Source organism: Mesorhizobium sp. M0761, assembly GCF_040320205.1.
GTDB lineage: Bacteria > Pseudomonadota > Alphaproteobacteria > Rhizobiales > Rhizobiaceae > Mesorhizobium.
This window is the reverse complement of the sequence record NZ_JAMYPF010000023.1, coordinates 1-57,671: the sequence shown is the minus strand read 5'-3', so window position 1 is coordinate 57,671 and position 57,671 is coordinate 1. Positions and strand designations below refer to the sequence as shown.

Sequence of the window (57,671 nt, the reverse complement as noted above, 5' to 3'; positions counted from 1 at the left end):
AATGATGCCGAGCACCATCAGCACCTGAGACCCCGGTTCGAGATATTTCTGGTTGATGGCTCGAAAGCTCATTTGCGGATCGCTCCGAAGGACATGCCGCGCAGCAAATGGTTGCGGAGCAGGAAGGTGAAGATTGCGACCGGCAGCAGGAACAGGAAAGTTCCGGCGGCGATCACCGTCCAGTCCGGCAGGCCGGCGCCGACCTGGCTGGGAATGAAGGGGGGCGCCGTCTGGGCGCGGCGGTTGGTCATGATCAGCGCGAAGGCATACTCGTTCCACGCCGTGATGAAGCAGAAAACCGCGGTGGCGGCGATGCCGGTAGCGGCCTCCGGCAGCACGATCTTGAAGAAGGCTTCCATGCGGGTATAGCCGTCGACCAGCGCTGCCTCTTCATACTCCTTCGGAATCTCGTCCATGAACCCCTTCATCAGCCACACCGAGAAGGACAGGTTGAAGGCGGTGTAGAGGATGATCAGCCCGATATGGGAATCGTTGAGGCCGGCCGCCCGGTACATCAGGAACATCGGGATGGCGACCACCACCGGCGGCAGCATGCGCGTCGACAGGATGAAGAAGAGCAGATCCGCCTCCCCCTTCACCTTGAAGCGCGAGAAGCCGTAGGCGGTGAAGGTACCCATGCCGACAGCCAGCACCGTCGAGGTGATGGCAATGATCAGCGAGTTCATGAAGCGGCTCGGATAGCCGGACCATTGCACCTGGCCCTTGCCGTCGCGCACGATCTTTTCACCGCCGTCGAACACGACACGTTCCCACCAGGGTGCCGCCGCATACTCTTCCGGCGACGGCGGGTTGCGCATCTGCGAGCGCTTGGTGAACAGCTTGACGAACGGCGATATCTCGGGCTGGAACACCACCGTCGGCGGGATGGTCGTGGCAAGATTGCGCGGCTTGAACGCCGTCGAGGCGATCCAGTAGATCGGCGCCAGGAAGATGATCGTCACCAAAAGGACGGCGACGATGGCGACGCGATTGAAGCCTATTTCGGAAGAAGTGCGGACGGCGGCCATCTCAGCGCTCCTTCACCTTGTTGAGGTACTTGACGTAGATGTTGGTGATGGCCAGCACCATGACCAGCACGATGTAGGCGAGCGCGCAGGAGCGTCCGGTCTGCCATTCCTGGAACGCCATCTTGTACAGCCGGATAGAGATCAGCTCGGCCGTCGGCTGGCTGGTCAGGATATAGGCGAGGTCGAAGGTCTTGAACGCTTCCATGGTGCGGAAGATGACCGCGATCATCAGGATCGGCGCGACCAGCGGCAGCGTGATGCGGAAGAAGGTGTAGAACGGTCCGGCGCGGTCGATCGCCGCTGCTTCGTAGAGATGCTTCGGCACCGCTGAAAGACCGGCCAGCGACAACAGCATGACGAAGGGCGACCACATCCAGATGTCGGTCAGCGCAACCGCATAGAGCGCCATCTTGGGGTCGGCCAGCCACTCGAAATTGCCGAGGCCAAGCGCATAGTTGATGACCCCCCATGACGGATCATAGAGCAGTTTCCAGAACAGACCGACGACGGCCATCGACAGCATCATCGGCAGCAGCAGCAGCGTTGTGATGAGACCCTTGAGGGGAATATCCCGGTTGAGCAGCATGGCCACGCCGAAGCCGACGAGCAGCTGACCCGCGACCGAGATGATGACGTACTTCGCGGTGATGGCGAAGTTGGACCAGACATAGGGGTCGTTGAGCAGGTCGCGATAATTCTGCAGCCCGACGAAATTTGCCGGCGCGTTGGTCGACGCGCGGAAATCGGTGAAGGAATAGCCCAGCGAATAGATCAGCGGGAAAATATTGAAGACGATCAGGAACAGGATCGTCGGGATTATGAAGAGGTTGCGGATCGACATGTCGCTCAGACCGCGTGCAGCGGCCCGCGAAGAAGTGTCCAGCGTTGTGATCATCGTGGTCGCCAAGACCCTGCTCCCGTTTCGGAAAAAAGAACGGAGGAGGCACGGATGCCTCCTCCGCGACAAATGCTGCTTATTGGCCGCGGCCGTATTTCTTGAACGTCGCGTTCCAGTCGCCTGCGAGCGCGTCCAGCGTTTCCTTGGCGGTGCCTTCGCCGCCGATCATGTAGGGATAGACGCGCTGGTTGAGCTGCTGCAGCAGCTCGGCATATTCCGGCACCGCCCAGAAGTCCTTCACCTTGAACATGGTCTCGTAGAAGGCCTTGTTGTACGGCGTGGCGTTCTGGAACTCCTCCGACTTGAGCACGGCGGCGCTGCAGGTGTAGCCGCCGAGTGCCGCCCACTTCTTCTGGGTCTCGTCCTTGATGAACCATTCAAGGAACTTCGTCGCCTCTTCCTGCTTCTTGGAGTAGGAAACGATCGAGATGCCCTGACCGCCGAGTGCGGCGAACTGATCGCCGTTCGGGCCTGGAGGATTGGCGAAGAAGCCGGTGTTCTTGGCGTTCGGGTTCGACGCCTCGTTGATCAGCGAGGGGAAGAACGCGAAGTAGTTCATGCTCATCGCGGCCAGGTTTTCGGTGATCGCCTGATTGTCCTCCACGAAGAACGACTTGGCCCAGCCCGGAGGCGTGAACGTGTAGAGTTCCTTGTAGGCGTCGAGTGCGGCGATTGCCTTGTCGGAGTTGATGAAGCCGTCGACCTTGTAGGTCTTGTAGTCACCCAGTTCGCCGCCGAAGGAGAACAGCGCGTTTTCGAAGCCCATCGCCATCGCGTCATAGGAATTGTCGGTGTAGATGGCGATGCCGTATCGCTTCTGATCCGGCCGGTAGAAGAACTCCGCGATGTCGCGCAGCGCCTTGAAATCCTTCGGCACGTCGAGATCGTAGCCGTACTTGGCCTTGAAGGCTTCCTTTTCCTTCGGGTCCTCGAACCAGTCCTTGCGATAGGACCAGCCGACAGCGTCGCCTTCGAGCGGGATCGCCCAGTACTTGCTGCTGCCGCCCGGATACTCGGCGTAATATTTCACCGTTGCCGGCGCCATCACTTCGCCAAGCTTGTGCTTGTTGAAGAAGTCGGTCAGGTCGACATAGTGGCCGCCGGTCGAGCCGGCGCCGAGCCATTGCGAGTCGCCGACGACCATATCATAGGCGTCGCCATGGGCGTTGAACTCGGTGAAAGCCTTGGTCTGGAAGTCGGACCAGGGCGTGGTTTCCACCGTGATCTTGACGCCGGTTTCCTTCTCGTACTCGTTGCCGAGTTCCTGCAGATAATTGGCCGGATCCCATTCCGCCCAAAAGATGGTGAGCTCCTTGTCCTGCGCGTAGACGGACGTTCCGCAGGCAAGTACTAAGCCGATACCAGCAAGCAGGCTGGTCATTGTCTTGCGCATAATGATTTCCTCCCTTGTGCGCATTCTACCTTGTCATGCTAGCCGGCGGTGAAGCCGGCCTGGTAGTTCCTCCCGAGATCGCACCTTTCCGGTTCCAAGCCTCCTCGCTTTGCCGGAAACTGGATCGCAGCTCTCACTTTCGATCCGCTTTTTCTGTCCTGATCTGGTATTACCAATTTTGGATAGCCGTCAAGCTCTTTCTTGGACCACCACCGGACCTTGTATAACCGGATTCTTCTTGTATCCGACTGTTTTCCCTGAATTTTCCTACTCGTTGATATAGGAGAGCCTTGTTTCGGCACCGCCATCCCGGTTAACATCAATAGTGCGCATCCAAATCTGGTCGAACCAGATTGGCGCTATTTCGCCAACGCCTCTGGCCGGACCGCATCGGTTTCAGCCGTTGATTCCGCCACCGCGGCGCGCACAAGGGCGCCCGCCGCCCATTGCGCGACCGACCGCATGCCGCGGCTATCGAGCTCCCATATATCCTTCAGCACGATCAGCACTTCGACGCCGAACATCATCGACAGCGCCTGTGCCAGTCGCTTGAACTCGCGCGGCGGCAGCCGGCCCTTGAGCGGTGCGATGGCGTCCTTCAGCAGCTGGACGCGATGTCCGCGCGTGAATTGCGGCTCGCCGTCCAACGTGCCCGCCTGCCGCTGCGCCCATTGGTCGAGCGACAGTTTCAGCGCTGCCTTGAAAGTTGCCTCGAAAGCCTCGATGCGCGGCATGGCGGTGTCGAACAGTTCGGCGACGCGGCGCCCGGCATCGGTGGACGTCGATTGCCAGGTCAGGATCGGCCCAAGCCCCTCGTCGACCACCGCCTGCACCAGGGCTGCCTGGCTTGGGAAATAGCGATAGGCGGTGGCGCGCGACACTTGCGCCGCCTCCGCGACTTCGCTGACAGACGGGGTGACGCCCGCCTGCATCAGCCGCGTCGCCGTCTCCAGCATCAGCCGTTTTGTGCGGGCCCGCGGGCCGCGTTCGGCAGCCTCGTTGGCGTCGTCGTTCCCAGCGGCTTGTTGACGTGAGACTTCCATGTCAATACGATACGCGCGTCTCAAAAAATTGCAATGACCTTTGCCTACCGAAAGGCCGGCAAAGGGCGACAGGCGGCCCGGCGCCGGTCGGCCGGTGACGGGAGAAACGCGATGAAGCGCATCTACGTGGTGGGCACAGCCGACACCAAGGGCGAGGAACTTGCCTTCCTGGCCGATGCTATTGCCGCCACCGGCAGTTCGGTTGCCCGTGTCGACATCGGAACGCGCGGCGCCACCGTGCCGGTCGATATCCCGGCCAGCGAGGTCGCGGCGCATCATCCGGATGGAGCCAGTGGCGTGCTCGGCATCGTCGATCGCGGCACGGCGGTGGCCGGCATGAGCGCCGCCTTCACAAATTTCATTCCGTCGCGCGACGACATATCAGGCGTGATCGGCATTGGCGGCGGCGGCGGCACGTCGATCATCACTGCCGGCATGCGCGCGCTGCCGCTTGGGCTGCCCAAGATCATGGTCTCGACGCTCGCCTCCGGCGACACCGCGGCCTATGTCGACGTCTCCGACATCATCATGATGCCATCGGTCACCGATATGGCGGGACTGAACCGGCTGTCACGCGTCGTGCTGCACAATGCGGCGCAGGCAATCGCCGGCATGGCCGCCAGGCCGGCGCCAGTCGCCACTGGCAAGCCGGCACTCGGGCTCACCATGTTCGGCGTCACCACGCCTTGCGTGACCGCCATCGCGGATCAGTTGCGCGCCAACTACGACTGCATGGTCTTCCACGCCACCGGCACCGGCGGCCGCTCGATGGAGAAGCTCGCGGACTCGGGCCTGCTCGCCGGCGTCATCGACATCACCACGACGGAAGTCTGCGACCTGTTGTTCGGCGGCGTGCTGCCGGCGACGGAAGACCGCTTCGGCGCTATCGCCCGCACCAAGCTGCCCTATGTAGGCTCGGTCGGCGCGCTGGACATGGTCAATTTCTGGGCGCCGCCGACCATTCCCGAGAAGTTTAGGGGCCGGCTGTTCTACGAGCACAATCCCAACGTCACACTGATGCGCACCACGGTGGACGAATGCCGCGGTATAGGCGAGTGGATCGGCACCAGGCTCGCTCGCTGCGAGGGCCCTGTGCATTTCCTGATCCCCGAAAAAGGCGTCTCGGCACTCGACATCGAGGGCGGCGCCTTCTTCGACCCCGAAGCCGACGCCGTGCTGTTCGATGCCGTCGAGCGCACCATCAAGCCGAACGCCGCGCGCCGCGTCACACGCCTGCCGTTGCACATCAACGATCCGGAATTTGCCAAAGCCGCAACCGCGGCCTTCCTCGACATCGCCAGATAGTGAGAGCCAACAAATGCCCGCAATACCGCGCAAAGACATATTGAAGAAGTTCAAGGCGATGATCGCCGACGGCGTGCCCATCGTCGGGGGCGGCGCCGGCACCGGCCTGTCGGCCAAGGCCGAGGAAGCCGGCGGCATCGACCTCATCATCATCTACAATTCCGGCCGCTACCGCATGGCCGGGCGCGGCTCGGCTGCCGGCCTGCTCGCCTATGGCAACGCCAACGAGATCGTCAAGGAAATGGCCTACGAGGTGCTGCCGGTGGTCAAAAAGACGCCGGTGCTGGCCGGTGTCAACGGCACCGATCCCTTCGTCATCATGCCGCTGCTGCTTGCCGAGCTGAAGACGATGGGCTTTTCCGGCGTGCAGAATTTCCCGACCATCGGCCTGTTCGATGGCAGCATGCGCCAGAGTTTTGAGGAAACCGGCATGGGCTTCGGGCTGGAGGTCGACATGATCGCCGAGGCGCACAAGCTCGATCTTCTGACCACGCCCTATGTCTTCAACCCCGACGAGGCGCGCGCCATGACAAAAGCCGGCGCCGACATCGTCGTTGCCCATATGGGGGTGACGACCGGCGGCTCGATCGGAGCCACGTCGGCCAAGTCGCTCGACGACTGCGTGGTCGAGATCGACGCCATCGCCAACGCGGCGCGCTCGGTGCGCAAGGATGTCATCCTGCTTTGCCATGGCGGGCCAATCTCGATGCCGGATGATGCCCGCTACATCCTCGACCGCTGCAAGGGCCTGCATGGCTTTTATGGCGCGAGTTCGATGGAACGGCTGCCGGCTGAAGCCGCGATCGCCAGGCAGACGGCGGATTTCAAGGCCGTCACGCTGCACGACCAGAAGAAAAAGAAGGGATGAGATCATGACCGACAAGAGCAAGGTGTTCGTATACCCGAAGGACGTGAGCGCCTTCGGCTTTGACTGGGGCAAGCTGTCGCTGACAGTCGCGCCGGAAGTAAATGGCGCGACGCGCTTTTCCGGCGGCGTCGTCGACCTGCCGTCAGGCAAGGGCCACACGCGCCACAACCATCCCGGCGCGGAAGAGATCATCTTCATCATCTCAGGCAATGGCGAGCAGATGGTGGAGGACGAGGAGGGCAATCCGGTCGTCGCCAAGGTCGGCCCCGGCTGCACCATCTATGTGCCGGAAAGCCGTTTCCATTCGACACTGAACACGGGCGATGGGCCGATGCAGCTCTTCGTCGTCTATTCGCCGGCCGGACCCGAACTGGTGCTGCGGGAGTTGCCGGATTTCAGGTTGATCCCGGCGGGGAAGTAATCGCGAAAGGCCCCCTTCATCCGGCCGCTTCGCGGCCACTTTCTCCCCGAGGGGGAGAAGAGGCAGAAGCCAGCGCCGGCGCAAACTCCTCTCCCCTCGGGGAGAGGTCGGATAGCCCCGAATTGCCCTTCGCAATTCGGATGGCAATCCGGGTGAGGGGGTAGCGCCGAGCTAGGCTATCCCACCTCTATTCCACCCCCGTGCCCGATCCCCAAACATCACATACCCCGCATCCGTCACCGCCAGCGTATCCTCCAGCTTGATGAACCCCCGCGTCGGGTGAAGCATGGTCGTCTCCACCGACAGCACCATGTTCGTCTCCAGCGGCTTGGCCGAATAAGTGCCTTCATAGGTGACCGGGTGGTTGGTCATCAGGAACGGCGCTTCATGGGTGATCAGGCCCATGCCATGGGCGAAGAAATCCGTATAGGGCGCGACCTTCGACGCCTTCAGCACGCCCTCCGCGTGCGAAATCATATCGCCGCCGATGGTGCCTGCCCTCACCTTCGAGAACGCCGCCTGCTGCACCGTCTCGACCTCGGCCAACAGATCTTCCAGCTCGGCATCCGGTTCGCCCAGAATGCCCATGCGGCAGAGATCGCCGATATAGCCGTGATAATTGCCGCCGGAATCGATCGACAGCACCTCGCCCTTTTTCCAAGCCTGCGGTGACGCCGCACGGTTGTGGCTGGAGCCCAGCGTCAGCAGGCAATATTCGAAATGCGCGCCGCGATTGGTCTCCTCGCGCCTGAGCTGCTCGATCATCTCGGCCTTGGTCGTGCCTTCGCGCGCCCACTGGATAGTCGCCAACATGGAATCGGTGATCAGCTCGGAGGCGATGCGCAGCTTCTCCAGCTCGGCGTCTGTCTTGATGGCGCGCATGCGCTCCAGCATGTCGGTCGCGTCGATCAGCTTCGCGTCCGGCAACGCCTTGCGGATCAGCGCATAGGCATCGGACGGCAGGAAGGCCGGCTCGATGCCGATGCGGGCGCCTGCCTTGCCGATCTTGCTGACATGCTCGACCGCAAGATTGGCGGCGTCGAGCGTACCCCAGCAGGCGGCATGCAGCGTCGGCGTCCAGAACGGGTTGTTCTGGTGCTCGGCGCCTTCCATGCGGTTGCCGATATAGGCGGCATGATCCGGCCCGCCCTTCTCATAGACGACGACAGGCAGATAGCGGCTGTGGCCAATCGCATCCATGGCGGCGAAGAAGATGAATTTGTAGCCACCGAGCAGATATTGCGTGTTGTGCTTGGACGTCGCCAGCAGCACATCGATGCCGGCTTCCTCCATCAGCCGGTCGACCCTTGCCTGGTCGAACGGGATATTGCTGACGGCATTCTTGCCCGGGGCAATGTTCATTGTTCTCTCCCTGATTTCCGTGGGATCGCCGGCCGCGCTGCGCCCGATTCCCTTGGCTGTCGGTCAAATCTGCATCATTGTCCACTCTGGTCCAGCCAGAAATAGGGTCAAATTGCTTCAGCGGGCGGTCGCCAAGTCGTCTTTGCTGCATATCAAGGCAATCTGGTCCTACCAGAATATCAGAATAAAAGGGCCACCTCTAAACTGGTCCAGCGGACGAAAATTTCAAAGCCAAGCAAGGATGCGCCAATTCCGTCTCTGGCGAAACCCTTGGCAAGGGCCATAATCGCCGCGAGGATGCTGGCGGGTGCCGCCAGCTTCGAGGGGTGCGCCCATCTGGTCGCGGAGAGGACGGAGTTCGGTCATGTCAGATATTTCCAGACGCACGCTGCTTGGCGGCTCAGCTTTGCTGCTGGCCTCCACCGCCCTGCCCACATTCAGCTGGGCGCAGACGCCGAAGAAAGGTGGCCGGCTGGTGCTCGCCGCCGATTCCGAGCCGCGCAATCTCAACCCGGCAATCGTCGCCTCCAACGGCGTTTTCTTCATCTCCAGCAAGATTGTCGAGACGCTGGCCGAAGCCTCGTTCGACGGCAAGGACGGGCTCGAGCCCCGCTTGGCGCTCTCCTGGGAAGGTGCTGCCGATGGGCTGTCGGTGACCTTCAAACTGCGCGACGGCGTCAAGTGGCATGACGGCGAGCCGTTCACCTCGGCCGACGTCGCCTTCTCCGCGCTGCAGATCTGGAAGCCGCTGCAAAATCTCGGCCGCACCGTGTTCAAGGATCTGGCCAGCGTCGACACCCCTGACGATCTGACCGCCGTCTTCAAATTCGCCAAGCCAACGCCGTTCCAGCTGATCCGCAACGCGCTGCCGGCGCTGTCAAGCGTGGTGCCGAAGCACATCTACGAGGTCGGCAAGATCGAGGACAACCCGGCCAACAATGCACCCATCGGCACCGGGCCGTTCAAGTTCGGCGAATACAAGGCCGGCCAGTATTACAAGCTGACCAGGAATGCGGATTACTGGGCCAAAGACGAGCCGTATCTCGACGAGATCATCTACCAGGTGCTACCCGACCGCACGTCGGCTGCAGCGGCGCTCGAGGCCGAAGAGATCCAGCTCGCCGCCTTCTCCGCCGTGCCCCTGGCCGACCTCGACCGCATCTCCAAGGTGCCGGGCCTGAAGGTGATCTCCAAGGGCTATGAGGGGCTGACCTATCAGCTCGTCGTCGAGATCAACCATCGCCGCAAGGAACTGGCCGACGTGAAGGTCCGCCAGGCGATCGCGCATGCCATCGACAAGGACTTCGTCGTCAAGACGGTGTTCCTCGGCTATGCCGCTGCCGCCACCGGCCCGGTGCCGAAGAACGATCCGCAATTCTACACTGCCGACGTGCCGATCTATCCATTCGACGTCGCCAAGGCCAACGCCTTGCTCGACGACGCGGGGTACAAGCGCGCCGATGACGGCAAGCGTTTTGCGCTGAAACTCCTGCCGGCACCCTATTTCAACGAGACCAAGCAGTTCGGCGACTATCTGCGCCAGGCGCTGGCGGCAATCGGCATCGACGCCGTGATCGTCAACAACGACTCGGCCGCGCACATCAAGGCCGTCTACACCGACCACGCCTTCGACCTCGCCGTCGGCCCGCCGGTGTTCCGCGGCGACCCGGCGATCTCGACCACCATCCTGGTGCAGAGCGGCATTCCCGACGGCGTGCCGTTCTCCAACCAGGGCGGCTACAAGAACGCCGCGCTCGACGCGCTGATCGCCAAGGCTTCGGAGACGCTGGATACGTCAGCGCGCACCGACCTCTACAAGGAATTCCAGAAACAGGTCGCGGCGGACCTGCCGCTGATCAACGTCGCCGAATGGAGCTTCATCAGCGTTGCAAGGGATACGGTGGGGAATATCGCCAACAACCCGCGCTGGGCGGTTTCGAACTGGGCGGACACGTATCTGGAATCGTGACACATTTGCGCGGATGAACGTTCGCAAAGAAATTGGTGTGAAGGCACGGCGTAGGGCCGCGTTTCGTCACACCCCCCTCTGTCCTGCCGGACATCTCCCCCGCAAGGGGGGAGATCAGCAGCTTCGCTGTCGAGTACATTCGGCATCGAAGATTGGCGAAGGCAGATGCGACATCCAATCTCCCCCCTTGCGGGGGAGATGTCCGGCAGGACAGAGGGGGGTGCCTAGACACCGCACCTCTCCCGACTGGCGCAGCGCTATGCCTTTCCCATGACCCGCGCCCTCACCCTCATCCGCCGTCGCCTCGTCGGCAGCATCTTCGTGCTGCTGATCGTCATCATCGGCACATTCCTCCTCCTGGAAGCTGCCCCCGGTGACGCGGTCGACGCCTACATCGTCTCGACCGGCGGCGACGCCGGCATGATCGAATTGCTGCGTCATCGCTGGGGCCTCGACCAGTCCGAGCTGACACGGCTCGCGAACTATCTCTGGGCGCTGCTGCATTTCGACCTCGGCCAGTCCGTTACCTTCTCGCGGCCAATTCGCGATGTCATTCTGGAACGCCTGCCGACGACACTGCTCCTGATGGTGACCGCCACCGCGCTCTCCTTCGGTTTGGGCTCGGCGCTCGGCATCTACGCCGGCGCCAGACCCGGCAGCTTTCGCGACCGCTTCCTGTCGATCGGCTCGCTGGCGCTTTATGCCGTGCCGGGTTTCTGGCTTGGCCTGGTGCAGATCGTCGTCTTTGCCGTCGACCTGCGCTGGCTGCCGATCGGCGGCATCGAGAGCCTGGCCTCGGACAAGACCGGTTTTGACCGCGCCACCGACATCGCCGTCCACCTCGTCCTGCCGGTTTCCGCGCTCGGCTTCATCTATCTCGCGCTCTATCTGCGCATGATGCGCGCCGGCATGGCCGAGGCGTGGCGGCAGGATTTTGTGCTCGCCGCCCGCGCCAGGGGGCTGTCACGCCGCCGCATCGTGCTCGCCCATGTCGCCCGCAACGCGCTCTTGCCGCTGGTCACCATGCTCGGCCTGCAATCGGCGCAGATGCTGGGCGGCAGCGTCGTCATCGAAAGCGTCTTTGCCGTGCCCGGGCTTGGCCGGCTGGCGCAGGAAGCGGTCGCTTCGCGCGACACGCCGCTGCTGCTCGGCATCATCCTCACCAGCGCCGTCCTCGTCATTGCCGTCAACCTTGCCGTCGACATCGCCTACGCCTTCCTCGACCCGCGCGTCGGCGCCGGCGAGGCCAGCGCGTGAGCGCGCTGCCGCGGTTCCTGCGCCGGCCGGAAGCGGTCGCCGGCGCGATCATCCTGGCGCTTCTGTTCGCCATGGCGCTGTTTGCGTCGCTGCTCTTCCCCGGCGACCCGCAGGCCATTGCCGGACCAGCACTGCTGCCGCCCTTCCAGGACTGGTCGCTGCCGCTCGGCACCGACCGGCTCGGCCGTGACGTGCTGGCCGAACTGTTCCACGGCGCCCGCACCTCGCTGGCGGTCGGCCTGGCGGCGGCAGCGGCGGCACTCTTCATCGGCGCGGTCGTCGGCACGCTGGCCGGCTTTGCCGGCGGCCTTGTGGACGAGGGGCTGATGCGAATCACCGATGCCTTCCAGACCGTGCCGAGTTTTCTCTTGGCGCTGGCCTTCGTCAGCGTCGTCGGGCCGTCGCTCGGCGTCGTCGTCACGGCAATAGCGCTTGGCGCCTGGACCGGACCGGCGCGTGTAGCGCGCGCCGAAGTGCTGTCGATCCGCGAGCGCGATTACGTCGCCGGCGCCCGCGTCATCGGCATGCATCCGCTTGAGATCGCTTTTCGCGAAGTGCTTCCCAACGCTCTGCCGCCGGTGCTGGCCTTGTCCTCGGTGATCGTGGCGGCCGCGATCCTCACCGAGGCAGCGCTTTCCTTCCTCGGTCTCGGTGACCCCAATCGCGTCACCTGGGGCGGCATGATTGCCGAGGGCCGCACTGTGCTGCGAACCGCGCCCTTTCTGTCGATCGTTCCGGGCATTGCCCTAGTACTGACCGTGCTCGGTATCTATCTCGCCGGCGAAGGCGTGGTGGAGACGACGGCGGTGCGGAGGAGCCTGTCGTGACCGCACTGGCTGAGATACGCGATCTGTCAGTGCGCTATCGGCGAGATGGCAGCGAGGTGACGGCGCTGAAGGGGGTCAGCCTGGATGTTATTGCCGGCGAGCGGCTGGCGATCATTGGCGAAAGCGGTTCGGGCAAGAGCACGCTGGCGCTGGCGGTGGCTGGACTGCTGCCGGCGAGCGCCAAGATTGAAGGGCATGTCAAGTGGCAATTTCAGGCGCCGCGATCCTTCCCACCCCCCTCTGTCCTGCCGGACATCTCCCCCGCAAGGGCGGAGATCAGCAGCTTTGCCGACGGCTTCCCTTCTGCAACGTTCGTGGTTGGCGAAGGCGGAGATGAGAGAGCAATCTCCCCCCTTGCGGGGGAGATGTCCGGCAGGACAGAGGGGGGTGTGACGGAACGCCCACCTCTCAAATTAACCGAGCCCAGCACGCTCCCCCTTCCCGGCCGCGACATTGGTTTCGTCTTCCAGGACCCCTCCGCCAGCCTCGACCCCGTCATGGCCGTCGGCAAACAGATCGCCGAAGTCGCCCGCACCCACCTCGGCCTCGACTGGCCACAAGCTTACGCCAAAGCCAAAACCCTGCTCCAACGTGTCCGGCTGCCCGACCCACAAACCGCCATGCGTGCTTTCCCGCACCAGCTCTCCGGCGGCCAGAAGCAGCGCGTTGCTGTTGCCGCGGCCATTGCAGCCGGTCCGAAACTGCTGATCGCCGATGAGGCGACCAGCGCGCTGGACACCATTGTGCAAGCGGAAATCGTCAGCCTCATTCGGCAACTGGTGGCGGAGGATGGCATGACGCTCCTGTTCATCAGCCACGACATCGCGCTTGCCACTGAGCTTGCCGAGCATATCGCCGTGTTCCGGCATGGCGAACTGGTCGAGATCGGAGCGACGGCGCAAATCGTCAACGCTCCGCGCCACGCCTATACGCGCGCCCTCCTCGACGCCCATCTCGGTCTCGACGCCACGCCGCTGCTGCGACGGGCATCGACATGAGCTTGCTCGCCGTCTCCGGCCTGACCAAACAATACCGCCGCGGCGGCAAGACCATTGCCGCGGTCGACGGCGTCTCCTTCGCTATCGAACCCGGCGAGACGCTGGCGCTGGCCGGACCCTCCGGCAGCGGCAAGTCGACAATCGCGCGCCTAGTGCTCAGGCTGATCGAGCCTGATGCTGGACACATCCAGTTCGAAGGTGGCGATTTCCTGGCTTTGAACGGCGCGGCCTTGCGCAGCAAGCGCGCGCGCCTGCAAATGGTGTTCCAGGATCCGCTCGCCGCCTTCAACCCACGCGCCACCGTGGCGCGCGTGCTTGACGACCCCTTGCGCATCCATGCCATCGCGTCCCGCGCCGAGCGGCCGGCCCGCATCGCTGCCTTGCTGGAGCGCGTTGGGCTGGCAGCGGATCTCGCTCCCCGCGCCATCCACGAAATCTCCGGCGGCCAGCGCCAGCGCGTTGCGATTGCCCGCGCCATTGCGACAAACCCGTCGCTGATCGTGCTCGACGAGGCAGTGTCGGCGCTCGATGTTTCGGTGCGCGGACAGATCCTCGAACTGCTGCTCGATCTGCAAGCCAGGGAACGGATCGCCTATCTCTTCATTTCGCACGATCTCGGCGTGGTCCGTGCGATCGCTCACCGCGTCGTCCTTCTCGACGCCGGGCGGATCGCCGAGAGCGGCGACGCCCGCACCATCATCGACGGGCCGCAATCGGCGGTCGGCAAGGCGCTGGTGGCGGCCGCGCCAAGATTGAACAGGATCCGGCCATGATCCCGCAAAGTGCAAACCCGTTTGCGGACAAGATCATGGTCAAAGGCAAGGACACATCATGACCGATCCCGAATCAGCCAGAGCCGAAAAACTCTCGCGCGAACTCGATTTCGCCTTCCGCAACCGCGCCGATCTCTACCGCCTGTTTCTCGACGAGCTGACCGGCGAACTCGGCGCGGAAAAAGCCGAGGCGATCATGACCCGCACCATCGAACAGCGCGGCAAGGAAGTGGCGGCGGCCGCCTTCGCCTGTTTCGGACCTAACGACGCGCCGGCCATCGGCGAAGCGTTCCTGGCCGCCAGCCCGGATGGCGGCCTGATGTATCCGACCGATGTCGAGCGTGGACCGGACCACATCGCTTTTAAGGTGAAACGCTGTCCGCTGAAGGACGCCTGGGTCGAGGCCGGTGTCGGTGACGAAAAACTTGCCACGCTCTGCCGCATCGCCGGCGCCTTTGACCGCGGCCTGTTCGAGGCGACAGGCGTGCGCTTCGACAATGTCACCTGGACGGCGGGTCACGGCTCGGGATGCTGCCACATCGCGCTGACCAACCGGGATGCTGCCGGGTAGGCCGCGGCAACGGCCGATCAGTCGGCGGCAAACACATGCAGTTCCGTACCCGCCTGTTCGGCAGCGGTGCGCAGGTCGGCCTTCGGTTCGCTGTCGGTGACGATATCGGCAATGTCATCGAGCCCGCAGATGCGTTCCAGGCTGGAGCGGCCGAACTTGTCGTGGGTCACCACCAGCACCGCTGACAGTGAACGCGATATCATTGCGCGCTTGACCGCCGCGGAGCCCGAGATCATGTCGCTCGGGCCGTCGGCACTTAGTCCCGACGCCCCGATGATGGCGACGTCGGCATTGTAGCGGCGCACGAACTCGACCGTGTCTTCGCCAAGCACGCTGCCTTCGCGGCTGTCATAGGTCCCGGGGCAAAGCAGCACGCGGAAGGTCGGATTGGCGCCGGCCACCGAGGCCACGCCGGTGGAATTGGTGATGATGGTCAGGTCGCGCTTCAGCTGCGAAAGGTTGCGCGCCACCTCATAAGTGGTCGAACCGCCATCGATCATCACGATCTGGCCCTTCTGGACCAGGCCCGCTGCGCCGCGGCCGATGCGGGCACGCTCCTCGACCAGGGTCAGGCCGCGCTCCGAAATCACCGGCTCTGATGTCACCAGCGAGATCGTCGCACCGCCATAGGTGCGGTTGATCAGCCCGGCATCGCCGAGTTCGATGAGATCGCGGCGGATGGTCTCGCCGGCGACGCCGATGCGCCGTGCGAGCTTGGAGATGCGTATCGACGCCGACCGGCGCACTTCCGAAAGGATAAGCGCGTGCCGCTCCTTCTTCGTCAGTCGGCCTTGGTCCATGACTATTCCATTCCCTTTGCAGCAATCAGCGCGTCGCCAAGCTCGGCAAATCCCTTCGCGCCGCGCCCGCTTGTGACGAAGGCGGGAGACGCCGGAAGCTCGCCGGCGAAGTCCAGCACATTAGCGACGCCGACGCTGTTGGGGAAGAAGCCGAACATTGGTGCATCGTTTGGACTATCGCCGACGAAGACAATGCTGTCCTTGTCGTGGTCGATATCTATACCGAAACAGTCCCGCAAGAATAGCCGGCTTGTCGACAGTTTGTCGTATTTGCCGAACCAGCCATTGACGTGGATGGACGAGATTTTCGCCGTCGCGCCATAGCGCTGGAAGATGCCGACGATCTTCAGAACCTCGGTTTTGGGCAGCGGCGCCACGTCCTCGCAAAAATCGATCGCCAGATCGGCCTCGCGATAGGCCTGGTCGGCCGCGACCGCCGCACCCGGAACTTCGCGCAGAACGGTTTGCTCGATCTCCTTGAGGCGCGCGGCATCGGCCTGCCGTTCGGCAGCGCTCTTGGCGTAGTGGCGAACAATCCGCTTTTTGGCGTCGTCGTAGCGGAAATAGAAGGCGCCGTTCTCGCCGATCACGCCGTCCACCGGCCATTGCCGGGCGATCAGGTCGCACCAGCCGGCAGGGCGGCCGGTAACCGGCGCGACAATGAAGCCGGCCTGCTTCAGCCGCTCGAGCGCCGCATAGGCTTTTGCCGGCAGCCGTCCCTTGTCGGTCAAGGTGTCGTCGATATCGGTCAGAACGACGGCGATGCGCCGGTCCAGCGCGGTGAAGTCGGCAAGCGGACGCAGCACCCGCTCAGGCTCCCGCCGCAACCGTTTCGAGCGAGGCAGCCGCGACGTCGAGCATGGTGAACCTGTCGCGGATCAGCCGGGCATTGGCGACCGCCTCGTCGTAGAAGCCAGCCGGTATGGCAACCTCCTGCGGCGTGGTCGGCGCGCCGGCGGCGCGCAGTGCTGCCGCGATCTCGCGCGCCGGGCGTGCCACCCGCACCAGCCTTTCACGATGCGAGCGCCATTGCTTGGCCAGCATGGTGTTGATGGCGTCCGCCCGTTCGCGGTCCAGCAGCTTGGGCTTGAATGCCGCCCAGCAGGAACGTCCGAGCGTTTCGCCGAAGATTTCGATGAAGCGGTCTGGCGTATCGGCGGACGGCGCGAGCTGCAGCTCCCGCAGCGCCAGCACGCGTTCCTGCAGCCGCGCCATCGTCAACGTCGTCACCGCTATGTGCTCGCCGTGATGCGCCTCGGGCAATCCCTGGCCCCGCATGTCGATATAGTGGGCGATGAGATGTTCGCCCTGACTGGCCGGATAGGAGCCGCCGCACAAAGTCATGCCAAGGCCTGACATGACCAGCGTGCGCACCAGCACTTCCATCGCCTCAAGGTCGCCGGTCCCGAGTTCGCCGGCTTTGGCGATGAGCGCCTCCTCGTCCTCGGCCAGAAGCATGAACGGCGCCTCCCGGTAGGGCGTGCCGAGCAACAGATGCGCCATCAGCCAATCGGTCTGCGCGGTCGACCGCGCCATCGAATCGCCGAAGCCGGCAGCGATCAGCCGGTGCGGCGCTCGCGCCATGACATCGAGATCGAGGAAAACGCCGACCGGCAGGCTCGCCGTCAGCGATTTCTTCAGGCCGTCCTCGGTGATTGCCGCCGACACCGAGGTGTAGCCGTTCATCGACGGCGCGGTGCCGAACACCGCATAGGGCTTTTCGGTCAGATGGGCGGCATATTTGGTGATGTCGTTGATCGAGCCCGATCCGACCGCGACCAGGCCGCTGGCGTCTTTCGTGCGGGCGATCACCGATCGCACGGCGTCCATGTCGGGATGCGGATGGCGCGGCAGGATGATCTTGTCGACATCGCTGGAGCCGCGCAGCGCAATCGACACCCTCTCGCCGAGCGCCAGCCTTGTGTCTGGGTCCATGACCACGGAAAGCTTGCGGCCGAGCGGCAGCGGCTTGACCAGCGCATCGGCTTCGTCGCCGAGGCCGCGCCCTATGACGATGGTCTTCAGCGGCACCGACAGCATTCCCTGGCTATCCGGGTCAGGCAGCGTGCCGGCAATAAGGCGATCGAGCATTTGTCTGGACATAGGATGCAGTCCGGTCAGTCAGCATGAAGCGGGGTCAGGGCATCGAACAAGGTGCGATACCGGCGGTAACTTCTGTCGTAGGCGGCCTTGGCGGAAGGATCAGGGTCGATCGTCTCGATGTGGCCGGCCAGCCTTTCAGCCGCCTGCTGCACTGAGGAGGTAAGGCCGATGGCTGCGGCGGCAAGGATTGCCGCACCGATCGGCGAGGCATCGGCCGCACCCGCGATCTCGACCGGCCTGCCGCTGACATCGGCACGGATTTGCGCCCATACCCGGCTGCGCGCGCCACCGCCTGAGAGCCGGATGCGATCCGTCGCGATATCGAGATCGTCCAGCCGGTCGACCACGTCGCGCATGGCAAAGGCACAGCCCTCCAGCACGGCACGGGCACAAGCGGCTTTGCCGTGGAAGGATGTCAGGCCGTAGAAAGCGGCACGCGCTTCGGCGATCCAGCGCGGCGCCATGGCACCGGACAACGCGGGCAAGAACAGCAAATCGTCGCTGCCGGCAACCACCGTCGCCGCCAGTTCCGACATCGCCGCCGGCGAATCGACGCCGAAGGTTGTTAGAAACCACGTCACCGCGCCGCCCGAGAGCCATCCGGGATTGGAGATGAAATAGCCGTCGCCGAGAAAGCCATGGGTCTCGACCAGGCCGCCGGGGTCGAGGCGAAGCGTGTCCGATACCGCACCGACCACTTCTGCCGTGCCAAGATTGCAGGCGACGATATCAGGCATAACGACGCCGGCACCAATGGCGGCGGAAAAATCGTCACCGGTGCCGACCGCAAGCGGCGTCCCCAAGGGCAGGCCGGTCAGCTCGGCGCCGGCGCCGGTCAAAGCGCCGGCGACTGCGGTGGCATCATCGATGGCGGGCAATCTGTCTGCATCGATGTCGAAAGCCGCGAGCAGATCGCCGGCGTAATCGCGCTCCCTCAGCCCATAAAGCATGGTCGTCGAGGCCAGCGCATGGTCGATGACGGCGCGGCCGCACAGCGCCGCAACCACGAACGATACAGGCTGATGCCAGAGCGCCACCCGGCGCGTCTCGGGCAGGTTGCGCGCTGCCCAACGGATCTTGGCCGCCATATGCGTGGCGTCGAGGACGAGACCGGTGCGCTCGCGGATGAAGCCGGGATCTATGCCGGCGATTTCTCCGGACGCCCGCCGGTCCATCCAGATGATGCACGGCGCCAGCGCCTGGCCGCTGCTGTCGACCGCAACGCAACCGTCGAGCTGGCCGGCAATGGCAATGCCTTTGATATCGGACGATGCCAGCCCAGCCTTGTCGAGCGCGCCGGCAATGGCCGGCTTGAGCGCCGCCAGCCACAGCGCCGGGTTCTGTTCGGCCCAGCCGGGCGCCGGGAAGGCCGGCTGGTACAACACAGCGGCCTCGCCACGCAGCCGCAATTCGTCATCGACAACGATCGCCTTTAGGCTTTGTGTGCCGAGATCGATGCCGATGACTGGCATTAGACACGCTCGCAATCCGCGAGGACATCCCGCAGTTGCGAGAGGATAGAACCTTTCGTCGGCGAATAGGAGCCATCGAAAACCGCTGTGCCAATGGTAAAAGCGTTGGCGCCGGCCAGCTTGATTGCCTTGATCCGATCGGCTGATGCCACAGCGCCGGCGACGATCAGATGCCGCGACGGACCAAGCCCGCGCCGGGCTGCGCGCACCAGTTCGGCCGGGTCGGCCTCGGTGGCGCGATAGGCGAGGATGTCGCATCCCGCACAACCCTTCTCGGCGAAGGCCCGGCAGTCGGCCTCGACATCCTCGGCCGAACCGCCGAGCTTGGTCGGATGGCCGACCGGCCGCCCGGGAAAAGGGTAGTATTCGGTGCCGCTCCCCTCCAGCAACGCCATGATCTCGTCGACCTGGGTACCACCGAGCAGGCGCTGGATGCCGAGATCCCTGGCGATGCGCGCGGAATTAAGGCAGGCCTCAGCCGTCGTCGAGACAACTTCCATGTAAGTGGTGGCGCCTGTCCGGCCAATGGCGACAGCGAGCTTGCGCAGCACATCCGGCGCGACGCCAATATCCTTGAAGCCGACATGCTTCAGGCCGACCGGCTCAATCAAATCGACCAGGTCGAGACAGTCCTCGACCGTGCGATCGTTGCGCGTCAGCATGAAGATGAAGTCCATCCGAAAGGTCCCTCGCCTGGTCGGGAAAGCCGGTTTGCTGCCGGTCTGTTAACACCTCCCAACCATTTGTTGCAAGGTGCCACATTTTGATTTGCAGTACCACACATTTTATGACAAAACGGGCGCCGGCCCGCCAGGCACGACTTCTAGGGAGAGGGAAGAATGCTCAAGCCGCTGAGACGTACCGCGTCCAGACTGCTCGTCGCAGTCGTATTTGTGTGGCCCCTGACGTGGCAAGTGACACAAGCGGACGCGTGGGATCTGAAAGAGGCGTCGAAACCCTATAGCGGCCAGACCATCCGCATGGTCGGCGAGGCGCTGCCGCCGCTCGAAGCGCTGAAGAAGATGGCGCCGGAGTTTGAAAAACAGACCGGCATCCATGTCGAAGTCGAGATGTACGAGCACTCGGAAGCCGTCAACAAGGTGCAGCTCGATCTCAACTCGCACCGCGGCCGCTACGACGTCATCATCCAGCCGCATCGCGAACTCGGCAAGTTCGCCACCAACAACCATCTGGTCGAAATCGCCAAGATGATGGCCGACCCGGCTTTGCGCGATCCGAGCTTCGAGCCGGAGAAGCAGCTCTACCAGACCGCCTGGCACGAAATCTCCTGGTATGACGGCAAGGAGTACGGCTTCCCCTTCACAGTGCTCAACATGTTCATGTGGTATCGCTCGGACCTGCTCGCCGATCCCAAGGAGCAGGCAGGCTTCAAGGCCAAGTATGGCTACGGCCTCGCTCCCGCCAAGGACTGGAAGCAATACCGCGATATCGCCGAATGGTTCTATCGCCCCGACCAGGGTTTTTACGGCACCGCCCTGCAGGGCAAGCGCCATGAGGCACTGTGGTATGAGTGGCTCAATTTCCTTTATTCCTTCGGCGGCGACGTGCTCGACGTGAAGAGCGGCTCGGCCTGCGGCCCGGTCATCGTCAACAGCCCCAAGGCCGTCGCCTCGCTCGAATATTACAAGAGCCTGCTGCAATTCTCGCCGCCGGACAGCCTCAACTATTTCTGGGATGATGTCATGGCGCTGATGCAGCAAGCCAAGGTCGCCGAGCTGATCATGTGGAACGACGCAACCTATGCCGTGTCGGTCGACACCACGGCCTCCACCGTGGTCGGCAAGGTTGGCTTCGATCTCGTGCCGCAAGGCGACGGCGGGAAGATCGGCCAGGTCGAGGGCTGGACCTATCTCATCCCGGTCTATTCGAAGAACCAGCAGGCCGCCTTCCTCTTCGTCCAGTGGATGATGGGCTATGACCGCCAGCTCGAACAGCATCTCAATGGCGGCGCTTCAGGTCGGCCGGATGTCTATGCCTCCGCCGAGGTGCAGAAGCTGCCCTATGCCAAGGCTTCGATGGAGGCCAACGAGCATGCGGTGCCGAAGGCGACGCTGCCGCAATCGGCCGAGATGACCGACATACTAGTGCGCGAACTGTCATCCTACCTCGCCGGCGAAAAGGAGGCGCAGGCCGCCCTCGACACCGCCGCCACCGACATCTCGACACTGCTCGGTTCTTGCGCACCCATGACCTATCCGGCACGATAGGCCTTGAGATGTCGCGCAGAGGCTACCCGCACAAGCGGGTAGCCGTTCTTGTCCGCAGGAAACGCCCGTGACGAACCGCACTCCATCGCCGCGCGGAATGCCGCTTCTCGACCGTGGGGTGGGGCCGCTCTTGATGCTGCCGGCGACGCTGCTCGTCGTCGTCTTCCTGGTCGGCCCGTTCTACTACATGGTCTACACCGCGCTGACCGACCTCAGCTTCGCCGACGCCAGCCATGCCGGCGCCTTCGTCGGTTTCGACAATTTCCGCAAGCTGATGCGCAACGACCCATTCTTCTGGGCATCGTTCCTGCTGACGCTGAAATTCGTCATCATCGCCGTCGGCCTGGAATTCCTGCTCGGCTTTGCGCTGGCCTTCCTGATCTTCCGCTTCGTCGCCAGCCAGCGGCTTCTCACCACACTGCTGCTCATCCCGATGATGATCGCGCCGGTCGCCGTCGGGCTGATCTGGCGGCTGCTGTTGCAGGGCGATTTCGGCATGCTCACCTTCTACATGCGCAAGGTCGGCCTGCTGGCGCAGAATTCGGCGGTGCTTTCGGCACCCGACCTGGTGTTTCCGACCATCGTCGCCATCGATGTCTGGCAGTGGACGCCTTTCGTCACCCTGATCATGCTCGCCGGGATGATGAGCCTGCCGCGCGCGCCGTTCGAGGCGGCGATGATGGATGGCGCCAAACCGTTCCAGATTTTCCGAAACGTCATGCTGCCGCTGCTGCGGCCGGTCATCGCGCTCGTGCTGCTGCTGCGCGGCATCGACGCCTTCAAGGAGTTCGACAAGGTTTTCCTGATGACCGGCGGCGGACCGGGAACGCTGACCGAGCTGGTCTCGATCTACGCCTACCGCGTCAATTTCCGTAACTGGGACCTCGGCTACGGCGCCGCGGTCGCCTTCATGATCTATCTCGTCGTGCTGATCCTGTGCTCGGTCTTCTACAAGGCCGTCTACTGGTCGAGCCGCAAGCAGGTGGGGGCGTTTTGAGGGCGCTGCGATGATCGATCAGTCCACCAACCGCGCCTGGAAAAGCTTTGCCTGGGCGGTGTTGCTCGTCGCCGTCGTGGTGGCGCTGACGCCTTATGTCTGGATGGTGCTGGCGTCGTTCAAGAACCGCGTCGATCTTCTGTCTTCTGTGCCGAAATGGATTTTTTCGCCGACGCTTGCCAACTATCCCGCCGTCTTCATCGACAAGGGATACTGGCCGCTGGCGATCAATTCGGTGCTGATCTCGGTGTCGTCGACCATACTCTGCATCGTCATCGGCGCGCCAGCGGCCTATGGCTTTGCCCGCTCGGATTTTCCCGGCAAGGAAGACCTGTTCTTCTTCTTCCTGACCACGCGCATGGCGCCGCCGATCTCAATCGCCGTGCCGCTGTTCCTGTTCTTCACCTCGCTGGGCCTGATCGACACCATCTACGCCGTTGTGATCGCCCACACCTCCTTCAACCTGTCGCTCGTCGTCTGGATGATGCGCGGCTTCTTCGCCGAAATCCCCAGGGAGATCGACGAGGCCGCGATGATGGACGGCCGCTCGCGGCTCGGCGCATTCTTCTTCGTCGTCGCGCCGCTGGCCGCACCCGGCATCGGCGCCACAGCGGTGCTCTGCTTCATCCTGTCGTGGAACGAGTTCCTCTATGCCTTCATCCTCGTCGCTTTCGACGGGCGGCCGCTGACCGTCGGCATACCGGGGCTGGTGACGCCGCATGGCACGCTCTGGGGACAGGTCGCGGCAGTCGCGATCGTGGCAACGCTGCCGATCGTGCTTTTCACGTTCCTTGTCCAGAAACAGCTCGTCCGCGGCCTCACCTTCGGCGCGGTCAAGGGTTGAAGGGATCTTGTATGGCAATTGTTTTCGACGGCGTCACCAAGGCCTTCCCGGACGGGACGGTGGCGCTGCAGGCGCTCGATCTTGCTTTCGAGCCCGGCGAATTCCTGGTTCTGCTCGGCCCGTCCGGTTCCGGCAAGACGACAGCCTGCCGGCTGCTCGCCGGGCTGGAGCGGCCGACCGCCGGGCGCATCATGGTCGAGGGCCTCGATGTCACCGACCTGCCGCCGCGCCTGCGCGGCATGGGCATGGTGTTCCAGAACTATGCGCTCTACAGCCATAAGAGCGTCTACGAGAACATCGCCTATCCCTTGCGCATCCGAAAGATGCCGGCCGCCGAGCTTGACCGCTGCGTCCGCGCCATGGCCGAGCTGCTCGAAATCACCCGTTACCTCGACCGCCGCCCTTCGCAATTGTCGGGCGGCCAGGCGCAGCGCGTGGCTGTGGCCCGCGCACTCGTCTGGCAGCCGAGCCTCTGTCTGATGGACGAGCCGCTGTCCAATCTCGACGCCTTGTTGCGGCTCCACATGCGCACCGAGCTGAAGCGTCTGCATCGCGAGCTGAAAAAGACCTTCGTCTTCGTCACCCACGACCAGGAAGAGGCGATGACGCTGGCGACCAGGGTCGCGGTGTTGCGCGAAGGCGCACTGATCCAGTACGACGACCCGCGCGAGATCTATCGGCGGCCTGCCAATCGCTTCATCGCCGAATTCATCGGCCGTCCAGCGATGAACACGTTCGATGGCGATGTCCGCGCCGGCGTCTTCCACGCCAGCGGTTTCACTTGCCCGCTTCCGGGAAAGCCTGATGGTCCCATCGTGCTCGGCATTCGCCCGGAGCAGATCCAGCTTGTCGACGCGACTGCCGGCGACGCCATCCTGTTTGCCGTCGACGTCGTCGAACCGGTCGAGCCGGACGTGCTGATCTTCGCCAATAGCGAGGCCAACGCGCTGATCGTCAGGACTGTGAATGACGATCGCGCTTTCGATCCCGGCCAGCCGCTTTATCTACGCTTTCCGCCGGCAGCGCTGCACACATTCGATGCTGTGTCGGGAGCGCGGCTGCCGTGAGCACGCTGCTCGCTTTGGTGCCGCTGGCCGCCGCAGCCTTGGTCTGGTGGCTGTTCTACAGCTTCAACCGGTCGCGGCGCTGGTTCTCGACAGGCGAACTCATCTTCTGGGACGCCATTGCACTGGTAACCCTGCAGCTTGTCTGGCTGATCTGGTTCTGAATGCGCATTCCGGCAACGCAGATCAGTAGCCCAGCGCACAACCGTCCTTGCGCGGATCGGAGGCACCGGTGAGCGTGCCCTTTTCCCAATCGATCAGCACCAGTTGGCCGCCGCCATGCGGCTCCTCGGCGATCGAAATCTGATGGCCGCGCTGACGCAGGCCGGCGATCGCCTCAGCCGGAATGCCGCGCTCGGCCAGCACGGCATTGTCCTTGTAGAACACCCGTGGCGCATCCAGTGCCTGCTGCGGGTCCATGCCGAAATCGATCATGTTGGTCAGCAGATGGACATGGCCGAACGGCTGGTAGCCGCCGCCCATCACCCCGAACGGCATCACCACCTTACCCCCTCGCGTCGCCATGCCAGGCATGATGGTGTGCATCGGTCGCTTGCGCGGCGCGATACGATTTGGATGGCCTTCCGTAAGGCGAAAACTGCTGCCGCGATTCTGCAGCACGACGCCTGTCTTGGGACCGACGACGCCGCTGCCGAAGGAACCGAAGGTCGAGTTGATGAAGCTGACCGAATTGCGGTCGCGGTCGACCACGGAGATATAGACGGTGTCGCTGCGCGGCAGCTCAAGCCGCGGCAGATGCGTCATGGCGAGCGCCGGATCGATGGCGGCGCGCAGCCGCTCCGCATAGGCTGCCGACAGCAGTTGTTCGACGGGGACCTGGACGAAATCCTGGTCGCCGATGAAAGTATCGCGGTCCTGGTAGGCAAGCCGGCCGGCTTCGATCTCGAGATGCAGCCGCGGGGCACTGTTCGGCTCCAACGAACCAAGGCTGAAGCCCGAAAGCACATTCAGCATGATCAGCGCCGTCACGCCCTGATTGTTCGGTGGCATCTGATGGATATCGTAGCCGCGATAGGACGTATTCACCGACGTGACGTAGTCGCCTTGGGTCTCGGCGAAATCCTCCAATGCATGCAGCCCGCCCAGCGCGCGAAGACGTTCCACCAGATCGTCCGCGACTTCACCTTCATAAAACCCTGCACGGCCTCGGTTGGCGATGATGCGCAAGGTGTCCGCCAAGTGCGGCTGCCGATGCACATCGCCGGCTTGCGGCGCCCTTCCCTCGGGCAGGAATATGCGCGCGGCATGTTCATCGGCTGAGAGCAGGGCGACCTCGTCGGCCCAGTCGAAGGCGACGCGATCATGAACGACATAGCCTTGTTCGGCATAGCGAATGGCTGGCGCCAGCGCGGCGTCGATGCCCTTTTTTCCGTGGTCCTCGAGTAGCCGGCACCATGCATCGATGGCGCCTGGTATGGTGACGGCATGCGGTCCGGCCGCAGGCAGTTCGCTATGGCCCCGCTCCAGATACCAATCGGCATTTGCAGCAGCAGGCGACCGCCCCGAGCCGTTGAAGGCCAGCACCTCGCCCTCGCCTTTGGGACTGTAGAGCACAAAACAGTCGCCGCCGATGCCGGTCGATTGCGGCTCGACCACCCCTTGCACTGCCGCCGCACAGACGGCGGCATCCATGGCGTTGCCGCCAGAGCGCAGCGTGTCGATAGCCGCCAGCGTCGCCAACGGATGCGATGTCGCCGCCATAGCTTCTGTCGCGCGAACCGGCGAGCGGCCGGGGAACTGAAAATCACGCATGCAATCCTCCGATGATCCACCCGCCGGTACTAACCTCAATGCTTGATACGGTCGCGCATCGCGTACCACAACATCCCCAGCACATAGAGCGGGCCCCGCAGCGCCGTACCGCCCGGGAACGGCATCGGCGTCAGCGTCGAGAACAGGTCCAGCCGCGAGGCGTCGCCCGTAATCGCTTCGGCCAAGAGCTTGCCCGACAGCGTTGACAGGATGACGCCCTTGCCGGAATAGCCATGCGCGAAATAGACCTCGCCATAGTGCCCGACATGCGGCAGCCGCGACGTGGTCACCGACACCAGACCGCCCCAGGCATGATCGATGCGGCAGCCCTTCAGTTGCGGGAAGGTGGCCTCCATGTGCGGCCGCACGAAGCCGGCGATGTCGGCCGGCGGCGATGGCGTGTAGCGCTCGCCGCCGCCGAACAGCAGCCGACCGTCCGCCGACATGCGGTAGTAGTTGACGACGAAGCGCGTGTCGGACACCGCGACATTGGCCGGGATGACATTGTGTTTGCCCTCCAGCGGTTCGGTGGCGACGATGTAGTTGCCGACCGGCATGATGCGGCTGTTGACGCGCGGCTCCAGCCCATGCAGCAACGCGTCGCCGGCCAGCACGACATGTTTGGCCCTTACCGACCCCTGCGCCGTCGAGACCCGGATCGAAGGCTCGCGCTCCAGCTTTACCGCGACGGAATTTTCATGGATGACGACACCGGCCGCCACGGCGGCACGGGCAAGGCCGAGCGTGTAGTTCAGCGGATGCATATGGCCGCCAAGCGGCTCATACATCGCGCCATGATAGGGCGTGTCCACCTTGCCGCGTGCCTGCGCCGCCGACAGGATCTCGACGTCGCGGAACTTCATCACGCTCTCGAGGCATTTGGCCTCGTCTTCGAGATCCCTGAGGTCGGAGCCATTAACGGCACCGACGAGATGGCCGGTCAGCCGCAGATCGCAATCGATGGCGTGGCGCTCGATGATGTCGAGCACCAGGCCCCGCGCCTCGAAGGCGAGGTCGAACAGCGCCTTCGCCCGCTCGGGGCCGTAAAGCTTGACCAACCCCTTGGCGCCTTTGCGCAGGCCAGGGATCATCTGGCCGCCATTGCGGCCCGACGCGCCCCAGCCGATCTTGCCGCCTTCGAGCAGCACCACCTTCAGGCCGCGCTCGGCGGCATGAAGGGCGGCCGACAGGCCGGTGCAGCCGCCGCCGACCACCACCAGATCGGCGCCGACATCTCCCACCAGCGCCGGATGGTCCGGCGCCGGATTGGCGGTGGCGACATAATAGGAATTGCCGATATCGAGGCTCGAATTGAAACCCGTTGAGCCGGAGGCCATGATCACACCTTCAGCAGCAAATGGTCGCGTTCCCAGCTCGTCACCACGCTCTGGAACAGGTCGAGTTCGACGCTCTTGACGCGCAGATAGGTCTGGAAAAAATCCTCGCCGAGCAATGCCCGCACCGGCTCGCAAGCAATGAAACGATCAAGCGCCTCCTCCATCGTTTTCGGCAGCGTGCTTTTGATCTTGTAGGCATTGCCCGAGGCCTCAGCCGAGCGCGCCAGCTTCTGCTCGACGCCGAGATAGCCGGCAAGCAGCGAACCGGCGATCGCCAGATAGGGATTGCAATCCGCTCCCGGCAAGCGGTTCTCTACCCGCCGGGCGGCGCGGCCACCTGCCGGCACGCGCAGGCCGCAAGAGCGGTTGTCATGCGACCATTCGATGTTGGCCGGTGCGCTGTGGTTCGGCCGGATGCGGCGGAACGAGTTCACGTTGGGTGCGAACAGCGGCATGATCTCGGGCACATATCTCTGCAGGCCGCCGATGAAATGGCCGAACATTTCGGTGTCTGCATCATCTCTGTCGGCAAACAGCGCGGCGCCTGTCGTTTCATCGACGACAGACATGTGCAGATGCATCGAGCTTCCCGCCTGCGCCGCGATCGGCTTGGCCATGAAGGTCGCGTGCATGCCGCTCTGTTGCGCCGCTTGGCGAGTCAGCCGCTTGAACAGCAGCACCTGGTCGGCGAGCGGCACCGCGTCGCCGTGCAATAGATTGATCTCCAGCTGCGCGGTGCCGGACTCATGGATCAGCGTGTCGAGCGGCAGGCCGGCGGCTGCGGCATAATCATAGACGCGCCTTATCACCGGCTCGAATTCTTCCAGCGCCACCATGTCATAGGGATGCTGCGAGCCCTCGGCGCGGCCATTGGCGCCAACCGGTGCCGTCAGCGGCTGGTCGGGATTCGGATTGGGCGCGGTCAGATAGAATTCGATTTCCGGCGCCACCACCGCGCGCCAACCGCGCTTCCGGTAGAGATCGAGCACGGCGCGCAGCACATGTCGTGGCGAGGCCATCCAGGGCTTGCCTTGCATGTGGAAGGCGTCGGCGAAGACATAGGCTTTGCCGACGCCACCGCCCGGCGCCAGGCACAGCGTCGACATATCAGGCACCATGCGCATATCCGGGTCTTGATAGGCAAAGCCTTCGTCGATGGAACCGGAGTAGCGGCCATCGATGCTGACCAGGAAAGCGCTGCTCGGCAGGTAGAGTGCGCGGTCTTCCAGCGCCTTGAGGAATTTCACCGTCGGCAGCGCCTTGCCGCGCAGCACGCCATTCATGTCGGGCACCAGGCACTCGACCTCCGTGATGCCGTGCTGGGCGAGCCAGGCCTTGGGATCGTCGCCGGTGAAGAGAGCGGTGTTGGTATTTTTGTCCTGCATTTTGGTTCACGTACCTATGAGAGAGAGTATGGCTTGCGCGGCCACATCCGTTCCAGGGGTCAGCGCCATCTTGGCAGCATTGTCCCTGAGGCGGGCGCGCATCGCATCGTCGGCCAGCAGGCCGAGAATGGCTCTCTCCAATCCCCCTTCCGTCCAGGCGTCGCGGCCGATATGGTCGCCGACACCTGTCTCTCCCGCGCGTTGCGCATTGTCGTGACCGTCCCAGCAATAGGGCATGATCAGCGACGGCACGCCGAAGCGCAGCGCCTCGCAAAAGCTGTTGTTGCCGCCATGGTGGATGAACAGGTCCGACTTCGCCACCACCGAAGGCTGCGGAAACCAGGCGTCGAGATAGACATTGTCCGGCACCGCGCGATAGGCGTCGCGCAGGCCGCCGGCATTGACGATGAAGCGCGCCGGCAGCCTGTCGAAGACGGCGAGCATGCGCTCGATCAGCCCGACATCCATCGCGCCGAGGCTGCCGAAGCTGACATAGACCAGCGGGCCGCCATTGCGCGGAAACACCGGCACCTCGAATGGCCCTTCCGAACGCACGCAGCCTTCGAGATAGACAAAGCGTTTGGGGTCGAGCGGCTCGGCCCGCTCACGCCGTACGATCGCTGGCGTCAGCAGCAGATTGAGGTCGGGTGATGTCTCGAGGAACAGGCCCTTGGGCAACGGCGCCAGGCCGGCATCCGCACGAAAACGGTTGAAGCGCTCATGCGCGGGTGCGGAGGCCGCGAGATAGCGCGCTTCGAACGCCGCACGTTGCGGGTCGTCGGCACCCATCCCCGAGAGATAGGGCGGCACCTCGGCATCCGGCAGTTCCGTCTCGGCACAGGAGACGACGCGCACCCACGGGCAGCCGGCGGCGGCGATCGCCGGGAACATGATGACGTTGTCGAGCACCACCGCGTCCGGCTTCAGCCGCGCCAGCAATTGGCGCAGCGGCGCCTCGGCGTTGACGGCGGTGTCGACGATCGCTTGCCAGGTCGGCGCGACATAGGTCTCGAGCTGGTCGATCGGGCTCAGCCGGAAATGCGGCAGGTGCCGGCGCACGAAGGCCTGCCAATAGCTCTGGCGGTCGCTGTCGCTCAGCGGCTCATCCGTCGGCAGATGGTATTCCTGGAAGCCATAGTCGGTAAAGACGCCGGAGAAGCCGGCATGGCAGATGAAGACGGGGCGAGCGCCCCGTGCGCGCAATGCCTGTGCGATACCGACGCAATTCAACGCGGCGCCGAAACTGGCTTCGGGAAACAGCGCGATGGTCGGGCTGGCTTTACGCGTCAATTATTCCTCTTCAATCCGGCCGGCTGATCATGCTGAACAGTGCGGGAGCTCCGCGGCTGGCTGCTTGCGGTCGCTGGCTGCGGGAGAGCCGCAGGTGGATGCGAAGCAGATCGGCAGCCACCTCATACTGCCGGCTTTCAAGATAGTCGAGTATGCCCGAGTGTTCGCGCAACGATTGCCGCAGCCGAAACACGTTGACGCCGGAATAGATGCCCGGCAGCCGGCGCAGGCGGAGATGATCGGCCAATGCATCCGACACAAAACGGTTGGCGCAGCCCTCGGCGATCATGCCATGAAAATCCATGTCCAGCCGCTGGAACTCGCGCGTGTCGAATGTCTCGTCCGGCAGCGCTGCAAGCGCTTCCATGCCTTGCCGCAACATTGCTGCCCGCGCCCCGTCCAGCCGAAAGCCTGGCGTCAGGATGGCCGCCGGCTCCAGCACCAGGCGGAACTCGTAGCTTTCGCCTTGCGCCTCCGGATCGTCCGGCGCGCGGCGAAACAACCAGGATTGCCCAGGCGCACGATCCAGAAGATTCTCGTCGGTCAGTTTGTTAAGTGCTTTTAGTACCGTCTTGCGATCAGCGTCGTAGCGTCGCATCAGCCCCGCGATGGTCACCGTCTGGTCCAACCGTCGCGCCGAGCGGTCGCGCAGGATGGCTTCGGCGAGCTCGTCTTCCTCCGCACTGGGTAGTTCGGCGGCAATGGCGGGCTGGGCGGCGAGGTCGACCGTCAGATGATAACCGCTGTCGGCCTCCCAGCGCACCACGCCCCGTTCCGCGAGCAGGCCGAGTGCGGCGCGTACGGGCGTGCGCGAGACATTGCACAGCGAGGCGATCTGCTGTTCGGGCAGGCGGGCGCCAGGCTCGAAGCCACGCTGCCGCGCCACATCCAGGATGCGCTGCGCCAGATCGAGATGGTTGGTGCGAGGTCGTCTGGCTACGGCTTGCATGACTTTTCTCGAATGCGAATGTGGCGCATTGGTCTGGCTGATCGCCGGAACAGGGACAATCGCCCAAATTCCTCCGTCGGTTGACAGATTATGGATTGACGTACTTTTTTCTGCAATAGTACTGTCGGCACAATCGGCGAGAAAAGACCGAGGGAACAGGATCGAGGCAGGCGCGCGCGTCGCCGGCCTTGGTCCGGCAAATGATTTCGACGATCAAACCGAATGGGAGACTGCCATGACCGCTACCAGCCTGCGGCGCCGTGCGCTCAATACATCCTCAATCGCTCTCGGTCTCGCCCTGACGCTCTCGGGGCCGGCCGCCGCAGCCGACCTCGTTATTTCGAACTGGGATGGGTACATGGCACCCGACGCCATGGCCGCTTTCAAGACCGCCACCGGCGTTGCCGGCGAAGTGGTGGTGCACGCCACCAATGAAGAGATCATGGGCAAGCTGATTGCCGCCGGCGGCAAGGGCTATGACGTGGTCTTCGTCTCCTCGCCCTTCGCCGAAGTATTAAACAAGCTTGGCCTGACCGAGCCGATCGACCATGCCAAGATCCCCAACCTCGCCAACCTCTATCCCGAAGCGACCAAGCTGCCGCACGATGCCGGCAACGCTTTCTCCGTGCCTTACACCTGGGGCACGACGGGCCTCTGCTACCGCTCTGACCTTGTCAAGACGGCGCCCACGAGCTGGAGCGACCTGCTCGCCCCTTCCGACGAGATGAAGGGCAAGACCACCATGCTGGCGACCGATCGCTGGCTGCTGGCCGCCGGGCAGCTCGACAAGGGCTATTCGGTCAACGAGACCGACCCGGCCAAGATGGCCGAGGTCAAGGAACTCCTGATCTCCGCCAAGAAGACCCTGCTCGCCTATGACGACACCACCTTCTATTCCAAGCTGGTTTCCGGCGAGGCGCTGATGGTGCAGGCCTGGGACGGCTGGTGCAATTACGGCATCGCCGACAAGCCGGAGATCAAATACGTCATCCCTAAAGAAGGTTCGGACCTGTGGGTCGACACGATGGTGGTGATGAAGGCGTCCGAGCACAAGGACGACGCCTTCAAGTTCATCAACTTCATGCTCGACGCCAAGAACCACGCCTGGGCGGCGCAGAACATCGACTACAAGGTGCCGAACAAGCCGGCGATGGAAAGCCTGCCGGCCGACTTCCTGGCCAAATTCCCCAACATGGCGATGCCGGTGGCCGATCTCGTCAAGTTCGAGCAGTTGCGTGACGTCGGCGAAGCCCAGCGCGACTATTCCAAGATCGTCAGCGAGATCAAGGCCGCGCAGTAAGCGGCGCAGACTTCACGGCCGGCAGCACTTCTGCCGCCGGCCCTGAGCGGTACCCGAGAAATTGTCCCAGACCCGACTTCGTTCCTCTCTGCTGATGGCCCCGGCGCTGGTCTGGCTGACCGCGCTGATGGTTATCCCATGCGCCCTGGTGCTGGCGCTCGCCTTCTTCCGGCGCGGCGTCTATGGCGGCATCGACTACACCTTCACGCTGGGGAATTTCGGGCTGGTCTTCGACCCGCTCTATGCCGGCATCTTCCTCAACTCAGCACGTATCGCCGGTACCGCGACGCTCATCGCAGTCGTGATCGGCTATGCCGCGGCCTATGCAATTGCCGCCGCACCGCGCCGGTGGCAGCCAGTTTTCCTGTTCTTCGCCGTGCTGCCGTTCTGGTCCAACTATCTGATCCGCACCTATGCCTGGATCGTGCTGCTGAACCGCGAAGGGCTGATCACCCAGCTCTTGCGCTGGTTCGGCTACACCGGCGAACCGCCCTCGATGCTCTATACCGAAGGCTCGGTCATCGCAGGCCTCGTCTACAACTATCTGCCCTTCGTCATCCTCGCCTGCTACGCGCCGCTGTCGCGCCTCAACCCGGAACTGACCGAGGCATCGCGCGATCTCGGCGCCTCCGCTGCCACCACCTTCCGACGTGTCATCCTGCCGCTGACCGTGCCCGGCATCGCTGCGGGTGCTGTCTTCGTCTTCGTGCTGTCGATCGGCAATTTTGTCACCCCGGCGCTGCTCGGTGGCGGCCACTTCCAGATGATCGGCAACCTCGTCTACGACCAGTTCCTGACTGCCAATGACTGGCCGTTCGGCGCAGCGCTCGCCATGGCGCTGATCGCCATCATGCTTCTGGTGCTGATGGCGCAGGCGCTCGCCGCCGACCGCGCCGCGGGGCGTGCGGCTGAGGCAAGGGGCGACGTCGATGGCTGAGCGCTGCGCAATTCTTGCCTTCTCCCCGTTCACGGGGAGAAGGTGCCCCAAAGGGGCGGATGAGGGGCGGCGTCAACCTTTGCGACGCTCAGCGCTGCCCCTCATCTGCCTGCCGGTATCTTCTCCCCGTGAACGGGGAGAAGGACTCTGGTCGTTCGCTTGCCTTCCAATTGCCGGAGGCCGGCGATGACCCATTCCTTCACCCGTACGCTCGGCATGCGGACGATTCTCACCCTCGTCTTCGCCTTCCTCTACATCCCGATCGCCGTGCTGGTGGCGCTGTCCTTCAACGAAGGCGGATTGCCGACGGCATGGTCGGACTTCTCGCTGAAATGGTACATTTCGCTAACTTCGAACAGCGCCATCCTGTCTGCAGCGCTCAACACGCTGATCGTGGCGCTGGTCTCGACCGCAATCGCCACATTGCTCGGCACGCTGCTGGCGATCGGCGTCGAGATGCGCCGGCAATATGGCAAAGGCCTCGAAGCCCTGATCTTCGCGCCGATGATCATCCCCGACATCGTGCTGGCGATTGCGCTTCTCTCGTTCTTTTCGATGCTCAACCTCACCATGGGCCTGCACACCATCATCCTCGCCCATGTCGTCTTCAACCTCGCTTTCGTCTGCTCGGTGGTGCGCGCAAGGCTGAAGAGTTTCGACTGGTCGATCGTCGAGGCCTCCGCCGACCTCGGCGCCTCGGCTCTGACCACCTTCCGGCGTGTGACATTGCCGGTCATCGCGCCGGCAGTGATTGCCGGCGCTCTGCTTGCCTTCACGCTCTCGGTCGACGAGTTCATCATCGCCTTCTTCACCGCCGGTGCCGGCCGCGCCTCGACGACGCTGCCGATGCAGATCTACGCCATGATCCGCTTCGGCATCACGCCGGAGATCAACGCGCTGGCGACCATCGTCATGGCGGTATCGATCACCGCGCTGACCCTGTCGCAGCGGATCAACCGTGGGATCATCGGCCCATGAGCGAACCGCGCACGCTGCTGGCCATTGATAACGTGTCGAAGACGTTCGGCCGGGTCACCGCCGTCGACGGCATCTCGCTCGATATCCGCGAGAACGAGTTCTTCGCGCTGCTCGGTCCTTCCGGCTGCGGCAAGACCACGCTGCTGCGCATGCTGGCGGGCTTCGAGACACCTACGGGCGGCCGCATCCTGCTCGACGGCAAGGACATCGCCCGGACCCCGCCCAACAAGCGGCCGGTCAATCTGATGTTCCAGTCCTACGCGCTGTTCCCGCACATGAGCGTGCGCGCCAATGTCTCCTACGGGCTGGAGATGGAGCGCTTGCCGAAAGCCGAAATCCGTTCCCGCGTCGACGCCATTCTGGCCACCACCGAGCTTGTCCCCTTCGCCGACCGTAAGCCTGAGCAATTGTCGGGCGGCCAGAAGCAGCGCGTTGCGCTTGCCCGCGCCCTGGTCAAGCGGCCGCGGCTGCTGCTGCTCGACGAACCGCTGGGCGCGCTGGACAAGAAACTGCGCGGCGCCATGCAGTTGGAGCTGAAGCGCCTGCAGCACGAAGTCGGCATCACGTTCGTCATTGTCACCCACGACCAGGAAGAGTCACTCGTCATGGCCGACCGCATGGCGGTGCTGAAGGACGGCAGACTGCTGCAATGCGACACACCGCACGCGATCTATGAACATCCGGCCGACCGTTTCGTCGCCGACTTCATCGGCGTGATGAATTTCGTACCGGGCAAGGTGTCTGCCAATGGCGTGATCGCCGCGAACGGCGCGCGCATCACCGGCAAGGTTCCCGCCAAGCTCACACCCGGCGCTTCCGCTGTCGCTTCGGTGCGACCCGAGCGCATCCGGCTGTTCCCGTCAGCCGAGACCGCCAACCGCACCGCCGGCACGATTGAGGCGCTGGCCTATCACGGGCTCGACCTGCAGCTGCATGTCCGCACGCCCCTGTCGCCAAAGCCATTTCTGGTGCGCGTCACCGCCGATGCCGCCGACCGCCGGCCGGTCTCGTCGGGCGATCAGGTCGAACTCGGCTGGGACGCCGCCGATGTCAGAATTTTTCAGGAATAGGAGAGCTTGATGGCGCAGAAGACGATCGCGTTTTTTCCCGAAGCGGCCTACGGCCCGGCGCTCAATTCGGTCGGCATCGCGCAAGCCGTCGAGGCGCGCGGCCATAAGGCAGTGTTCCTGTCCGACCCCGGCTTTGTCGATGTCTACAAGGGTTACGGCTTCGAAGCGCATCCGGTGAACCTGTCGGAGCCGATGCCGCCCGAGCAGATGGCGAAATTCTGGGAAGACTTCATCAACGGCCACATCCCGAACTTCCGCAAATCGCCCTACGATCAGGTCGACAATTACGTGAAGGATTGCTGGACCGCGATTGTCGACAGCGCCAAATGGGCGCAGAAGGATTTGCCGCGAGTCCTGGCCGCCATCAAGCCTGATGTCATTTGCGTCGACAATGTCATCCTGTTTCCGGCCATCAAACAGTTCGGCAAGCCTTGGGTGCGCGTCATCTCCTGCTCGGAAAACGAGATCGAGGATGAGGACATCCCGCCGCATCTCTCGGGCTGCGGCGAGAACGACCATGTCGGCCACCAGCGCTACCGCGATCATTTCAACGCGGTGATCAAGCCGATCCACGACGACTTCAACGCCTTCCTCACCGCAAACAATGAAGCGCCCTACCCGGTCGGCCAGTTCTTCGAGGCCTCGCCCTATCTCAATCTGCTGCTCTATCCCGAAGCGGCAAAGTTCAAGCGCCGCCATCCGCTCGACCCGGCAAAGTTCCAGTATCTGGAAGGCTGCGTGCGGCAGGAAAAGCCCTATACCGTGCCGACCTTCGCCGAGAACAATGACGGGCCGCTGCTCTATGTCTCCTTCGGCAGCCTCGGCGCCGGCGATGTCGATTTGTTGAAGCGCATCATCACAACACTGGGCAAGACCCGTTACCGCGCGCTGGTCAATGTCGGCGGCTACAAGGAAATGTACACGGATGTGCCGGACAACGTCATCGTCGAGAGCTGGTTCCCGCAGCCTTCAGTCATCCCGCAGGTCGATGCCGTAATCCACCATGGCGGCAACAACTCGTTCACCGAGTGCCTCTATTTCGGCAAGCCGGCCATCATCATGCCCTATGTCTGGGACGGTCACGACAACGCCACCCGCGTCCAGGAAACCGGCCACGGCTTCAGCATGCCGCGCTACGACTGGAGCGACGCCCAGCTGGTCAGCAGGATCGAGGCTTGCCTGACCGACCCGAAGATGAAGGCCAAGCTGGCGAAGACCTCGTCGCAGATGCGGGCACAGAACGGGCCGGAAAAGGCCGCAGGGTTGCTGGAGAAGTTGCTGTGACCTCCTCCGCTCCGCACCTTTACCAAGCCTCCACCCGCACCGACCTCGTCGACTGGGGCGCCCAGTCCGACGCGCTGGACGGCGCGTCGCACTCGACCGGCAGGCTTGTCCACAAAGGACCCAACAACCAGCCGGAATCCGGCATCTGGGTGTGCACGCCCGGCCGCTGGCGGCTCTCGATTCCGCGCGACGAATTGTGCCATTTCGTCACCGGCCGCGCGACGTACCGGTCGGATGTCGGTGAGGTGATAGAAGTCGCAGCCGGGACCGTGGTCATGTTCCCTGCCGGCTGGACAGGCGAGTGCACCGTGCATGAGGCCATGCGCAACGTCTACATGCTGGCTTGAACAGCAACGGAGCTTCGCAATATGCCGACACCGCCCTGGCCAAAGGCCTCGACCGTGAAACTGGAGGGCTGGGGCGCCGGCAGCAACACGCTTGCCGGTGCACCGCGTGCCTCGGGCAGGATCCTGTCACAGAACCTGGACGGATCGAGCGAATGCGGCCTGTGGTCGTGCACGCCGGGTAGCCGCAAGGTCACCTTTGCCGCCGACGAGTTCTGCCATTTCCTGTCGGGCCGCGGGACCTATGTCCGCGAGAATGGCGAAGAGATCCCGGTCGAGGCCGGCATGCTGGTGTTCTTCCCCGCCGGCTGGGCCGGCACCTCCACCATCACGCAAACACTGACCAAGGCCTTCATGTGCCGCTGAGCACTTTTTTCAAGGAAATCGCCATGACCACGCCCATCATGCAATCCCCGCTTGCCATCACCGACCTCGTCGACTGGGGCGTCATCCCGACCATGATCGAGGGCGAGTCCCACACCTCGGGCAAGCTGCTCTACAAGGGGCCGGAGGGCCGTTCGGAATGCGGCCTGTGGGTCTGCACTCCCGGCAAATGGCACTGCCATGTCACCCGCGACGAGTTCTGCCACTTCCTCGAGGGCCGCTGCACCTATGTGCACGAATCGGGCGAGGTCATCCAGATCGAGCCGGACACGGCGGCGTTCTTTCCTCAGAATTGGAAAGGCGTCTGCACCGTCCATGAGACCATCAAGAAGGTCTACATGATCCGCTGAGCGGACCTGAAAGGACGACGATGCAATTCTCCGCTGAACGGCCGGCTTTCTTCGTCAATCCGGACTACCTGCCGATGACCGGCACGGCAAAACCGGTGATCGATCCGGCGACGCTGGACACGGTCGGCGCGATCGCCGCGGCCAGCGACGGCGAGATCGACGCCGTGCTCACCGCCGCAACCACGGCACAAGCCGCCTGGAAGAAGCTCGATGCCAAGAGCCGGGCAAAGCATCTGCATGCGGTCGCCAACGCCATCGAGGCGGCGGACTTCACCCGCTGCGCAGAGCTGATGGTGCGCGAGATGGGCAAGCCTTATCCCGAAGCAATCGGCGAGATCGCCAATTGCGCGCCGATCTTCCGCTACTATGCCGAGATGGCGCGCGACGACGCCGGCAAGATCGCCGGTACGACGCAGGCCGGGTCGTTCCAGTATGCGCGCTACGAGCCGTATGGCGTCTCCGTGCACATCATGCCTTACAACTTCCCGATCCTGCTGATGTGCTGGACCGTTGCGGCCTCGCTTGCCGCCGGCAATGGCTGCGTCATCAAGCCGGCCGAAGCGACGACGCTGTCGACGCTGGACTACATGACGGTGTTCCGTTCACTGCCGGAAGGGCTGGTCGCCTGCCTGCCTGGCACGGCCGCCACCGCGCAGGCGCTGATCGCCTCCGAGCGCACCCACGCTGTCGCCTTCACCGGCTCGGTCGCCGCCGGCAAAGCCGTGGCAGTCGCCTGCGCCGAGCGCATGAAGCCTTGCGTCATCGAAGCCGGCGGCAGCGATCCGCTGATCATCAGCGAGCACGCGCCGCTCGACGTGGCGGCAGCCGGCAGCGTCACCGCCGCCTTCCACCTGACCGGCCAGGTCTGCACCTCGGCCGAACGCTTCTTTGTCGTCGACTCGGTTCACGATCGCTTCGTCGAGCTGTTCGCCGAGAAGACGCGGGCGCTGCGCATCGGCAATGGCATGGACAAGACCGAGATCGGCCCGCTGGTCAGCGAAGCCGCCCGGGCGAAAGTGATGCGGCTGGTCGATGATGCTATCAGCAACGGCGCTATAGCCGTTGCCGGCGGGCGCATTCCGCCGGCGCACAACAATGGCTGGTTCTACGAGCCAACGATCCTGACCGGGGTTACACCCGATATGGCGATCGTGCGCGAAGAGTGTTTCGGGCCGGTCGCAGCGATCTGCCGCGTAAAGGATTTCGACGAAGCGATCCGGCTTGCCAATGACAGCCCGTTCGGGCTCGGCGCCTCGGTCTTTACCACCGACCTCGCCGAGGCGCATGAGGCGGCCGAGCGGCTCGAGGTCGGCATGGTCTGGGTCAACAACCCGCTGATCGACAATGACGCCCTGCCCTTCGGCGGCTGGAAGGCATCAGGCCTTGGCCGCGAGCTGGGACGCCAGGGACTCGACGCCTTCCGACGCTCCAAGATGGTCATCATCGACCACAGACCGGCGATCCAGGACTGGTGGTACCCCTACCCCGACAGCTGGTTCCGCGAGACAGGCGGCCGCAAGCACGTGTGAGCCCGGCCAGTCCAAAACGTAAGCTGATGCTTACGCATCTGCCGAGATAGGCCGGCTATTTCAACGCTTGAAGCTTGTCGATCGCGGCAGTGAATCCGGCAAGCGAGACCGGAATGGTCACCGGCTTGCGCGTCACCGACTCCATGCCGATGTTCAGGTTGGTTCCCGATTTCATCGCCTTGACGAGGTCCGCCGACAAAGGGGTCGCGGCATAGGCGCCGTTCTGGTCGCTGGTCTGGATGGCAATGGTCGTCTTCTGCCCCTGGTCGATCTGGTACGAGGCGCCGGAAGGCAGGAACAGCCCGTGCGGCAAGGCTAGCAGCATCGCGAGGTTGCCATTGCCATTGTCACGGCGAACCGTAACGGTAAGAACGCGCTGCCCCGTCTTGGCCTCGGTAAGGTTTTGGGAGACCTGGCATTGAAGCTCGGTGCCGGCCGATCCGCTGGCGCAGTTTAGCGCCCACGGATTGCCTTCTGCAGGCTTTGTCTCGGCAGATTTGGTTGGCTTCGGCTCTTCGGCAAGCACCGACCCTGCCGACACGACCAGCCATAGCGCGCCGACCCAGGCGGCCCGCCCACAAACGATTCTCAGCAATGAAGCCACCCGATCCTCGTCGTGTCAGGGTTTCGCCGAGCGCGTTGATACAACAGCCGAGCCCTGGCGGGGAAGCCAATACGGTACATCAGCGCCGGCTAAATTACTGTTGCTGGATTACCACAATAAACAACTTTGAAATCTTGTATGTGTAAAGCAAACAATCATGCTCGCTATACACTAGGATTCGGATAATATTATCGACGGAGCGTGTACTCGTTGAGGTTCGCAAGGGATGGAGACGACCGAGAAAACTCGGCAGATCAATGACATGGCGACGCACGGAAGAAGGTTCCGGGCGAATAGCAAGTATCGCCGGTCAGGTTTTTCCAGGCATCTCTGGAAGACGACTGCGTTGTCCACTCTGGCACTTGCCCTTTCCGGCATAGCCGCCCATGCCGGCGACACCGGACTGTGGCAGCCGCAGGTCCGCGCCATCATCGGCGCCAACAACAATGGCGGCAACACGGCGATCGAGGGTTTCCTGCCGCTGAAGCAGAACCTCGAATCCGTTCTCTTTCTCGATGTGCGCTCGAAATACGATTTCGACGACGGCTTCGGCCAGGACGTCGGCCTCGGCGTTCGCCGCATCGTGAATCCGGATCTGATGATCGGCGGCTACGCCTATCTCAACATCCAGAACCACGACAGTCACCAGTTCGTCGCCTCGACGCTCGGCCTCGAGGCCATCACCTCAAAATACGATGCGCACGTAAACGTCTATCTGCCGATCAGCGGCGACCGCAGCACGGCCGGGCAAGAGTCGAGCCTGTCGCTGGTCGGTCATCAGCTGATCGAGCAGATATCGGCCATCGCCCACCGCGATTACGCGGCCTGGGGCATCGAGGGCGAGGTCGGCGTTCAGGTGCCGCTCAACCTGCCCGAGAACCATTCACTGCGTTTCGATGTCGGCGCCTACCATTTCGGCGATCCCGACGGCGACGACGGCAGCATCACCGGCGCCAAGGCCGGCCTGGAATATTCGATCGGCGACGTCATCGGCAAAGGCACGTCGCTGACCTTCACCGGCGAGGTGCGCAACGACAACCGCGATGACACCCAGTTCGCCGGCAGCATCCGGCTGACGGTGCCGCTCAACGCTTTCGACAAGGGCTGGTCTTCGGCCGATGACGGCGCCGAGCCGGTCTATCCGGTCAGCCCCGGCCTGCGCAAACGCGTCAACGAGCGCGTACGCGGCGACATCGGCGTTCGCATCGAGAGCCAGGACAAAGTTACCGGCACGTCGACGCGGGTGGCGATCAATGCCGCCACCAACACGGCATTCGGCCAGTTCTTCTTTGCCGATGGTGACAACGACGCGCTCGGCCTCGGCACGATCGGCGACCCGACCACGCTCGACAATGCAGTCGCCGGCGCCGGCGCTAACGGCGTCGTCGTCGCGCTGGGCGGCAAGGGCAACATTACGACAGCCGGCGTGACGCTCGCCAACGGACAGACCGTTATCGGCGGTGGCGGCGGTGTCCAGGCGCGGCTCGCCGACGGCAGGATCGGCACCTACAATTTCGGCGGCTCCAACGGCACCATCCAGGGCACCAACCCTGCCAACAACGTCCTGACGCTCGCCAATGGCAACACGCTGAGCGGTATCACCATCACCGGCGGCAAGGACGGCATCTTCGGCAACAACATCGCCGGCGCCACGCTGACCAACGTCACGGTCACCGGCACCGGCGGCCACGGCGCCGACTTCACCGGCACCTCGACCGGCGTCAATGGTTCGAACTTCACCGCGACCGGCAACGGTCTCGACGGACTGCATATCGAAGGCGACGGCACCTATAACTTCACCGGCACGACGCTGCTGCAGGGCAATGGCGACGACGGCCTGGATATAACCGGCCACGGCACCTACACTTTCGCCACCCTCAACGCGCTCGACAACAACGATGCCGGCATTACCGTTAAGGGCACCGGGGTCGCCGGCTCGATCACCATCACCGGCGGCCAGGTGTCGGGCAACAAGGCGCTCGGCGACGACGGCGTCGGTGTCTTCATCGATCCGATCACCGCCCATATCGTGCTGGATTCGATCACCCAGACCGGCGGCACATCGGGCGTCGTGCTCGAGAATCTTTCGGGCAGCCTCACCGTCAACGGCGCGACGACGATCTCGAACACGACCGGACCGGCCATCGCGATCACGGATTCGCCGGCCGCGATCCGCTTCGGCGACATCAACATCACCAATCCCGGCACCGACGGCATGGTGTTTGCGGGCGCCAACACATCAATAATTGCCGGCAACATCGTCATTGCTGGCCTCGGCTCCGGCGTCGGCCTCGATTTCTCCGGCAGCCAGACCAATTTCACGGCGCAGTCGCTGAACATAAACGGCACCGGCGGCACGACGTCCATCGGCATCGACCTTGTCCAGACCAACGGCGGCACGATCATCATTACCAATGGCGGCATCATCGCCAATGTCGGCACCGGCGTGCGGCTCGGCATTGCCGGCTCGCCGGCCGACACCGCCAACGCCCAATTCACCTTCGGTGGCGGCTCGATCGGCGGCAACCTCGCCTCGCTCGACGCACGCGGCCTCAATTCCGGTTCGGGCCAATACGCATTCGGCACGGCGACGTTCAACGGGCCGCAACTGTTCGACCAGACGCAGCTGATGTTTGTCGCCGCAGGCGGCACAGGCGACGGTACCTCGCTTTCGGACCTGGCTTCGATCACCGACGCCGACAACAATACCGACGGCACCGCGATTTTCGTGCTGGTCAATCGCGGTGTCATCGACGACACCGACGGCTTTACGCTCGAAGCGGGGCAGACCCTGGCCTCTTTCGGCAACGGCCGCACCTTCTCGGTCGGCGGCCTGCCGATCAATGTGACCGGCGACAACGTCGATCACGGCAGCACCATCTCGGATGCGGCCGGCGCCGCAACGCTGACCGCTTCGGGCAGCGGCGACGTCGTCACGCTGGCCAACAATACCTCGCTCCAGGACTTCAACATCTCCGGCGGTACCGCCAACGGCATCCATGGCAGCGGCGTTACCGGCGTCGTGCTGACCGGCATGACCGTGTCGGGGGCCGCCCTCAATGGCGTGCTGTTCGATGGCGCCAACGACGTTTCCGGCAGCAATCTGAGCTCGACCGGTAATGGCGGCGCTGGGCTGTCGATCCAGGGCGACGGCACCTACAATTTCACCGGCACGACGACGGTGTCGGATAATGCCGGCGACGGCTTGCTGATCAACAGCAATGCCATCACCAGCTTCCAGACGCTCAACGCGACCAGCAATGGCGGCAGCGGCGTCCAGGCCACGTCAACTGGCACCGGCTCGCTTTCGATCGACGGCGGTACCGTCAACAACAACACCACATCCGCCTTTACAGCGTCGAATATCGGGCTCGGTGTCACGCTCTCCAACATCGGCCACGTCGGCGGCACAACCGGCGTCAGCCTTTCGGGCGTCAGCGGCAGCGTCAGCGTTACCGGCCCGACGACGATCGGCAGCACCACCGGCGACGGCATCTCGATCAGCGGCAGCACGGCAACGGTCGGCTTCAGCGGCGACGTGCTCATCAGCCAGGTGCTTGGCAATGGCATCGCGCTCAACGGCAACACCGGCGCCGTCAGCTTCGGCTATGCGGAAATCGGTCCGCCGGGCCTCAACGGGATCGATATTGGGGGGAATACCGGGTCAGTCACATTCTCTGGCCCCACCATCGTTGTCATCGGTTCTGCCGATGGCAGCGCGGGCATCAACTTCAGCGGCACAAACAACGACGTCAGTTTCGGTACGACGACGGTGTTGCTCGGCGAAGGGCTGAACCAGACGGGCATTGACTTCAGCGGCTCGTCAACGACAGCCGATTTCGGGCTGACCAGCATTACCGGCACCGGCGACCTGACCTCGCGCGGCATCGACCTGTCGTCGACGACCGGCAACAAGACGATCACCTTCCTGCAGGGCTCCAAGATCGACAATGTCGGCGTCGGTGTCGAATTGTCGTCAGGCGGCACCACGGCCACGTCGGCCAACGCCAACTTCACCTTCGGCGACGGCAATTCCGCCGATGGGCTGGAATCCTTCATCACCGCCGCAACCGGCGGCTACACTGTCAATACGATCGGGCTGGATCCGGCGCTCGGCAACTACGACTTCGACGATGTCGTCTTCACCGGCGATGCCCAACTGGCGGTAACTGTCGGCGGGGTCGTCATGATCTCGCAGACAGGCGGCACTATTCACGCGGGCACGAACGGGCTGAGCGCCGATGTCACCACCGTGACGGCCGCCCAGGCCGATGCCATGGTTGGCACGCAGACCTTCGCCTTTGTCGGCATCGTCGACCTCAGCGCGACGCCGTTCACGCTCGATTCGGGCCAGTCGATCACCGGTTTCGGCAACGGCAATTCCATCCTCACCTCCGGTACGTTCCAGCCGGTCAATGTGCAGGGCAATCTCGGCGCCACCGGCGGCAATGTCACCGGCGATGAGGGCGTGGTCAAGAGCACGGGCGACACCCTTCATCTGCTCGGCAGCAATCAGGTGCGCAACACCGCCTTCGACTATAGCGGCGGCAGCGGCTCGGTGTTCGTCATCGACCAGAGCGTGGGTGGCTTCAACAATTCCGGCGGCATCGTTATCGAAGGCGTCACCGTCAGCAATGTCGCTGCCGGCCAGACGGCGTTCAACGTCGACGGCCTCACCGGCAACCTGTCGATTATCAACAACAATATCAACGTTCCCGGCACGCTGCTCGATGTCGACGGCGGCAACGGCAACATTACGGTCACTCGCGGCAACTTGCCCAACAGCGCGACGCCCGGCACGCTGACCGGTGGCGGCATCGCAATCGCCAACCGCACCGGCGGCTTGGTCAACTTCACGGACAAGGCGACGATCGGCGGCAGCGGCGTATCGCTGACCAACAACACCGGCGCCACAATCACCTTCGCCGATGTCGACATCACCACGGACGCCGCAACGGCGTTCACTGCAACCGGAGGCGGCTCGGTCAACGTCACGACCGGAACGATCAATGCCACCAATGCGGGAGCGGTGGCGCTCGACGGCATTGCGGCCAACATCAATTTCGCCTCGACAAGCGCCAGCTTCAATTCCGGCAGCGGTGTCGACCTGCAGCATCTGACCGGTACGGTCGCGCTCGGCACCGGCACGCTGACCAACACCGGTTCGGGTACAGCCTTCAATGTCGGCTCGGCGGCCGATCAGAGCGGCGGCAATGCAATCATCTCCTATGCCGGCACCATCGCCAGCAACGGCACCGGTGCCGCCGTCTCGATCCAGGAACTGACCGGCGGCTCGGTGACGGTGTCGGGCAATCTGACCGACGGCAACGCAGCCGATGGCGGCCAGATCTTCATCGGTGGCATCGCCAACGGCACGGCGGCGACCGTCACCTTCTCGGGAAGCAGCAAGAAGATAAGCTCTGGCGCGACGACAGCTGTACAGATCGGCTACACAGGCCCCCTCTCCGCCATCGTCCCGTATGACAATACGGACGGCACGATCAACTTCACCAATGGCGGCCTGGATATAACGACAACGACCAGAGAAGGCTTCGGCGCCGCCTTCGGCGGCACCGTCAGCGTGTCCGGCACCGGCAACAAGATCGCCTCCGGCGGCAATGGTCTGTTCATTGTCTTCGCCGACGTCGGCGTCGCCGGCGTCACCTTCGACAGCGTCTCGGCCGTATCGACATCGGACGCTGCCGGCGTCTTGCTGACAGGGTCCAATCTGGCGGGCGACGTCAACATTGGCGGCCTGAAAGATACCGGCTACATGGGCGCCTCGCTGAACGCCCTGCTCGGCACCGGTGCGGTGAATTTCACCGGCACGACCGATCTCGACGTCAGCTACCGAGGGTTTGATATCGGCGGCCCGCAAGTGGGCACCATAAACATCGCCAACGTCGCCGGCTCCACCCTGACCATCGACGGTGGGGAAGCCGGCATTGTCACGAACGGCCTGCAGGCAGGAATCATCAACGTTGGCGGCAATGGCGGCGTCGCCAGCATCGGCGCGACGACAAGCACCACCGGTGCGGCTATCGCCGTCAGCGGCGGTAACGACCTCATTCACGCCACGCTGAACTACAACGGCTCGATCAAGGTCGACACCGGCATGGTCGTTCAGGCCGTGGCCGACTGGAGCGAGCTCAACATGAGCGGTTCGGTCGTTTCGACTACGGCAGCAACTGGCATTGGTACGGCGGCCTTCGTCTTCACCGGCAACGCCAACGGCGTCTACAATATTTCAAGCACGATCGATCATACCGGCACGGGCATCGGCGTGCGGTTTGACGGATCGTCTAACGGGACGGCCACCTTCTCCGGTGCGTCGAAGATCTTCAACACCAGCAGCGGCACCAACGACGCGATCGTCAAGTTGCCCAGCATCAGCCCGACCCAGGGCATGGGCACGCTCAACTTCACCAATGGCGGCCTGGTCATCACCACCTCGAGCGGCGCCGGCTTCACCGCCAGCACTTTCGGCGCCGGCACGGTCAGCGTCAGCGGCACGGGCAACTCGATAACCACGACGACAGGCACCGCGCTCAACCTCGACAACGCGACGGTCGGCGCCGGCGGCATAAATTTCAGCTCCATCTCGGTCAATGGAGCGGCGACCGGCGTTTCGCTCAACAATGTCAGCGGCGGCACGCTCAATCTCGGCACGGTGAACCTGCAAGGCATCACCTCGACCGGCGTCGACATTTCCGGCACGCTCGGCTCGACGGTAAACTTCGCCAGCCTGACCATCGCCATGCCCGGCGACAATTCGACCGGCATCACCTTCGCCGATGCAGTCGTCAACAGCATCTTCACGACTGGCGGTTTCACGCTCACCAGTGCTTCCTCGACCGGCACCACCGCCGTCAACCTGTCCAACACCACCGGCACCGGCACCATCCAGCTCGGCGATCCGAACACGGCCGGCGCATCCTCCACCATCGGCGGCGCCGGCGCCGGACCCGGCATCGGCTTCCAGTTCACCCCGACGACGGCGATCAACTTGATCTATGGCGACGGCGAAAGCGCGGTCGACAAGCTGTCGACGGTCAAGGCAATCGACATCCTCAATTCCACCGGCGTTTTCCCGGTCGGCGGCACCTATAATTTCCAGGATGTCGACGGCGCCAATGGCGGTTTCATCGGCGACCTCTCCGAGGCCCAGGGACCGACCACCTATTATGTCGACCAGGACGGCGACGGCGACGGCACCGCCGCCAATCCGGGCTCGATTGCCGGCGCGGAAGCGTCGGGCGCCTCGGTTGTCATCCTTGTCGACACGTCGCAGAACGGCACCAGCAACCTCATCGACATGATGCAGGCTCAGCAGAATGGCGGCGGCAACAACACGCTCAACCTTGCCGACGGCCAGATCCTGATCGGCCTCAAGGCCGGCGATTCCATCGATACCGCGCCGCTGGGCGCCGTCGGCGGCGGCCTCGGCGGCAATTTCAGCTTCAGCGGCATCAATGCCTCGACCGTCATCACGGCAGGGTCCAATGTCGACAGCGTGCTGGCGACGCTGACGACCGCGAGCGGCAACACTATCGATTTCTCCGGCAAGGCCGGCATCGAAAACGTCATCGTGCAGAACACCGGTGCGGGCCTTGGCATCTCCGGCACCAACATCACCGATCTTATCCTGCGCCGCGCCACGATCGCCGGCGGCACCGGTGGCGCCCTGTCGCTTACCGACGGCGCCGCTGCCAGCCAGATCGCACTGTCGAACCTGATCCTGTCGGCAACCGGCGGCGACATTGCCAAGGTTGACGGCACGGTCGGCGCCGGGCTGATGAAGGTCAGCGCCTTCTCCGACATCACGCTTCTGGGCAACAATGGCGAAACCGGCGGCTTTGAGGTGAGCGGTGTCACCTTCGATGCCGTTCCAGCGACCGTCGGCATCGACCAGGTCGACGGCGGCGCCTTCGTCGCCGGCACAAGCAGCAATGGCGTCGGCGGTTATGGCCTGACGCTGTCCGGTGTATCCGGCGATATCCAGTTCGACAGCATCACCGCCTACGGTGGCGTCAACGGCATCGCCCTCAATGGCGTTGACGCCACCGTCACGGTCAGCGGCGCCACCACCATCACCGGCACCACAGGCTTCGGTATCAGTGCGATCAACACCAATCCCGGCACTTTCAACTTCAACACGGTGACGGTGAACAACGTCGCGACGACCGGCGGCGGCATCAACTGGGTCAGCGGCAACCTCAACATCGCCGGCCTCGCCAACATCGACACGAGCAGCGGCGTCGGCTTCTCGCAAAGCGCCGGCACGGTGAACTTCCTCAACGGCCTGACCATCGATACCACCAGCGGCACCGGCATTGTCGGGACCGGTGGCGTTATGGGCATCACCGCTTCCGCTGCAGCCCAGACGGTAAATTCGACCAGCGGTCAGTCGATCAGCCTCACCAACGTCGCCGCCACCATTGCGCTTGACTCGACCTCGTCGGGCGGCGGCACCAACAATGTTGGCCTGGCCAATGTCACCGGAACAGTCAGCCTCGGATCCGGCGCATTGAGCGGCGCTTCGGGCGTCGCATTCCTGGTCAATGGCGGCGCTGCGACCGTCAGCTATGGCGGCTCCGTCACCAAGACCACCGCCGGCAAGATCGTCGACATCTCCGGCGTCATCGGCGGTTCGGTCACACTGTCCGGCGCGCTCAGCGCCACCGGCGGTTTCGACAATGGTATCTATGTCCACGGCAACTCCGGCGGGACCATCACTCTCAGCGGTGGCACGAAGACGCTGACCACTGGCGCCAATACGGCGGTCGACTTGACGACCAACACCGGCGCGACGATCAACTTCGATACGGGTGGCCTGGTGATTACCACCACCTCCGGCACGGGCTTCAACGCCAGCGGCGGTGGCACGGTCAGCGTCGGCGCGCTCCTCAGCGACAACAGCATCACCACGACGGCCGGCGGCACCGCGTTGAACCTCAATGGCGTTACGATTGGCGCTGCGGGCATGAATTTCGACAGTGTTTCGGCCACTGCCGCCGCAACCGGCATCTCGCTGACCAATATCGCCTCGTCGGGCGGCGGGGCCATCATTCTCGGCACGGTCAACCTGCAAGGCATGACCACGCGTGGTGTCGATGTTTCCGGCACGCTTGGCGCGGCGCTGTCCTTCAACGATCTCGACATCGGCCTGAACAGCACCACGGGCGTGGCCTTCGACCTCAACGGTGCCACCATCAATGCGGCGGTGACGGCCAATGACTTCGATGTCACCAATGCCGCCGCCGCCGGCACCTCGATCGCCGTCGACCTGCGCGGCGCCATCGGCGGCCAGACGGTGCGCCTCGGTGATGCCGTGGTCGGCGGCGCCAGTTCGAGCATAGCCGGGGTTAACACCGGCGTGTTCCTCAACAGCGCCACCAACCTCGCTTTCACCTATGGCGACGGCGAATCGGCGACCGACCAGCTCTCGACCATCGGCGCCAATGTAGGCATCGACGCCTCCAGTGCGCCGGTTGCCGGCACCTACAACTTCCAGGACGTGAACTTCCAGTCGACCCCGGGCTTGGGCTTCGGTGTCGGCAAGGTCTATTTCGTCGGCGCTTCCGCGACCGGCGACGGCAGCGGCCGCGACCAGAACAATCTGGCGACGCTGACCACCGCCGAAGCGGCAGCAGTGTCGACGGACATTCTCGTCCTCGTCAACGATGGCGGCGTCATCACCGCGGCAGGCAGCAATGGCAACGATACGCTGGCGCTCGCCATCGGCGAGCAGGTGCGCGGCTTCGGCAACGGCAACATCAACCTGGCGCTGACGGTGCCCTCCACCATCCAGCTGGCCAGCAACAGCATCTCGATCATCGACCAGACGCCCAATGGCGCCGCGACGCTGACGACGAGCGCCGGCAACAATGTCATTACGCTCGGCGCCAGCGGCAACATCATCGACGGCTTCATCCTCGATGGCAGCCCGGCGGGTGCCGCGCGTGGCGTCAAGGACAATGGCGCGGGTGCTGCGAATACCGTCATCAGCAACATGACTATCCGCAATTTTGCCACGCAGGGTATCGAGATCACGCCGTCGAACAGCACGAAGATCAACAACGTTGCTTTCTCCGGCAACGCCAGCGATGTGTGGCTGAACGCGTCCAACAGCACCATCACCAACGTCACCAGCACCGGCGCCACCGGCATTGCTTTCAAACTCGACAACACCGCCGGCACGACGACGCTGACCAACGTCAACATCACCACCGCAGCGACCGGCACCGGCATCGCCTTCGGCGGCGCGTCGGGCGCTGGCGGCACGATTGCCGGTACCAATGTCGATATATCGGGCGGCAGCGGCCTTTCGGTGACCGGCGGCAACGCGGTGATCAGCTTCGACGGCGCCAGCTCCATCATCAGCACGTCGGGCGCGGCGGCCACGATCTCGACCCGCGCTGGCGGCAGTTTCACCTTCGCCGGCTCGATGATCGCCAATGGCGCTGCCAGCGGCATTAGTATTTCCGGCGCGACGGCGGCCAATACGGTGAGCTTCACCGGTACGGTCGATCTCGGCACCACGACGCCGATGACCGGCACCGCAGTCGCAATCAACAACGGCGCCACGGCCTCGACCGTCAGCTTCGCAAACCTCGACATCGTCACCAACGGCACCACCGGATTCAGCGCCATCAATGGCGGCACGGTCAATGTGACGACCGGCACGGTGAGCTCCACTTCCGCGCAGGCGGTCAACCTCAACGGCATCGCCACCACCACCGGCATCAATTTCACCTCGACCAATTCGACCGGCGGCACCAACAACGTGTCGCTGACCAATGTCACCGGCGCCGGCACTGTCAGCCTCGGCTCCGGTGCGCTCGGCGGCGCGACCGGCGCGGCCTTCCTGGTCACCGGCGGCTCGGCCAATGTCAGCTATGCCGGCTCGGTCACCAAGACCACGGCCGGAAACGTCGTCAGCATCTCCACCCGCACCGCCGGCACCACGACATTGTCGGGCACTCTCAGCGCCACCGGCGGCGTGGCCAACGGGATCCTCGTCAACGCCAACACCGGCGGCACGATCAACTTCTCCGGCGCCAGCAAGATACTGACCACCGGAGCCAACAATGCCGTCGACCTGACGGCGAACACCAACACCGCGGTCAACTTCACCGGCGGCGGCCTAGCCATCACCACCACCTCCGGCACCGGCTTCAACGCCACGAGCAACGGTACTGGCACCGTGACCGTTATCGGCTCGGGCAACACGATTTCGACCGGCAGCGGCGTCGCGGTCAACCTTGACAGCGTTGCCATCGCGGCGGGCGGCGTGACCTTCGCTTCCACGAACAAAGGCGCCGGCGGCACCAGCGCCGTCATCCTCGATACCGTCACCGGTTCGGGAGCGATCGACCTCGGCACCGGCGCGCTGGTGGGCGGAACAAGCGCCGTGATCCGTATCGGCGATGGCCTAGGCACCGCCAACAGCGGCGGCACGGCGGCCTTCACCTATGCCGGCGCGATCACCAGCGGCAGCACCGGCCAGGCGGTCAACATCCAGGATCGCGCCCTGACCGCCGGCAACATCACCCTGTCGGGCAACATCACGCATAATGCGGCGGGCCAGATCGGCATCCTGCTGGACGACAATGTCGCCGGCATCATCACCTTCTCCGGCGCGTCGAAATCGATCACCTCGACCACGGCGGCTGGCGTCAGCCTGAGCGACAATGCCGGCGCGACGATCAACTTCACCAATGGCGGGCTGGTCATCGCCACGACCAGCGGCGCCGGTTTCAGCGCCACCGGCCCCGGTCCGGCAGCCACCACCGGCGGCACGATGACGGTGCAGGGCACCGGCAACACCATCGTGTCCGGCACGGGCACGGCCCTTAATGTCGCCAACACGACGATCGGCGCCGGCGACGTGACGTTCAGGAGCATTGCGTCCAATGGTGCAGCCAACGGCATCGTGCTCAACAACACCGGCACCAGCGGCAATCTGGTGGTGACCGGCACCGGCGCGACGGGGGGCAGCGGCGGCACGATCCAGAACTCGACCGGCGATGGCGTCAGCCTGACCGACACTCAGGATGTCAGCCTGAGCAACATGATTATCAGCGACAATGCGGGCAACGGCATAAAGGGCCTGCGCGTCAACGGTGTGGTGCTCAACGGTCTGACCCTGAACAGCAATGCCGATGCCAACACCGAGTCCGGAATCCTGTTCAACGAACTTACCGGCAACGCCTCGCACGTCACCACGTTCACCAACCTCACGGTCTCCAACTCATTCACCCATAACGTGCAGGTCATCAATTCCGGCGGCACGTTGGCGAACCTGGTGGTGAGCGGCGGCACGTTCTCGAACAACGGCGCCTCGAACAATGCCGGCAGCGACTTCATCTTCGAGGCGGACGGCGCCGGTGTCGCCGGCGCGCCGACGATGACGCTGACCGTCGACGGCGCAACCTTCACCGGCAACAACGCCTATCCCGGACCGGGAGTCATCCCTGGAACCGGTCTGTTCGTCATTGCCAATGACGGCACCGTCAACGCTCACATCGGCGAGACCACGGGAAATCTATTCAACAATCTGAACAACGGCATCAACCTTACCCAGAGCAGCAATTCCGGCGCCGGCACGGGCGGCAATCTGAATTTCACCGTCCGGAACAACACCGTCACCAACAGCGACTCGACGGCCATCAACGTGTTCAGCAGCGGCGACCTCGCACGGACGCTTGACGGCACAATCGCCAACAACGTCATCGGTACGCAAGGCGTAGCAACCTCGGGATCGCGAACCGGCAACGGCATCAGGGTTGGGCATGAAAGCCTCGGCGTCGCCAAGGTGCTGATCGACAACAACATTATCCAGAGCATCGGCGTCAACGGCATAAGCGGTGGCGACAGCGTCTCGATCACGCAGCTCGTGCAGCCGGGCACCGTGCACGCGACGGTCACCAACAACACCATTCGCGACAATGCCGACAGCCGCGGCATCACGGTCACCGCCACATTTGCCGGCGCTATCATCAATGCCGACGTTCATGCCAACGCCATCACCAACGTCAACAACGCCAATGCCATCCGCTTCCTCGCGGACGGCCTCGGCGGCGCCGACGGCACGATCAACGTACCGCAGGCGAGCGAGGCCGGTATCGAAACCGTCAATGGCGGGGCAACGGCACTGACGGACACCCGGACGTTCTTCAACCAGCCGCTGCCACTGCTGCCTGCCGCGACACCGTAGTCAGCAACCTTGGATTTCGTCCTAGGAAATATATTTTATGAATCTGATATCGACTTGTTATCTTACTTAGGCATAATACAAGAATTCAGACAGTAAGCGGCCAACGGAGGGGGACGGGGATGAGTGAGCCTTATTTAGGTGAAGTCAAGATCATTTCCTGGAACTATGCACCGCGCGGCTGGGCATTTTGTAACGGCCAGTTGTTGCCGCTTAACCAGAACCAGCCATTGTTCTCACTTCTTGGCACCAGGTACGGCGGCAACGGCCAGACAAATTTTGCCCTTCCGGATATGAGGGGACGTGCGCCGGTTCATACGGGCGGCCCTATCGGTGCAATTGTCGGCGGCCAGGGCGGCGAAGAGTTTCACACGCTCACGCTCGGCGAAATGCCGACACACAACCATTTCGTCAACGCATCGAACACTGCCGGCAACGTCAACAATCCATCCGGCGCGCTGTTGGGGGCGAACGCCAGCCCGATCTATCAGCCGCCTGGCAGCGCGGTGGCTATGGCGAAGGAAAACATCACTTTCGTCGGTGGCGGCCAGCCGCATGAGAACAGATCGCCCTATCTCGTCTTGAATTTCATCATTGCCCTGCAAGGCATATTCCCGTCGCGAAATTAAGAGGACGCTTCGATGAGCCAACCTTTTGTCGGCGAGATCAGGATGTTCGGTGGCAATTTCCCTCCGAATGGCTGGGCGTTCTGCCAAGGCCAGTTGATGCCGATCTCCGAGAACGAAACCTTGTTCAATCTGATCGGTACGACCTATGGCGGCGACGGGGAGGAAACATTCGCCCTGCCCAACCTCGCATCCCGCATCCCCGTCCATGCTGGCAAGGGCCCGCTGGTCAGCCAGACCTATATCATCGGAGAACTGGGCGGGGTCGAATCCGTCACTGTTTCAACCCAACAAATGCCGAACCATTCCCATACCTGGACCGGTTCGTCGAATATCGCCAAGAATCCGGGTCCGTCCGGCGGTGTCCTGGCGACATCGAGCCTGCTGACGCCCTATGTGGGTATCGCACCTGATGGCAACATGGCCGCCGGAGCCATTTCGCCGGCCGGCGGCAGCCAGCCTCACGACAATATGGTGCCGTTCCTCGCCGTCAGTTTCATCATCTCGCTATTTGGCATCTTCCCCCAGCAAAGCTAGAGACTTGCCATGACCAATCCGTTCGTCGCCGAAATTCGAATTTTTGCCGGAGATTTCGCCCCGACGGGGTGGGCGACCTGCGATGGCCAGCTCCTGCCAATCTCGCAGAATACGGCGCTGTTTTCGCTGCTGGGCACAGTTTACGGCGGCGACGGCAAGTCGACCTTCGCATTGCCGAATATGGCTGGCTCCGCGCCCATGGGGCAAGGACAGGGCAATGGCTTGTCGGAGCGGTTTCTCGGCGAGACGGGTGGCGAAACGTCCGTCACCCTTCTGCAAACGGAAATGCCGCAACATAATCATTTTGTCGCGATATCCACCGAGAGTGGCGCCCAGGGAACTCTTACCGATGCGGTTGTTCTGGGGAAGTCGGGGGGCGGAACGCTTTATCAGAACAACACTTCGCAAAATCTGGTCCAGATGGACCCCCAGGCACTGAGCATAACGGGCAGTACGTTGCCTCACAACAACCTGCCTCCCTATCTGGCGATGACGTTCATCATTGCCATGCAAGGCGTTTATCCGGCGCGTCCGTAAGCGCCACTCCATGATCCAGCTTCCGATTGTGGACAACGGGCCTGTTATATTTTGCTGGGTGCGCGCGGCGCGGATTGATCTGACGTTCCGCCCGATGGCGGACGCCGATCTGCCGTTCCTGTCCGCGCTCTACGCCTCGACCCGCGCCGAAGAACTTGCCGTCACGCCGTGGAGCGACGCGCAGAAAACGGCGTTCCTCGACATGCAGTTTCAAGCGCAGCACGCGCATTACCAGAAATACTATCCCAACGCCGACTGGCTGGTGATCGAGCAGGCAAGGCAAGATATCGGTCGCCTGTATATCGAGCGCTCGGCGAGCGAGCATTGCATCATAGATATCGCCTTCCTGCCGGCGCATCGCGGCAAGGGGTCTGGCGGTGCGTTGCTCGCCGATCTCATCGATGAGGCCGCCGCCGTCGGCAAGTCGGTCTCGATCCATGTCGAGAAGAACAATCCAGCGCGGCGGCTCTACAAGCGCCTCGGCTTCACCGTTGCCGAGGACAAGGGCGTCTACGACCTGATGATCCGTTCGCCGTAAGGGCCGTGCCGGTCGTCACGTGCCGCGATACCAGGAGACGATGGTGAAACGTTCGTTGCACGTGACCGGGGTGACTTCATGCGTCGTTTCCGAGCGAAAGGCGACGAGAGAGCCCGGCAATGCCGGCATGGCAATGCGCAGGTCCGGGCCGCTGTAAGGCCCATGCAGGACCAGCGAGCCGCCTGCATAGCTTTCTGGCGAAGGGTTGTCCGATTGACGGTTGAGAAAGATCACCACCGAGATCTTTCGGAACCGCGACTCGTCGTGAATGAGCGGCGTGTTGCCATCCTGGTGCGGCACAAAGAAATCGCCTTGCCGATAGTGAAGGAACTGAGGTTTCTCGACCTGGCCGAGCAGCAGCCCGAAATGCCGCTCCAGAGCCGCCTTCTGCTGCGCCAACAGGGCACTCACTCGCTCTTCAGTGGCCTGCGAAACATCGGCGCGCACGGTCTTTCGGATCTCCGGCCATGCCATCTTCTGGTCGGCACGCCCCAGCAGGCCGGCCGGCCGGCCCAAAGCCGCCCGAATTTCCGCGCACAGTGCGCTACACGCCGCTCCGTCAAATACGTCCGCAATCTCGATATAGTCGATCATATGTCGAGCCGCCGCGCTGCCAAATCGCCCTGATGGCCGGAGCGTCCCCGTGGCCGATCCGGTCGAAAAAAATCAGTTGAATACCGCCTCGTAAAGCCGCCCTGCCTCATCGGCAGCGATCGGCACGATGAAGATCTCATGGGCGCCGCTTTTGCCGTTGAACCGATAGATAGCCTGCGGCAGCGCCGCGTCGCGCGGCCCCCTGAACAGCAGCGTGAAGCCACCGCCGTCGCGCGGGCTGTTGGCAATGGGCTGCACCGCGCTCAGTTCCATCGTGAGCGTCTGACCGCCGGCTTCGACGGAAAAGCTCTGCCCCTGCTCGAAATCCGAAAGCGATGCCATGCGCCTGCCCTGGTTCGTCTGTCTTTCAGACGGCTCTCTTGAGATGTCTATCCCGTCAGCCAATCTCGCCGCTTCATGGCGTGCTGTCTATAGAGCATCTCCAGAAGTACAAAAGAGCACGATCAAACAAACAGATAGATTTATCTTGGCCACGTAGGGTGAAGCAGCCGTCAACGCGTTGCGCACCGGCAGCCACTGGCCTAAACCGGAATGGTATAAGAGGAGAACACTAGGGATGACTGACGCGAAAACAGACACGGCCCCGGCCGGAAGCACCGCGACCAACGCGCTGCCGCTGTTCTACAAAAAACCCGAGGCGCTCAATCCGCTGCGGCACGGCTCACTCGGCCTTACGGCGCGGGCCGATTTCTCCTTTGCCCGCACCGCGCACGCCATCCCCGTCGTCGCATCGGAAATGCCCGCGGCGATGCGCTCCTATCCGATCGTTTTCATTGGCGTCGCCAAGGCGCCTGTCATCATCACCGGTCTGCGCCAGGACCAGAACCTGTTCGTAGGCGCCGACGGCAAATGGGCGGAGCCGCATTACATTCCCGCCTATGTCCGCCGTTACCCCTTCATCCTCGCCGATGAATCGAAAACGACCGGCCGCCTGACGTTGTGCATCGACCGTGCCAGCGAACGCGTCGTCGAGCAGATGCCTTCGTCCAAGGACAGCGACGAGATCGCGCCCTTCTTCGACGGCAACGAGCCGGCCGAGGCCTCGAAGCAGGCGCTCGCCTTCTGCAGCCAGTTCCAGACCGACTTCAATGCGACTCGCGCCATGATCGACAAGATCGACGCGCACGGCCTGTTCGCGCCGCGGCAGAGCAAGGTGACGCTGGAGGGCGGCGAGACCCTCAACCTCACCGACTTTCAGGTGATCGACGAGCCGGCCTTCAACAAATTGAGCGACGAGGCGTTTCTCGATCTCAGGAAATCCGGCGCGCTTGCGCTGCTCTATTGCCATCTCGCCTCGAGCAACAGCTGGACCTCGCTGGTCTTCCAGGCGTCATTGCGGCGAGCTGGCTGACGCGGCCCGCGACGAAAAGCTTCGGCAAGGCGCGGGTTGTTTAAATCAACGGTTCGCGCCTTCGTACGACGATCTCTCCGCCGCTCGAATCATGCTGTTGTCGTGCAGATCGCTTGCCATGACGGGCTGGCGAACTCCCAATGCTCGACGTGTAGCTCTCGCCGAAATGCGCCGAGGCGGCATCACCCCCCGGTTCGCGGACCTGTCAATAAAGTCGAGCACGCCAGCCTTGCTGCCCTCCTCGATCGTTGAATAGCCGGTCGCGGCCATCGAGCACGGTCCGAACGCAAAAAGCCCGCGTGAAGCGGGCTTTTTTTGTTGGTTGCGGGGACAGGATTTGAACCTGTGACCTTCAGGTTATGAGCCTGACGAGCTACCGGGCTGCTCCACCCCGCGTCACCTCCAGGGCAAGCTCTTGCTTGCTCCGGACTCTCCAGGGCAAGCTCTTGCTTGCTCCGGACTCTCCAGGGCAAGCTCTTGCTTGCTCCGGACTCTCCAGGGCAAGCTCTTGCTTGC

Annotated in this window: 48 protein-coding genes and 1 tRNA gene (1 of these 49 running past the window's edge); 29 read left to right on the top strand and 20 right to left on the bottom strand. The window is 63.5% G+C overall.

Annotated features, from left to right (window positions below; genetic code table 11):
• From NKI32_RS27600 to NKI32_RS27580, 5 genes are all read right to left on the bottom strand, one after another.
• On the bottom strand, positions 1-72 hold the beginning of the coding sequence (locus tag NKI32_RS27600; RefSeq protein WP_023669846.1) for a hypothetical protein. Its footprint begins 150 nt before the window's first position; only the first 72 of its 222 coding nucleotides appear in the window; it begins with the start codon at positions 70-72; its stop codon lies beyond the left edge, outside the window.
• Positions 69-1,028: a carbohydrate ABC transporter permease gene (locus NKI32_RS27595; protein ID WP_352624934.1), complete on the bottom strand. Its 960-nt coding sequence runs from the start codon at positions 1,026-1,028 to the stop codon at positions 69-71. The genes NKI32_RS27600 and NKI32_RS27595 overlap by 4 nt, the downstream gene beginning before the upstream one ends.
• Before the next feature lies 1 nt (position 1,029).
• Positions 1,030-1,935 (bottom strand): carbohydrate ABC transporter permease, encoded by a 906-nt coding sequence (locus NKI32_RS27590; protein WP_353004548.1) that lies wholly within the window; start codon positions 1,933-1,935, stop codon positions 1,030-1,032.
• A gap of 67 nt (positions 1,936-2,002) precedes the next feature.
• Positions 2,003-3,319 (bottom strand): ABC transporter substrate-binding protein, encoded by a 1,317-nt coding sequence (locus tag NKI32_RS27585; protein WP_023669849.1) that lies wholly within the window; start codon positions 3,317-3,319, stop codon positions 2,003-2,005.
• Between the two features lie 359 nt (positions 3,320-3,678).
• Positions 3,679-4,362, bottom strand: coding sequence for a TetR/AcrR family transcriptional regulator (locus NKI32_RS27580; RefSeq protein ID WP_353004546.1), 684 nt, complete (start codon positions 4,360-4,362; stop codon positions 3,679-3,681).
• Between the two features lie 111 nt (positions 4,363-4,473).
• On the opposite strand from NKI32_RS27580, the gene NKI32_RS27575 reads away from it, so the two are divergent.
• The 3 genes from NKI32_RS27575 to NKI32_RS27565 are packed head-to-tail and all read left to right on the top strand — an operon-like array spanning position 4,474 to position 6,956.
• The gene (locus NKI32_RS27575) at positions 4,474-5,667 is read left to right on the top strand and encodes a Tm-1-like ATP-binding domain-containing protein (RefSeq protein WP_023744056.1); all 1,194 of its coding nucleotides are present in this window, start codon (positions 4,474-4,476) and stop codon (positions 5,665-5,667) included.
• A gap of 13 nt (positions 5,668-5,680) precedes the next feature.
• Entirely contained in the window at positions 5,681-6,535 is an 855-nt protein-coding gene (locus NKI32_RS27570) for a phosphoenolpyruvate hydrolase family protein (protein WP_023712290.1), read from the top strand.
• 4 nt (positions 6,536-6,539) lie between these two features.
• On the top strand, positions 6,540-6,956 hold the full coding sequence (locus tag NKI32_RS27565) for a cupin domain-containing protein (protein ID WP_353004543.1): 417 nt from the start codon (positions 6,540-6,542) through the stop codon (positions 6,954-6,956).
• Positions 6,957-7,127: 171 nt separating this feature from the next.
• On the opposite strand, the gene NKI32_RS27560 is transcribed toward NKI32_RS27565, so the two are convergent.
• On the bottom strand, positions 7,128-8,318 hold the full coding sequence (locus NKI32_RS27560; protein ID WP_023712289.1) for a M24 family metallopeptidase: 1,191 nt from the start codon (positions 8,316-8,318) through the stop codon (positions 7,128-7,130).
• Between the two features lie 364 nt (positions 8,319-8,682).
• Between NKI32_RS27560 and NKI32_RS27555 the strand changes: the two genes are divergently transcribed.
• The 6 genes from NKI32_RS27555 (at position 8,683) to NKI32_RS27530 (ending at position 14,713) form a co-directional block, all read left to right on the top strand.
• Complete coding sequence (locus NKI32_RS27555; protein WP_353004541.1) at positions 8,683-10,287, top strand: ABC transporter substrate-binding protein; 1,605 nt, start codon at positions 8,683-8,685, stop codon at positions 10,285-10,287.
• 270 nt (positions 10,288-10,557) lie between these two features.
• Positions 10,558-11,544 (top strand): ABC transporter permease, encoded by a 987-nt coding sequence (locus NKI32_RS27550; RefSeq protein WP_352915242.1) that lies wholly within the window; start codon positions 10,558-10,560, stop codon positions 11,542-11,544.
• Positions 11,541-12,371 (top strand): ABC transporter permease, encoded by an 831-nt coding sequence (locus NKI32_RS27545; RefSeq protein ID WP_023728582.1) that lies wholly within the window; start codon positions 11,541-11,543, stop codon positions 12,369-12,371. Before NKI32_RS27550 ends, NKI32_RS27545 begins: the two co-directional genes overlap by 4 nt.
• Positions 12,368-13,369 carry an ABC transporter ATP-binding protein gene (locus tag NKI32_RS27540; protein ID WP_352915239.1) on the top strand — a complete coding sequence of 334 codons (1,002 nt, stop codon included), beginning with the start codon at positions 12,368-12,370 and terminating at the stop codon, positions 13,367-13,369. Before NKI32_RS27545 ends, NKI32_RS27540 begins: the two co-directional genes overlap by 4 nt.
• A complete protein-coding gene (locus NKI32_RS27535; protein WP_352915237.1) occupies positions 13,366-14,142 on the top strand; it encodes an ATP-binding cassette domain-containing protein in 777 nt (258 codons plus the stop codon). Before NKI32_RS27540 ends, NKI32_RS27535 begins: the two co-directional genes overlap by 4 nt.
• A gap of 58 nt (positions 14,143-14,200) precedes the next feature.
• The gene (locus tag NKI32_RS27530) at positions 14,201-14,713 is read left to right on the top strand and encodes an L-2-amino-thiazoline-4-carboxylic acid hydrolase (RefSeq protein ID WP_352915235.1); all 513 of its coding nucleotides are present in this window, start codon (positions 14,201-14,203) and stop codon (positions 14,711-14,713) included.
• A gap of 17 nt (positions 14,714-14,730) precedes the next feature.
• Here NKI32_RS27530 and NKI32_RS27525 read toward each other — a convergent pair whose 3' ends face one another.
• The 5 genes from NKI32_RS27525 to NKI32_RS27505 are packed head-to-tail and all read right to left on the bottom strand — an operon-like array spanning position 14,731 to position 19,765.
• A complete protein-coding gene (locus tag NKI32_RS27525; protein ID WP_352915232.1) occupies positions 14,731-15,513 on the bottom strand; it encodes a DeoR/GlpR family DNA-binding transcription regulator in 783 nt (260 codons plus the stop codon).
• A gap of 2 nt (positions 15,514-15,515) precedes the next feature.
• Positions 15,516-16,316 (bottom strand): HAD-IIB family hydrolase, encoded by an 801-nt coding sequence (locus NKI32_RS27520; RefSeq protein ID WP_353004575.1) that lies wholly within the window; start codon positions 16,314-16,316, stop codon positions 15,516-15,518.
• Positions 16,317-16,323: 7 nt separating this feature from the next.
• The gene (locus NKI32_RS27515; protein ID WP_353004537.1) at positions 16,324-17,616 is read right to left on the bottom strand and encodes an iron-containing alcohol dehydrogenase; all 1,293 of its coding nucleotides are present in this window, start codon (positions 17,614-17,616) and stop codon (positions 16,324-16,326) included.
• 14 nt (positions 17,617-17,630) lie between these two features.
• Positions 17,631-19,088: a xylulokinase gene (locus tag NKI32_RS27510; protein WP_353004535.1), complete on the bottom strand. Its 1,458-nt coding sequence runs from the start codon at positions 19,086-19,088 to the stop codon at positions 17,631-17,633.
• Positions 19,088-19,765 carry a beta/alpha barrel domain-containing protein gene (locus NKI32_RS27505; RefSeq protein ID WP_023672934.1) on the bottom strand — a complete coding sequence of 226 codons (678 nt, stop codon included), beginning with the start codon at positions 19,763-19,765 and terminating at the stop codon, positions 19,088-19,090. Before NKI32_RS27505 ends, NKI32_RS27510 begins: the two co-directional genes overlap by 1 nt.
• 237 nt (positions 19,766-20,002) lie before the next feature.
• Here NKI32_RS27505 and NKI32_RS27500 point away from each other — a divergent pair, with 237 nt between their 5' ends.
• The 5 genes from NKI32_RS27500 to NKI32_RS27480 all read left to right on the top strand — a co-directional run bounded on the left by NKI32_RS27500 (position 20,003) and on the right by NKI32_RS27480 (position 24,385).
• On the top strand, positions 20,003-21,316 hold the full coding sequence (locus NKI32_RS27500) for an ABC transporter substrate-binding protein (RefSeq protein WP_023672935.1): 1,314 nt from the start codon (positions 20,003-20,005) through the stop codon (positions 21,314-21,316).
• Between the two features lie 67 nt (positions 21,317-21,383).
• Positions 21,384-22,313: a carbohydrate ABC transporter permease gene (locus NKI32_RS27495; RefSeq protein WP_155923309.1), complete on the top strand. Its 930-nt coding sequence runs from the start codon at positions 21,384-21,386 to the stop codon at positions 22,311-22,313.
• 10 nt (positions 22,314-22,323) lie between these two features.
• On the top strand, positions 22,324-23,157 hold the full coding sequence (locus tag NKI32_RS27490) for a carbohydrate ABC transporter permease (RefSeq protein WP_023686650.1): 834 nt from the start codon (positions 22,324-22,326) through the stop codon (positions 23,155-23,157).
• Positions 23,158-23,168: 11 nt separating this feature from the next.
• Positions 23,169-24,224, top strand: a complete 1,056-nt coding sequence (locus NKI32_RS27485; RefSeq protein ID WP_023685718.1) for an ABC transporter ATP-binding protein — start codon at positions 23,169-23,171, stop codon at positions 24,222-24,224.
• Complete coding sequence (locus NKI32_RS27480) at positions 24,221-24,385, top strand: hypothetical protein (RefSeq protein ID WP_023701459.1); 165 nt, start codon at positions 24,221-24,223, stop codon at positions 24,383-24,385. The genes NKI32_RS27485 and NKI32_RS27480 overlap by 4 nt, the downstream gene beginning before the upstream one ends.
• Positions 24,386-24,407: 22 nt before the next feature.
• Here the strand turns inward: NKI32_RS27480 and ggt are convergent, their stop codons facing one another.
• The 5 genes from ggt to NKI32_RS27455 are packed head-to-tail and all read right to left on the bottom strand — an operon-like array spanning position 24,408 to position 30,955.
• Positions 24,408-25,994: a gamma-glutamyltransferase gene (gene ggt / locus NKI32_RS27475; protein WP_353004533.1), complete on the bottom strand. Its 1,587-nt coding sequence runs from the start codon at positions 25,992-25,994 to the stop codon at positions 24,408-24,410.
• 35 nt (positions 25,995-26,029) lie between these two features.
• On the bottom strand, positions 26,030-27,331 hold the full coding sequence (locus NKI32_RS27470; RefSeq protein WP_031201307.1) for an NAD(P)/FAD-dependent oxidoreductase: 1,302 nt from the start codon (positions 27,329-27,331) through the stop codon (positions 26,030-26,032).
• A gap of 2 nt (positions 27,332-27,333) precedes the next feature.
• A complete protein-coding gene (locus NKI32_RS27465; protein ID WP_353004531.1) occupies positions 27,334-28,716 on the bottom strand; it encodes a glutamine synthetase family protein in 1,383 nt (460 codons plus the stop codon).
• Between the two features lie 6 nt (positions 28,717-28,722).
• Complete coding sequence (locus tag NKI32_RS27460) at positions 28,723-30,006, bottom strand: glycosyltransferase (RefSeq protein ID WP_023698837.1); 1,284 nt, start codon at positions 30,004-30,006, stop codon at positions 28,723-28,725.
• A 10-nt stretch (positions 30,007-30,016) separates the two neighbouring features.
• Positions 30,017-30,955, bottom strand: coding sequence for a GntR family transcriptional regulator (locus NKI32_RS27455; protein ID WP_023698838.1), 939 nt, complete (start codon positions 30,953-30,955; stop codon positions 30,017-30,019).
• A gap of 235 nt (positions 30,956-31,190) precedes the next feature.
• Here NKI32_RS27455 and NKI32_RS27450 point away from each other — a divergent pair, with 235 nt between their 5' ends.
• The 9 genes from NKI32_RS27450 (at position 31,191) to NKI32_RS27410 (ending at position 39,131) form a co-directional block, all read left to right on the top strand.
• On the top strand, positions 31,191-32,255 hold the full coding sequence (locus tag NKI32_RS27450; RefSeq protein ID WP_353004529.1) for a polyamine ABC transporter substrate-binding protein: 1,065 nt from the start codon (positions 31,191-31,193) through the stop codon (positions 32,253-32,255).
• A 94-nt stretch (positions 32,256-32,349) separates the two neighbouring features.
• A complete protein-coding gene (locus NKI32_RS27445) occupies positions 32,350-33,192 on the top strand; it encodes an ABC transporter permease (protein WP_353004573.1) in 843 nt (280 codons plus the stop codon).
• Between the two features lie 186 nt (positions 33,193-33,378).
• Positions 33,379-34,170 carry an ABC transporter permease gene (locus NKI32_RS27440; protein WP_353004527.1) on the top strand — a complete coding sequence of 264 codons (792 nt, stop codon included), beginning with the start codon at positions 33,379-33,381 and terminating at the stop codon, positions 34,168-34,170.
• The gene (locus NKI32_RS27435; RefSeq protein WP_353004525.1) at positions 34,167-35,240 is read left to right on the top strand and encodes an ABC transporter ATP-binding protein; all 1,074 of its coding nucleotides are present in this window, start codon (positions 34,167-34,169) and stop codon (positions 35,238-35,240) included. Before NKI32_RS27440 ends, NKI32_RS27435 begins: the two co-directional genes overlap by 4 nt.
• Before the next feature lie 9 nt (positions 35,241-35,249).
• Positions 35,250-36,524, top strand: a complete 1,275-nt coding sequence (locus NKI32_RS27430) for a glycosyltransferase (RefSeq protein ID WP_352624966.1) — start codon at positions 35,250-35,252, stop codon at positions 36,522-36,524.
• Positions 36,521-36,871 carry a cupin domain-containing protein gene (locus NKI32_RS27425; protein ID WP_352624968.1) on the top strand — a complete coding sequence of 117 codons (351 nt, stop codon included), beginning with the start codon at positions 36,521-36,523 and terminating at the stop codon, positions 36,869-36,871. Before NKI32_RS27430 ends, NKI32_RS27425 begins: the two co-directional genes overlap by 4 nt.
• A gap of 21 nt (positions 36,872-36,892) precedes the next feature.
• Positions 36,893-37,234 carry a cupin domain-containing protein gene (locus NKI32_RS27420; protein ID WP_352459775.1) on the top strand — a complete coding sequence of 114 codons (342 nt, stop codon included), beginning with the start codon at positions 36,893-36,895 and terminating at the stop codon, positions 37,232-37,234.
• A gap of 23 nt (positions 37,235-37,257) precedes the next feature.
• Positions 37,258-37,602 carry a cupin domain-containing protein gene (locus NKI32_RS27415; protein ID WP_023737483.1) on the top strand — a complete coding sequence of 115 codons (345 nt, stop codon included), beginning with the start codon at positions 37,258-37,260 and terminating at the stop codon, positions 37,600-37,602.
• Positions 37,603-37,622: 20 nt separating this feature from the next.
• Positions 37,623-39,131, top strand: coding sequence for an aldehyde dehydrogenase family protein (locus tag NKI32_RS27410; RefSeq protein WP_352624970.1), 1,509 nt, complete (start codon positions 37,623-37,625; stop codon positions 39,129-39,131).
• A 55-nt stretch (positions 39,132-39,186) separates the two neighbouring features.
• Here the strand turns inward: NKI32_RS27410 and NKI32_RS27405 are convergent, their stop codons facing one another.
• Entirely contained in the window at positions 39,187-39,726 is a 540-nt protein-coding gene (locus NKI32_RS27405) for an invasion associated locus B family protein (protein ID WP_502898005.1), read from the bottom strand.
• A 355-nt stretch (positions 39,727-40,081) separates the two neighbouring features.
• Here NKI32_RS27405 and NKI32_RS27400 point away from each other — a divergent pair, with 355 nt between their 5' ends.
• The 5 genes from NKI32_RS27400 (at position 40,082) to NKI32_RS27380 (ending at position 55,189) form a co-directional block, all read left to right on the top strand.
• The gene (locus NKI32_RS27400) at positions 40,082-52,954 is read left to right on the top strand and encodes a beta strand repeat-containing protein (protein WP_353004519.1); all 12,873 of its coding nucleotides are present in this window, start codon (positions 40,082-40,084) and stop codon (positions 52,952-52,954) included.
• Positions 52,955-53,073: 119 nt separating this feature from the next.
• Entirely contained in the window at positions 53,074-53,580 is a 507-nt protein-coding gene (locus NKI32_RS27395; RefSeq protein WP_023672955.1) for a phage tail protein, read from the top strand.
• 12 nt (positions 53,581-53,592) lie between these two features.
• Entirely contained in the window at positions 53,593-54,114 is a 522-nt protein-coding gene (locus NKI32_RS27390; RefSeq protein ID WP_023672956.1) for a phage tail protein, read from the top strand.
• 9 nt (positions 54,115-54,123) lie between these two features.
• On the top strand, positions 54,124-54,651 hold the full coding sequence (locus NKI32_RS27385) for a phage tail protein (protein WP_023686661.1): 528 nt from the start codon (positions 54,124-54,126) through the stop codon (positions 54,649-54,651).
• Between the two features lie 10 nt (positions 54,652-54,661).
• The gene (locus tag NKI32_RS27380) at positions 54,662-55,189 is read left to right on the top strand and encodes a GNAT family N-acetyltransferase (protein ID WP_023833000.1); all 528 of its coding nucleotides are present in this window, start codon (positions 54,662-54,664) and stop codon (positions 55,187-55,189) included.
• A gap of 15 nt (positions 55,190-55,204) precedes the next feature.
• On the opposite strand, the gene NKI32_RS27375 is transcribed toward NKI32_RS27380, so the two are convergent.
• Positions 55,205-55,783 carry a 2OG-Fe(II) oxygenase gene (locus tag NKI32_RS27375; RefSeq protein ID WP_023672959.1) on the bottom strand — a complete coding sequence of 193 codons (579 nt, stop codon included), beginning with the start codon at positions 55,781-55,783 and terminating at the stop codon, positions 55,205-55,207.
• A 72-nt stretch (positions 55,784-55,855) separates the two neighbouring features.
• The gene (locus NKI32_RS27370) at positions 55,856-56,125 is read right to left on the bottom strand and encodes a DUF6916 family protein (RefSeq protein ID WP_023672960.1); all 270 of its coding nucleotides are present in this window, start codon (positions 56,123-56,125) and stop codon (positions 55,856-55,858) included.
• Positions 56,126-56,360: 235 nt separating this feature from the next.
• On the opposite strand from NKI32_RS27370, the gene NKI32_RS27365 reads away from it, so the two are divergent.
• Entirely contained in the window at positions 56,361-57,155 is a 795-nt protein-coding gene (locus tag NKI32_RS27365) for a SapC family protein (RefSeq protein WP_352759245.1), read from the top strand.
• 319 nt (positions 57,156-57,474) lie between these two features.
• Here the strand turns inward: NKI32_RS27365 and NKI32_RS27360 are convergent.
• Positions 57,475-57,551 (bottom strand) — tRNA-Met (locus tag NKI32_RS27360).
• Between the last annotated feature and the right edge of the window lie 120 nt (positions 57,552-57,671).

Coding starts and splice junctions, on each gene's coding strand:
- NKI32_RS27450 (WP_353004529.1), top strand. CDS start 31,191: ATGACCGCTACCAGCCTGCGGCGCCGTGCGCTCAATACATCCTCAATC.
- NKI32_RS27560 (WP_023712289.1), bottom strand. CDS start 8,318: ATGAACATTGCCCCGGGCAAGAATGCCGTCAGCAATATCCCGTTCGAC.
- NKI32_RS27575 (WP_023744056.1), top strand. CDS start 4,474: ATGAAGCGCATCTACGTGGTGGGCACAGCCGACACCAAGGGCGAGGAA.
- NKI32_RS27535 (WP_352915237.1), top strand. CDS start 13,366: ATGAGCTTGCTCGCCGTCTCCGGCCTGACCAAACAATACCGCCGCGGC.
- ggt (WP_353004533.1), bottom strand. CDS start 25,994: ATGCGTGATTTTCAGTTCCCCGGCCGCTCGCCGGTTCGCGCGACAGAA.
- NKI32_RS27550 (WP_352915242.1), top strand. CDS start 10,558: ATGACCCGCGCCCTCACCCTCATCCGCCGTCGCCTCGTCGGCAGCATC.
- NKI32_RS27435 (WP_353004525.1), top strand. CDS start 34,167: ATGAGCGAACCGCGCACGCTGCTGGCCATTGATAACGTGTCGAAGACG.
- NKI32_RS27385 (WP_023686661.1), top strand. CDS start 54,124: ATGACCAATCCGTTCGTCGCCGAAATTCGAATTTTTGCCGGAGATTTC.
- NKI32_RS27570 (WP_023712290.1), top strand. CDS start 5,681: ATGCCCGCAATACCGCGCAAAGACATATTGAAGAAGTTCAAGGCGATG.
- NKI32_RS27510 (WP_353004535.1), bottom strand. CDS start 19,088: ATGCCAGTCATCGGCATCGATCTCGGCACACAAAGCCTAAAGGCGATC.
- NKI32_RS27565 (WP_353004543.1), top strand. CDS start 6,540: ATGACCGACAAGAGCAAGGTGTTCGTATACCCGAAGGACGTGAGCGCC.
- NKI32_RS27430 (WP_352624966.1), top strand. CDS start 35,250: ATGGCGCAGAAGACGATCGCGTTTTTTCCCGAAGCGGCCTACGGCCCG.
- NKI32_RS27380 (WP_023833000.1), top strand. CDS start 54,662: ATGATCCAGCTTCCGATTGTGGACAACGGGCCTGTTATATTTTGCTGG.
- NKI32_RS27530 (WP_352915235.1), top strand. CDS start 14,201: ATGACCGATCCCGAATCAGCCAGAGCCGAAAAACTCTCGCGCGAACTC.
- NKI32_RS27440 (WP_353004527.1), top strand. CDS start 33,379: ATGACCCATTCCTTCACCCGTACGCTCGGCATGCGGACGATTCTCACC.
- NKI32_RS27470 (WP_031201307.1), bottom strand. CDS start 27,331: ATGGCCTCCGGCTCAACGGGTTTCAATTCGAGCCTCGATATCGGCAAT.
- NKI32_RS27390 (WP_023672956.1), top strand. CDS start 53,593: ATGAGCCAACCTTTTGTCGGCGAGATCAGGATGTTCGGTGGCAATTTC.
- NKI32_RS27490 (WP_023686650.1), top strand. CDS start 22,324: ATGATCGATCAGTCCACCAACCGCGCCTGGAAAAGCTTTGCCTGGGCG.
- NKI32_RS27415 (WP_023737483.1), top strand. CDS start 37,258: ATGACCACGCCCATCATGCAATCCCCGCTTGCCATCACCGACCTCGTC.
- NKI32_RS27595 (WP_352624934.1), bottom strand. CDS start 1,028: ATGGCCGCCGTCCGCACTTCTTCCGAAATAGGCTTCAATCGCGTCGCC.
- NKI32_RS27410 (WP_352624970.1), top strand. CDS start 37,623: ATGCAATTCTCCGCTGAACGGCCGGCTTTCTTCGTCAATCCGGACTAC.
- NKI32_RS27365 (WP_352759245.1), top strand. CDS start 56,361: ATGACTGACGCGAAAACAGACACGGCCCCGGCCGGAAGCACCGCGACC.
- NKI32_RS27505 (WP_023672934.1), bottom strand. CDS start 19,765: ATGGACTTCATCTTCATGCTGACGCGCAACGATCGCACGGTCGAGGAC.
- NKI32_RS27465 (WP_353004531.1), bottom strand. CDS start 28,716: ATGCAGGACAAAAATACCAACACCGCTCTCTTCACCGGCGACGATCCC.
- NKI32_RS27370 (WP_023672960.1), bottom strand. CDS start 56,125: ATGGCATCGCTTTCGGATTTCGAGCAGGGGCAGAGCTTTTCCGTCGAA.
- NKI32_RS27515 (WP_353004537.1), bottom strand. CDS start 17,616: ATGTCCAGACAAATGCTCGATCGCCTTATTGCCGGCACGCTGCCTGAC.
- NKI32_RS27445 (WP_353004573.1), top strand. CDS start 32,350: ATGGCCCCGGCGCTGGTCTGGCTGACCGCGCTGATGGTTATCCCATGC.
- NKI32_RS27375 (WP_023672959.1), bottom strand. CDS start 55,783: ATGATCGACTATATCGAGATTGCGGACGTATTTGACGGAGCGGCGTGT.
- NKI32_RS27395 (WP_023672955.1), top strand. CDS start 53,074: ATGAGTGAGCCTTATTTAGGTGAAGTCAAGATCATTTCCTGGAACTAT.
- NKI32_RS27555 (WP_353004541.1), top strand. CDS start 8,683: ATGTCAGATATTTCCAGACGCACGCTGCTTGGCGGCTCAGCTTTGCTG.
- NKI32_RS27585 (WP_023669849.1), bottom strand. CDS start 3,319: ATGCGCAAGACAATGACCAGCCTGCTTGCTGGTATCGGCTTAGTACTT.
- NKI32_RS27580 (WP_353004546.1), bottom strand. CDS start 4,362: ATGGAAGTCTCACGTCAACAAGCCGCTGGGAACGACGACGCCAACGAG.
- NKI32_RS27525 (WP_352915232.1), bottom strand. CDS start 15,513: ATGGACCAAGGCCGACTGACGAAGAAGGAGCGGCACGCGCTTATCCTT.
- NKI32_RS27420 (WP_352459775.1), top strand. CDS start 36,893: ATGCCGACACCGCCCTGGCCAAAGGCCTCGACCGTGAAACTGGAGGGC.
- NKI32_RS27455 (WP_023698838.1), bottom strand. CDS start 30,955: ATGCAAGCCGTAGCCAGACGACCTCGCACCAACCATCTCGATCTGGCG.
- NKI32_RS27485 (WP_023685718.1), top strand. CDS start 23,169: ATGGCAATTGTTTTCGACGGCGTCACCAAGGCCTTCCCGGACGGGACG.